The sequence below is a fragment of the Nostoc sp. UIC 10890 genome, assembly GCF_054786515.1.
In genome coordinates this window covers 1-57,671 of the sequence record NZ_JBSGKF010000006.1, presented here as the reverse complement: position 1 = coordinate 57,671, position 57,671 = coordinate 1, and the positions used below count along the sequence as shown (strand labels likewise).

Annotated in this window: 49 protein-coding genes and 3 pseudogenes (1 of these 52 running past the window's edge); 37 read left to right on the top strand and 15 right to left on the bottom strand. The window is 41.3% G+C overall.

Features of this window, described 5'->3' with window-relative positions; translation table 11 throughout:
- Positions 1-1,170: pseudogene (locus ACWATR_RS35065) on the bottom strand (ISNCY family transposase) (it extends 325 nt beyond the left edge of the window).
- A 403-nt stretch (positions 1,171-1,573) separates the two neighbouring features.
- On the opposite strand from ACWATR_RS35065, the gene ACWATR_RS35060 reads away from it, so the two are divergent.
- Positions 1,574-2,143 carry a dihydrofolate reductase family protein gene (locus ACWATR_RS35060; protein ID WP_460343462.1) on the top strand — a complete coding sequence of 190 codons (570 nt, stop codon included), beginning with the start codon at positions 1,574-1,576 and terminating at the stop codon, positions 2,141-2,143.
- 233 nt (positions 2,144-2,376) lie between these two features.
- Here the strand turns inward: ACWATR_RS35060 and ACWATR_RS35055 are convergent, their stop codons facing one another.
- Together ACWATR_RS35055 and ACWATR_RS35050 are read right to left on the bottom strand one after the other, a co-directional pair.
- Complete coding sequence (locus ACWATR_RS35055) at positions 2,377-2,832, bottom strand: GNAT family N-acetyltransferase (RefSeq protein ID WP_460343459.1); 456 nt, start codon at positions 2,830-2,832, stop codon at positions 2,377-2,379.
- A 330-nt stretch (positions 2,833-3,162) separates the two neighbouring features.
- The gene (locus ACWATR_RS35050) at positions 3,163-3,660 is read right to left on the bottom strand and encodes a hypothetical protein (RefSeq protein WP_460343456.1); all 498 of its coding nucleotides are present in this window, start codon (positions 3,658-3,660) and stop codon (positions 3,163-3,165) included.
- A 68-nt stretch (positions 3,661-3,728) separates the two neighbouring features.
- On the opposite strand from ACWATR_RS35050, the gene ACWATR_RS35045 reads away from it, so the two are divergent.
- From ACWATR_RS35045 to ACWATR_RS35035, 3 genes are all read left to right on the top strand, one after another.
- Entirely contained in the window at positions 3,729-4,253 is a 525-nt protein-coding gene (locus ACWATR_RS35045) for a deoxyribodipyrimidine photo-lyase (protein WP_460343453.1), read from the top strand.
- Between the two features lie 123 nt (positions 4,254-4,376).
- Positions 4,377-5,624, top strand: a complete 1,248-nt coding sequence (locus tag ACWATR_RS35040; protein ID WP_460343450.1) for an ISL3 family transposase — start codon at positions 4,377-4,379, stop codon at positions 5,622-5,624.
- 374 nt (positions 5,625-5,998) lie between these two features.
- A complete protein-coding gene (locus tag ACWATR_RS35035; protein WP_460343447.1) occupies positions 5,999-6,724 on the top strand; it encodes an FAD-binding domain-containing protein in 726 nt (241 codons plus the stop codon).
- 58 nt (positions 6,725-6,782) lie between these two features.
- Here ACWATR_RS35035 and ACWATR_RS35030 read toward each other — a convergent pair whose 3' ends face one another.
- Positions 6,783-7,070 carry a Mo-dependent nitrogenase C-terminal domain-containing protein gene (locus tag ACWATR_RS35030; RefSeq protein WP_460343444.1) on the bottom strand — a complete coding sequence of 96 codons (288 nt, stop codon included), beginning with the start codon at positions 7,068-7,070 and terminating at the stop codon, positions 6,783-6,785.
- A 522-nt stretch (positions 7,071-7,592) separates the two neighbouring features.
- Between ACWATR_RS35030 and ACWATR_RS35025 the strand changes: the two genes are divergently transcribed.
- A complete protein-coding gene (locus ACWATR_RS35025; protein WP_460343441.1) occupies positions 7,593-8,102 on the top strand; it encodes a thiol-disulfide oxidoreductase DCC family protein in 510 nt (169 codons plus the stop codon).
- Between the two features lie 644 nt (positions 8,103-8,746).
- Positions 8,747-9,070, top strand: a complete 324-nt coding sequence (locus ACWATR_RS35020; RefSeq protein ID WP_460343438.1) for a hypothetical protein — start codon at positions 8,747-8,749, stop codon at positions 9,068-9,070.
- A gap of 300 nt (positions 9,071-9,370) precedes the next feature.
- Here ACWATR_RS35020 and ACWATR_RS35015 read toward each other — a convergent pair whose 3' ends face one another.
- The gene (locus tag ACWATR_RS35015; protein WP_460343435.1) at positions 9,371-14,407 is read right to left on the bottom strand and encodes a RecQ family ATP-dependent DNA helicase; all 5,037 of its coding nucleotides are present in this window, start codon (positions 14,405-14,407) and stop codon (positions 9,371-9,373) included.
- 796 nt (positions 14,408-15,203) lie between these two features.
- On the opposite strand from ACWATR_RS35015, the gene ACWATR_RS35010 reads away from it, so the two are divergent.
- The 4 genes from ACWATR_RS35010 (at position 15,204) to ACWATR_RS34995 (ending at position 24,130) form a co-directional block, all read left to right on the top strand.
- Positions 15,204-18,491, top strand: a complete 3,288-nt coding sequence (locus tag ACWATR_RS35010; protein WP_460343432.1) for a cyclic nucleotide-binding domain-containing protein — start codon at positions 15,204-15,206, stop codon at positions 18,489-18,491.
- Between the two features lie 327 nt (positions 18,492-18,818).
- On the top strand, positions 18,819-20,462 hold the full coding sequence (locus tag ACWATR_RS35005; protein ID WP_460343429.1) for an FAD-binding oxidoreductase: 1,644 nt from the start codon (positions 18,819-18,821) through the stop codon (positions 20,460-20,462).
- Between the two features lie 164 nt (positions 20,463-20,626).
- Positions 20,627-21,613: a hypothetical protein gene (locus tag ACWATR_RS35000; RefSeq protein WP_460343426.1), complete on the top strand. Its 987-nt coding sequence runs from the start codon at positions 20,627-20,629 to the stop codon at positions 21,611-21,613.
- A gap of 312 nt (positions 21,614-21,925) precedes the next feature.
- A complete protein-coding gene (locus ACWATR_RS34995; RefSeq protein WP_460343423.1) occupies positions 21,926-24,130 on the top strand; it encodes an adenylate/guanylate cyclase domain-containing protein in 2,205 nt (734 codons plus the stop codon).
- Positions 24,131-24,137: 7 nt separating this feature from the next.
- Here the strand turns inward: ACWATR_RS34995 and ACWATR_RS34990 are convergent, their stop codons facing one another.
- The 4 genes and pseudogenes from ACWATR_RS34990 to ACWATR_RS34975 form a co-directional block, all read right to left on the bottom strand.
- On the bottom strand, positions 24,138-24,290 hold the full coding sequence (locus tag ACWATR_RS34990; RefSeq protein ID WP_460343420.1) for a hypothetical protein: 153 nt from the start codon (positions 24,288-24,290) through the stop codon (positions 24,138-24,140).
- A 342-nt stretch (positions 24,291-24,632) separates the two neighbouring features.
- Entirely contained in the window at positions 24,633-24,947 is a 315-nt protein-coding gene (locus ACWATR_RS34985) for a hypothetical protein (RefSeq protein WP_460343417.1), read from the bottom strand.
- Positions 24,948-25,009: 62 nt separating this feature from the next.
- Positions 25,010-25,480 (bottom strand): NAD(+)--rifampin ADP-ribosyltransferase, encoded by a 471-nt coding sequence (gene arr, locus ACWATR_RS34980; protein ID WP_460343495.1) that lies wholly within the window; start codon positions 25,478-25,480, stop codon positions 25,010-25,012.
- A 307-nt stretch (positions 25,481-25,787) separates the two neighbouring features.
- A pseudogene (locus tag ACWATR_RS34975) lies at positions 25,788-26,033 on the bottom strand (hypothetical protein); the annotation flags it as partial.
- Positions 26,034-26,525: 492 nt separating this feature from the next.
- Between ACWATR_RS34975 and ACWATR_RS34970 the strand changes: the two are divergent.
- From ACWATR_RS34970 to ACWATR_RS34955, 4 genes and pseudogenes are all read left to right on the top strand, one after another.
- Positions 26,526-27,755 (top strand): DUF6361 family protein, encoded by a 1,230-nt coding sequence (locus tag ACWATR_RS34970; protein WP_460343414.1) that lies wholly within the window; start codon positions 26,526-26,528, stop codon positions 27,753-27,755.
- Complete coding sequence (locus tag ACWATR_RS34965) at positions 27,742-28,332, top strand: hypothetical protein (protein ID WP_460343411.1); 591 nt, start codon at positions 27,742-27,744, stop codon at positions 28,330-28,332. Before ACWATR_RS34970 ends, ACWATR_RS34965 begins: the two co-directional genes overlap by 14 nt.
- 20 nt (positions 28,333-28,352) lie before the next feature.
- Positions 28,353-28,874, top strand: a pseudogene (locus tag ACWATR_RS34960) (C-terminal helicase domain-containing protein); the annotation flags it as partial.
- A gap of 100 nt (positions 28,875-28,974) precedes the next feature.
- The gene (locus ACWATR_RS34955) at positions 28,975-30,897 is read left to right on the top strand and encodes a DEAD/DEAH box helicase (RefSeq protein ID WP_460343408.1); all 1,923 of its coding nucleotides are present in this window, start codon (positions 28,975-28,977) and stop codon (positions 30,895-30,897) included.
- A 203-nt stretch (positions 30,898-31,100) separates the two neighbouring features.
- Here ACWATR_RS34955 and ACWATR_RS34950 read toward each other — a convergent pair whose 3' ends face one another.
- Together ACWATR_RS34950 and ACWATR_RS34945 are read right to left on the bottom strand one after the other, a co-directional pair.
- The gene (locus ACWATR_RS34950; protein ID WP_460343405.1) at positions 31,101-32,018 is read right to left on the bottom strand and encodes a hypothetical protein; all 918 of its coding nucleotides are present in this window, start codon (positions 32,016-32,018) and stop codon (positions 31,101-31,103) included.
- Between the two features lie 236 nt (positions 32,019-32,254).
- Positions 32,255-32,440, bottom strand: coding sequence for a hypothetical protein (locus tag ACWATR_RS34945; RefSeq protein ID WP_460343402.1), 186 nt, complete (start codon positions 32,438-32,440; stop codon positions 32,255-32,257).
- Positions 32,441-32,515: 75 nt separating this feature from the next.
- Between ACWATR_RS34945 and ACWATR_RS34940 the strand changes: the two genes are divergently transcribed.
- From ACWATR_RS34940 to pyrC, 16 genes are all read left to right on the top strand, one after another.
- The gene (locus ACWATR_RS34940) at positions 32,516-32,839 is read left to right on the top strand and encodes a hypothetical protein (protein WP_185583087.1); all 324 of its coding nucleotides are present in this window, start codon (positions 32,516-32,518) and stop codon (positions 32,837-32,839) included.
- 123 nt (positions 32,840-32,962) lie between these two features.
- The gene (locus ACWATR_RS34935) at positions 32,963-33,832 is read left to right on the top strand and encodes a hypothetical protein (protein WP_460343399.1); all 870 of its coding nucleotides are present in this window, start codon (positions 32,963-32,965) and stop codon (positions 33,830-33,832) included.
- A gap of 103 nt (positions 33,833-33,935) precedes the next feature.
- Positions 33,936-34,262, top strand: a complete 327-nt coding sequence (locus ACWATR_RS34930; protein WP_460343396.1) for a hypothetical protein — start codon at positions 33,936-33,938, stop codon at positions 34,260-34,262.
- Positions 34,255-34,452 (top strand): hypothetical protein, encoded by a 198-nt coding sequence (locus ACWATR_RS34925; RefSeq protein WP_460343393.1) that lies wholly within the window; start codon positions 34,255-34,257, stop codon positions 34,450-34,452. Before ACWATR_RS34930 ends, ACWATR_RS34925 begins: the two co-directional genes overlap by 8 nt.
- 24 nt (positions 34,453-34,476) lie before the next feature.
- Positions 34,477-34,866, top strand: a complete 390-nt coding sequence (locus tag ACWATR_RS34920) for a hypothetical protein (RefSeq protein WP_460343391.1) — start codon at positions 34,477-34,479, stop codon at positions 34,864-34,866.
- 123 nt (positions 34,867-34,989) lie between these two features.
- Positions 34,990-35,832 carry a hypothetical protein gene (locus ACWATR_RS34915; protein ID WP_460343388.1) on the top strand — a complete coding sequence of 281 codons (843 nt, stop codon included), beginning with the start codon at positions 34,990-34,992 and terminating at the stop codon, positions 35,830-35,832.
- 68 nt (positions 35,833-35,900) lie between these two features.
- On the top strand, positions 35,901-36,110 hold the full coding sequence (locus ACWATR_RS34910; protein WP_460343385.1) for a hypothetical protein: 210 nt from the start codon (positions 35,901-35,903) through the stop codon (positions 36,108-36,110).
- Between the two features lie 17 nt (positions 36,111-36,127).
- Complete coding sequence (locus ACWATR_RS34905) at positions 36,128-36,526, top strand: MerR family transcriptional regulator (protein ID WP_460343382.1); 399 nt, start codon at positions 36,128-36,130, stop codon at positions 36,524-36,526.
- Positions 36,523-36,981: a DUF1392 domain-containing protein gene (locus tag ACWATR_RS34900; RefSeq protein ID WP_460343379.1), complete on the top strand. Its 459-nt coding sequence runs from the start codon at positions 36,523-36,525 to the stop codon at positions 36,979-36,981. The genes ACWATR_RS34905 and ACWATR_RS34900 overlap by 4 nt, the downstream gene beginning before the upstream one ends.
- Positions 36,982-37,015: 34 nt before the next feature.
- A complete protein-coding gene (locus ACWATR_RS34895) occupies positions 37,016-37,816 on the top strand; it encodes a KilA-N domain-containing protein (RefSeq protein WP_460343376.1) in 801 nt (266 codons plus the stop codon).
- A gap of 26 nt (positions 37,817-37,842) precedes the next feature.
- Positions 37,843-38,121 (top strand): hypothetical protein, encoded by a 279-nt coding sequence (locus tag ACWATR_RS34890; protein WP_460343373.1) that lies wholly within the window; start codon positions 37,843-37,845, stop codon positions 38,119-38,121.
- Positions 38,122-38,190: 69 nt separating this feature from the next.
- Entirely contained in the window at positions 38,191-38,790 is a 600-nt protein-coding gene (locus tag ACWATR_RS34885; protein WP_460343370.1) for an alpha-ketoglutarate-dependent dioxygenase AlkB family protein, read from the top strand.
- A gap of 114 nt (positions 38,791-38,904) precedes the next feature.
- On the top strand, positions 38,905-39,084 hold the full coding sequence (locus ACWATR_RS34880; protein WP_460343367.1) for a hypothetical protein: 180 nt from the start codon (positions 38,905-38,907) through the stop codon (positions 39,082-39,084).
- Positions 39,085-39,287: 203 nt separating this feature from the next.
- Positions 39,288-42,122, top strand: a complete 2,835-nt coding sequence (locus tag ACWATR_RS34875; RefSeq protein ID WP_460343364.1) for a plasmid replication protein, CyRepA1 family — start codon at positions 39,288-39,290, stop codon at positions 42,120-42,122.
- A gap of 128 nt (positions 42,123-42,250) precedes the next feature.
- A complete protein-coding gene (locus ACWATR_RS34870) occupies positions 42,251-43,636 on the top strand; it encodes an aromatic ring-hydroxylating dioxygenase subunit alpha (RefSeq protein ID WP_460343361.1) in 1,386 nt (461 codons plus the stop codon).
- A gap of 60 nt (positions 43,637-43,696) precedes the next feature.
- The gene (gene pyrC, locus ACWATR_RS34865) at positions 43,697-44,725 is read left to right on the top strand and encodes a dihydroorotase (protein ID WP_460343358.1); all 1,029 of its coding nucleotides are present in this window, start codon (positions 43,697-43,699) and stop codon (positions 44,723-44,725) included.
- A 71-nt stretch (positions 44,726-44,796) separates the two neighbouring features.
- Here pyrC and ACWATR_RS34860 read toward each other — a convergent pair whose 3' ends face one another.
- Entirely contained in the window at positions 44,797-45,045 is a 249-nt protein-coding gene (locus ACWATR_RS34860; protein ID WP_460343355.1) for a hypothetical protein, read from the bottom strand.
- Between the two features lie 75 nt (positions 45,046-45,120).
- Between ACWATR_RS34860 and ACWATR_RS34855 the strand changes: the two genes are divergently transcribed.
- The 4 genes from ACWATR_RS34855 to ACWATR_RS34840 all read left to right on the top strand — a co-directional run bounded on the left by ACWATR_RS34855 (position 45,121) and on the right by ACWATR_RS34840 (position 48,223).
- Entirely contained in the window at positions 45,121-45,627 is a 507-nt protein-coding gene (locus ACWATR_RS34855) for a DUF1993 domain-containing protein (RefSeq protein ID WP_460343352.1), read from the top strand.
- A 379-nt stretch (positions 45,628-46,006) separates the two neighbouring features.
- Positions 46,007-46,393: a hypothetical protein gene (locus ACWATR_RS34850; protein ID WP_460343349.1), complete on the top strand. Its 387-nt coding sequence runs from the start codon at positions 46,007-46,009 to the stop codon at positions 46,391-46,393.
- Positions 46,394-46,690: 297 nt separating this feature from the next.
- The gene (locus tag ACWATR_RS34845) at positions 46,691-47,599 is read left to right on the top strand and encodes a macrolide 2'-phosphotransferase (RefSeq protein ID WP_460343346.1); all 909 of its coding nucleotides are present in this window, start codon (positions 46,691-46,693) and stop codon (positions 47,597-47,599) included.
- A gap of 198 nt (positions 47,600-47,797) precedes the next feature.
- Positions 47,798-48,223, top strand: coding sequence for a GFA family protein (locus ACWATR_RS34840; RefSeq protein WP_460343343.1), 426 nt, complete (start codon positions 47,798-47,800; stop codon positions 48,221-48,223).
- Positions 48,224-49,016: 793 nt separating this feature from the next.
- Here the strand turns inward: ACWATR_RS34840 and ACWATR_RS34835 are convergent.
- Positions 49,017-49,838, bottom strand: coding sequence for a hypothetical protein (locus ACWATR_RS34835; protein ID WP_460343340.1), 822 nt, complete (start codon positions 49,836-49,838; stop codon positions 49,017-49,019).
- 75 nt (positions 49,839-49,913) lie between these two features.
- On the opposite strand from ACWATR_RS34835, the gene ACWATR_RS34830 reads away from it, so the two are divergent.
- The 3 genes from ACWATR_RS34830 (at position 49,914) to ACWATR_RS34820 (ending at position 55,063) form a co-directional block, all read left to right on the top strand.
- Entirely contained in the window at positions 49,914-50,129 is a 216-nt protein-coding gene (locus ACWATR_RS34830; RefSeq protein WP_460343337.1) for a hypothetical protein, read from the top strand.
- 767 nt (positions 50,130-50,896) lie between these two features.
- Entirely contained in the window at positions 50,897-51,175 is a 279-nt protein-coding gene (locus ACWATR_RS34825) for a helix-turn-helix domain-containing protein (RefSeq protein WP_460343334.1), read from the top strand.
- A gap of 12 nt (positions 51,176-51,187) precedes the next feature.
- Positions 51,188-55,063 (top strand): ATP-binding protein, encoded by a 3,876-nt coding sequence (locus ACWATR_RS34820; RefSeq protein WP_460343331.1) that lies wholly within the window; start codon positions 51,188-51,190, stop codon positions 55,061-55,063.
- Between the two features lie 704 nt (positions 55,064-55,767).
- Here ACWATR_RS34820 and ACWATR_RS34815 read toward each other — a convergent pair.
- Complete coding sequence (locus ACWATR_RS34815) at positions 55,768-57,087, bottom strand: patatin-like phospholipase family protein (RefSeq protein WP_460343328.1); 1,320 nt, start codon at positions 57,085-57,087, stop codon at positions 55,768-55,770.
- Positions 57,088-57,416: 329 nt separating this feature from the next.
- The coding region (locus tag ACWATR_RS34810) for a hypothetical protein (RefSeq protein ID WP_460343325.1) at positions 57,417-57,671 on the bottom strand (255 nt) is incomplete at its 5' end.

Below are 57,671 nucleotides of genomic sequence, written 5' to 3'. Positions count from 1 at the left end.
GAAAAAGTCCAGACCAGTAGTTATGGGTGGTTTTTATAAAGTTATCGATGGCGGTGGTCAGTGTACCAGCTTTCTGTTTTTGTTGGGACATTTCTGTTAACAGTTGCTGATAACTTTTTTTGACTCCAGCAGCATCAAGACCTATTTTATTATTGAGAATATTACTAGCTTTATTAACCCACTGATATGCAACTATGACAGGTGAAAATAAAGATGCAGTCGCAGATAAACCCTTAGCTATCAGGTGTTTCAGGTTGACTAAAGGTGGTGGTAAAGCACTTTTTTTTCCATCCGCTCTAACATGAAGCTCTATCAACGTCAAATTTTCTTGTAACTTTAATCCAGATGCCTCTAACGGTGGATGACCATCATTGGTTATAGAACTACGTACTGCCGAGCAATAATCTTCAATAATGTTTGCCAAATCCTTATCTTCATTAGTAACACTACGTTCAATGTCTCGTAATCCTCTAACTTTTTTCTTTAATTCCTTTTTTGCATGTCGATCCGCCTCATATATGGGAATAATAGCCTCCTTTAGGTAATGATAATGACATAAACCATGAGCAATACTAGGTAATGCTACTTTTACAGCTTTGCGAATTGATTGTTGTCCATCACTAACAACTCCATCAATTGGTACATTTAGGGTGTTAGTTACTTCTAATAATAACGCCACTAAATCTTCATTTCTTGATGATAATAAGGTTTTAGCTAGTAATATTTCTCCTGATATACAATCTCGAATGACCCATAATACCTCATGTCCAATTTCTGGCTGCATCCCATCAATGGCTAATATCACCCGTCCTTGCTTTTTAACTATTGCTTTTAACCTTTTATGGTCTTTTAGCCATAAAGAATTTTCTCGTCATATCTGTCAATTAGGTGCGTGACCGTTCGTTGACTGATACATATACCCTTTAATTCAAGGTGAGTGTGTATTTGAGGAACACTTCTATGTTCCTGGTAGCGCAATGCTCCTATATAAGCAATCACATCCAAACCAAATTCGTTCTGTGGTAGAGCGAGTGACCCTTCTTGCTCTGGTCAATATGCTTTTTTATACCGCAGACATGACTTATTTTGACATCGACGAATTTTTAGCTGTAGTTCTACTACCCCATTCAACGTTCTTATATGTCGAGGATTATTGTATTCATTCCACATTGCTTCCCCGCACGAGGGGCATCTTTTTTGAACACAATCGAGTACTTCAAACGATGTTGCCTCTGGTTTTAGACTTTTTCTTACCAAGTTTTCGCACCATTATTTCACTACAAGGTCAAGATTACAGGATTTCCCCTCTTCTCTAGTAAGTTTTGCCACGCTAGGGAATAATCTTCTAGCAACACGCGAAAATTAACAATGCACGGCTACTGCTGTATCGATTTGGCGCGATAGATAATCGTTATTTTGCCCCAAAACCGTCTAATTGGTGTAACGGTTTCATTTTCGGTTAGGTAAATACATCCTCATGTTCAGCCACAAGAGATAGGATATTTATACAGTACTCATGTACTATAAAAGGGGCTGAATATAAACCTAATTCATCACAAAGGAGAATACGACAATGAGAAAATTAAAACTTCAAATACAAATGACCCTTGACGGATACATTGCCGGACTCAATGGCGAAATGGAATTTATGGCGTGGAATTGGGACGACGAATTAAAACAATATGTCAAAGATATAACTGAACCTGTTGACTGCATTATTCTTGGACGAAAACTTGCCGAAGGGTTCATTCCTTACTGGGGTAGCGTGGCTGCAAATCCTGATGACCCGGAGTTTACAGCCGGTAAGAAATTTACGGACACACACAAAGTTGTTTTTAGCAAAACGCTTGATAAGTCAGAATGGAACAATACCGTTTTAGCAAAAGGCAACCTTGTTGACGAAATCACTAAATTAAAAAAACAAGATGGTAACGACATTATCACTTATGGCGGTGCGACCTTTGTATCGGCTCTAATCAAACAAGGATTGATTGACGAGTTTCATTTATTCATTAATCCAATTGCAATTGGTGACGGAATGACAATTTTCAAAGAACTTGACAGCAAACAATATCTGACATTAGTAAAAGCTACATCGTTTGACTGTGGGATTGTTGTTCTCAATTACGAACCATATTCATAGGTTTTGGCAATTTGGCATCACAAGTCTGTGAATTGCAGTTTAAATAAGATATCAACAGAACAGAACAGACACAAATCGCCAGTTGTTGACCCAACGCTGTAGAACTCAGCAGCCAACCCACAGCACTCGGTCATCGCTTCTCTACATACAACTGGCTAGTAATGGACTAGAAAACACATAGTAAAGGTGGTATGGCGTACCCACCAACAGCCTGCAACCACGCGCAGTTTCCTCTAAGAACCTGTTAAGTAATTCGTCTGCCAGTCGCTTTTGAGAATCCCGTAGTCAACAATATCTACGTATTCACCCCATCTAAATTTGTGTTGACGGCGACAACCCTCGTAAACCATACCAATTTTTTGCATAACTTGTCCTGATGCGGGGTTATGAGAAAAGTGTCGGGCATGAATGCGGTGGAGTCCCAATACCTCAAAGCCATATCGCAATATTTCTTTTGCCGCTTCTGTACAGTAGCCTTTCCCCCAATAGGGTTTTCCTATCCAATAGCCCAACTCGGCATGGTTATGTTCAAGGTTGATTTGCAAGCTGATCGCACCACACAACACACCAATATCACGCAGCACAATCGCTAAGTTCACAGATTTTCCCTCTTTGAAGGCTTTTTGATGGGTTTTAATCCACTCTTGGGCCATACCGTCTTGGTAAGGATGGGGAATAGTTAAGGTCATAGCGGCAATTTCTTTTATACCAGCCAAGCATTGTACTCAGGTGCATCTGCAAGGGTGAAGGCTCTCATCACAAGTCTTTGTGTCTGGAGAGTTGGCTGCTGTGCTGTGTAAATGCTGGTGTTCATAGACCTAAAAAACGTATATTTCTGATTTCGCTTATTTGGGGTTGGGGCCTTTGGCACGGTGATACCCAATTTCTTAATTTCCTCGCTTGATTGGAAGAGCGATCGCAATACTTGCTTGAATGAAGGATAAACACAATCAAATTACTGCTACTTTACCTAATGCTGTCTCAACACGGTTGGTAAATTCAACAGGAGCGATCGCCCCCTACAGATGCTCCATCTTCACCCCTGGCACTTCCAGCATCACGGTGGTAATCGGCACAAGCCGCCCCACAGTGGTGTAATAGCTACTCCCCACTGGCGTTATTGTGGCACGCTCCCGAAACCGCCGCATGGTAATCAAAAACCACTCCCGCGTCTTTGACATGGGTAGCCTGTACAGTTGACGAGTGTTGACAAAGTAATAAAATAGCCAGTCTGCTTCAGTGTACATAAAGCAGCCGGGGGTTCCACGTTCTAAATTGCTGTGAGTTTCAAAGAAGAGGTTACGAGTTTTATTCCACCTGTCGCCCTTAATCTCAATCAAAATTTCTCCCGTCTGCGTTGTCCAGATGAGGTCAATATCTTTATGTTGATAATTGGGGTCACTTTCAACATTGTTAACGCTGATGGGTTCTGGCTTTGACCATAACCACGCCTCAATGTCAGTAGCCGCCTGATTAGCTACCTGCACCGCGTCATCCATGCTGTAGGCGTAGGTCATAGTTTTAGTTCCACCATTAAAATTAGATAGTACAATTGTATTATTAAGTTGATATAAAAAATTGAGTTATGCACCTTCTGTGGTTTCGTCGAGATTTACGTTTAGCTGACAACGAAATTGTCGCCTTAGCGTCTGCTAATAATGCCGCAGTTTTACCATTCTTTATCATTGACCCTTGGTTTTATCAATGGGTTGATGTCGGTAAAGCACGGGTGCGGTTTTTGTTTGAGTCTTTAGAGAATCTAGATAGTAATTTACAAAAATTAGGCAGCAAATTAATATTATTTGAAGGTAATTATGTAGAGATTATACAAGAATTAGCTCAACATTTAATACATCAAGGGCATAGACCAAAACTCTATTTTAATCGTGATGTACAAGTTGAGTATGGTGTTAGCCGAGATAAGACCGTAGTTAATTTTCATCAAGCATTAAATCTCGATTATCATCTGGGACTAAACAACTTTTTACAATCACAAGATAAACGTGAGCAGTGGTTTAACGAGTATTACACATACCAAAGACAATCTATTTACCCAAAACCTACTACTATGGTTCTTCAGTACTTGTTATGCCAAATTATTAAAATATAGATATTATATAATGTCAAAAAATGTATCAATAATCTGCTAAAAGTACTATAAAGATTGACATATAAAGAATATTTTTTGTTAACTGTAAATAGACTTCCACTATTTTTATATAAATTTACAGTCATGACTAGCAAAAGAGATATTAAAATTCTAACAGAACTTCTTGATTTAGGAGATATAAAAGTTATATCACATCGCCTTCACGATGGAATTGGAATTATTTTACAAACCGAATCAAAAAAAATATATAGTATTTGCCCCAGGTGTGGCACAAAAAGTCAGAAATTACATCAAAATCATCGACATATTGTTAAAGACTTACCTTTTGGAGAGCGTCTAGTATTTTTAGAAATTAATAGGCGTCAATTCAAATGTGAAATATGTAAAAAACCGTTTAGTGAAAATTTAGATTTTGTCAAGAAGAAAAGAACTTATACAAAGCGGCTTGCACAAAAAACAATACAAGAAGTTTTAGAAAAAGATATCCACACTGTAGCTTCAAAAGGAATAGTCACAACAGAAGAGATAGAAGGTATGTTAAAAGACGCATTGGAACAATTATCAAATTCAAAACCTTTAAAATTAAAAAGACTTGGAATTGATGAGATAGCTCTAGTTAAAGGAAAAGGAAATTATTGTGCAGTACTAATAGATTTGGATACATCCAAATTGATTGCTATTTTAAGTGGACGTACTCAAGAAATAATAAAGGAAACTCTTATAGAGTGGGGAACTGAAGTCTTAGAGCAAATAGAGGAAGTCAGTATAGATTTATGGAAGGGTTATAAAAACTTAGTGACAGAATTAATGCCTGAAGCTCAAGTAGTTGCAGATCGATTTCACGTTATGGTTCAGATAAATAAGGAATTAGATACACAGAGAAAAAAAGAAAAGCGAAATATACAAGAGTTAATAAAAAAAGCAAAGACATCAAAAGAAAAATTCAAACAGGAGCAAGTATTATCAGGATTAAATAAAAGTAAATATGTTTTACTTAAAAATGAGTCAGATTTAAACGAGGAGCAAAAAAATAAACTTATTCAGGTGAAAGCTGTGTCTCCTAGTCTAAAATTAATGCATGAATTGAAAGAGAAACTTAGAAGAGTTTTTAATAAAACAAATGATTGGTATCCGGCAGTCTTTAAATTGGGTATATGGCTATCAAAAGCTAAAAAATATTTCCCAAATAGTAACAATACTTTTATCCGATGGTTTGATGAAATAGTAGCTTACTTTGATAATAGGACAACAAGTGGTGCTGTTGAAGGTATCAATAACAAACTCAAGCTAATTAAGCGTTCAGCTTATGGGTTCAGAAATTTTAATAATTTTAGAGTAAGATGTTTATTGAATTGGCATTTTAATTATTAGTTTAGCATAACAAGTACTGAAGAGCCACTACTATTAATACTCCGTCACTGTCTCTAAATATTCCCCAGCTTACATTTCCAGAATTAAAACAAAAGTATTCAGCCTTTTGTCAAACAGAACAGATATATTTTATTGGTGGAGAAACACAGGCACAAGGTACATTAAATTCATTTCTTAAAAGTAGATTTAATGGCTATCACTGGAAACTTTCACGCCCTTGGTTAGCACAGCAAGGCGCAACATCTCACCTATCACCTCACCTGACCTTTGGTACAATTTCAACTTGCATTGTTTACCAACAGACTAAGGCAAGGGCAGCAGAACTTACAAATCAGCCCAAGGCAGAATTTTCCTTAAAAGCATTTCGAGACCGTTTGCGTTGGCATGATAGTTTTACGCAGCGACTCTATTTTCATCCAGAAATTGCTTACACTAACCGTTATCCAGAGTTTGATCAACTATATACACCAGAAACGTTATCAGGAGCAAAACAAGAATTATTCCAGGCATGGCAACAAGGTATGACAGGCTTTCCCTTAGTTGATGCCAGTATGCGGCAACTAAAAACAATGGGTTGGATGAATTTTCGGATGCGGGCAATGTGCGCGACATTCCTAACTATTAACTGTGGAATTTCATGGCATCACGGCGCTAATCATTACATGAACTATTTAGTAGATGGAGATTTAGCAATTAATAATTGGCAATGGCAGATGCAAGCTGGTGTAACTAATCCACTCAGCGATACTTTGCGAATCTATAACCCGTCAAAGAATATTGCTGAAAAAGACCCTCAAGGAGACTTTATTTACCACTGGATACCGGAACTGCAAAGCTACAGTTTACCAGAAATTGAACAGGGGAAATACATCGATACTAGTAGCTATCCTAAAGCAATTCTAGATTGGTCAAAGACGCGTAAAGTTAATGGCAAAGTTGTTTCTGACTTAAGAAAGCAAACCAAACAGCGATTATTAAGCCAAGGTGGAGATGAATACAATAGTGCGATTGCTGCTAAAGTAACAGTTGAGAAATACTGGCAGCATCAAGACAGCGAGTACAAAGAATATCAAAAAAAGCTTACTGAGTTGCAGGAGTAAAGCATTATCTAGATTTTAAACCAAGCTCCTCTCTCTTTTTACTAAATAAAATCACCATTCAACAATACTTTGTCGCGTCTTCCCCGCATTCATCTACTAAATACAACAAACACTTATAACGTAAACCAATTATTTGTTCATAGAGAGGATTGATTTTACACAATGGGGGAATGTGAAAAAGTGTCCGCCCTAAAATTGATATAGTTCTTTCAAAAGGACAGTGAGATGGAATTAGTTTACATAACAGTCTGGCTAACTTGGCATTATGAACTTCTAATATTTCAACCTGATAACGTATCTGGTTTAATAAGCTGCTACTTAAATGTTCTTGCTTAGGTAAATTCATATATCAACTCTCTTTCCCGAAATCTGTTCCTCTAAAATGCCAGTTATCTTCAGACAAAAACATCGTATATTTACGAAACTATTTCTCTTCTTAAAGAAAGCTAACTGAAATCTCAGTAAAATTCCTTAAAATCTAGAATAAGTAAGCAATTGTATTTTATATAACAAATGTTACAAGTAAAGCTAGTGTCTGAGGAAGCAGGAGTGTAATCTTTACTTCAAGGGGCTACGCAAATGTTTACGCACCTCTTGCTTCTGTAACGATTATTGTTTTCTACTTCGAGTGTTTAGCGTCAAAAATCAAAACTGCGATCGCTTTATGCAACATCTGCAATTCAACAGTCACATTTCCCCTAACATTGCCATATCCTGTCTTGAGAACTTATTGGTTTTGGAATTACGCCCTTCGCGTTAGTAGCAATGCCGAAGGCGGCAAGCTACGCGTCGCTCGAATGGGCCAAACCCTATAATTCCAGAGGCGTTACGCTTGATGTAAGGAAATAAACTTAGTTAAGATCCCAAAATGTCCTCACCACAAATTCAATCCTACGGTTGTAACAACTCTCTAGACCAGCCTTTATCCACTCTGCCGTCGTGGAAAATCAAACTGCTGTATGACGGCCAATGTCCCTTGTGTCTGCGTGAGGTTAACTTTTTGAAAAAGCGGGACGCGGGTCGAGGGCTGGTGGCGTTTGTAGATATTGCAGCTGATGACTACAACTACCAAGCACATGGCGGTGTTAACTATGAAACTGCAATGGGGCGTATTCATGCTGTGTTGCCAGACGGAACGCTAGTTAAAGATGTTGAGGTTTTCCGTCGCATTTACGAAATTCTGGGGATGGGTTGGGTCTATGCTGCAACTTCCTTACCAGTTATCGCTACTATTGCCGACTTCCTATATGGGATTTGGGCTGATTGGCGACTTTTCTTAACAGGACGACCAAATTTAGCGACTATTGTACGAGAGCGTTCTTCAGGGCAAGCTTGCAAGACCCAAAGCCGTTGTCGCTTAATAGATGGAGATGACTAAGCCCAGTTTCATAATAAACGATGTCTTACTAAGACTGAAGTCACAGGTGAAGAGGTATAGCGCATCATTGAGGCGCTGCTGGAAAAATTGGTAGTGATGGTACAGGAGTAGGGGAATGTTGGGGCGATCGCTCTACTCCTACAGGAGTATTAGCTACAAGCATAAGCTTACATTTCCAAAAAGCCATTTTACCTTAAATTATTTGTTTGTGTTAGTCATTCACACAACTTGAGTACTAGAAAAAAATCATCCTCTTTAGTCAGCCAAATTATCATTTGGACATCTCACTTTCATGATGCCAATCTGTTCGGCTCAAGCGATAAACAAAGCACTTATCGTCACCGAATCGTCGATATTGAATAAATTTGAAGCCAAGACGTTCATAGAAGCGGTGAGCGCGAGTACTACTAGCTAGTGGATCGATGATTACAGCCTGTAAGACTACAACATAGCCAGAAAAAATTAATTTATAATGATTGCTATAAAAATTTTTTCCTCAGTTGCCTGCAAAATTGAAAGCTAATTTCGTCAGTTATGGTTTTTAGCCGATGAAAATACCCAATGAATGTGAAAATATGGTAGACATTCGAGCCGAAATAGTCAGGCTAGACCGTCATAGTTATTGCATTAATTAATCAGCGTTTATGAGTAACCCTATTTCACATGAGGAAGAACCAGACTTTCATTTGTCTATTCAAGAGAACCTAAAACAGCTTTCCGCTCAATTGGGATCTCCTCTGGATGAAACATCAGCCATGCAAATATACCAGAATGCATCCGATCTACTCAGCCACCTTTCCCCATCACCCCTTACTTTTGCCCGTGTTGCAGGAACATTACTGGTTTACCAAGTCCAAAACACAGAAGCCGAAGAGATAAAGTGGTTCAATACTCAAGTTAAACAATGCTTGAATGAAGAAGAAGTTGAGGAGTTGATTGAATCCATATATCGCACTGATGCTTTGTGATTACTCCCCGTTATTGCAGAGGTTGAACTACAGAAAAACCTGGAAATAGTTCTGTTATCTTTGCTTTGGGTGTAACTTTTTTTGTGCAAGGTAAAGACTATAACCCGCCTCGGTGTGAGCGTGTTCTTCAATGGCAGTCGCAGTAAAAATTTCCCATCTGCCCGAATCTTGATAATCCAGATGCTTGTAACGTTTACAAAGACTTACAGTTTCCAGAAGGGGTATATGAGCATATCACTGAATATCATGAACAAAAAGCAGAAAGCTAATGGATGGATTAGGGATTACCTTTCCATCTTATTAATTGCTTATTTGAGTATGCAGAAATACGGTTCTACATACTCGAATCTGAGGAATGATAACAAACCAATCCTCCAAAATTACTCCACTTGTATCATCTCTTTTAAGATGATGATAGATATATTTAACTGTAATCTCATTACTCTGAAACCGAAACTGACCAGGCAACATCCCTTTGTTTATGAGAGATTGCGTTCCATCCCGTGATAAACAACCAATTTCCTGATTCTGCTGTGTAAAAATACTCCAACCATTACCGAAAGAATTAACTCTTAATTCAACAGGACTACCCTCATGTAAATTTTTAATGATATTCTGTCTTTTTTTAGTCAATTTATAGCCTAAATGTACATCACCTGGAGTTAAATCAAAGTAATGCATTAGCTGAGGAAGCTGAGTTTCAGTATAAGTAATTATTTGGGGATTTAAACTAGCTTGTTGTACAAACTTACTCTGCTTTATAGAACAAATAACTAGTTCTTCCTTGGCACGGGTCATAGCGACATAAAAAAGCCGACGCTCTGATTCAATTTCATTAGGTTTAGTCTTAAAGCTATCATCTAAAAGTATAACTTTACGGAACTCCAAACCTTTTGAACCGTGACAACTAGTAATTAAAACGGAGTTATTCTCTAGGAAGTCTTCACGATTTTCATTAAACTCAAATATTGCAGTCAATATTTCATCAACACTTATCGGCAGTACAACACTTCCAGATTCGTAACCCCGTTCTTTATCTAAATCTTTAGCAATATTTATTAAAGTTCCAATAGTAGGTTCTGTTAAGATACGATTAGTACGTTCAAAAAAAGCCTCAAATCTCTTCTGAACTAATTCTTCAGGATTTAAAACTAGGCTATAGTCTTTTTGTAAAGCATTAATTAGTAGACGGGTAGAGCGATTTTTTACTAAGGGTATAGTAGTATTTTTAAGCGCATAAGTAGAAATGCTTTCTTTTTCTAAAAGCAAACGGATCGGATTCATATCATCCCAACGGCTAGCTATAATAGCTATTTCATCAGGGGCAATCCCTGAGTTCAGCCAAGATTGAATTTTATCTTTAATCCAGCCTGCTTGCTGCGACAAATTATTGAATTTTAAAGCTAGTACTGGTTCTCCTGTTACCCCTTGACGTTTCTCGTTGATCCGAACTTGTTCTTCTGGAGTTTGTTTACAGCGTACCTGATTATTCTGTATAAGATGATTAGCAGTTTTAATAATATTTTCTGTAGAGCGGTAGTTTTCAGTAAGTAGTAGTCGTCTTGCTCTATACTCTTCCTGAAATTGAATAATATATTTAGTGTCAGCACCTTTAAAGGTAAAAATATTCTGATCGTCATCTCCAATAACGCAGAGATTAATTTGTACTGACCTTTTTTTATCCTCCGATTCATTGAAACCAGAAATTAATTTAATCAAACGATATTCATTTTCACTGACATCTTGATATTCATCAACGAAGATATACTCTAACTTCCCTAACAGTTGAATTCGTCGAGCTTGAGTATCTTCATCAACATCTTCAAATTCTTCGCCTTTTTCAAGCAGTTTGCAAGCTTCAATTAAAAGTCGATCAAAATTTATTGCCTGAGTTCTACTGTATTCACCTACCGTTCGTCCCAACAGTCCTAATGCTAAACCGTGGAATGTAAAAACTCGAATTTGTGATACTTGTTCGCCAATAAAATTTCGCAGTCGTAGTTGTAATTCTCTAACTGCATTACGGTTATAAGCTAAAACTAAAATACGCTTCGGCTCAACTCGCTTAACTTTTACAAGATAAGCAATTCGGTGAACAATAGTTCTTGTTTTACCAGAACCAGGGCCTGCTATCACTGCCATCGCTGGGTCTGAAGCTAGGACAATTTCTTTTTGAGCAGAGTTCAATGGTTCTAGAATACGCTTATAATCTTCTGGAAGAATTGGTTTGGTAATCTCTTGTGCCGAAAATTGATACTTTGAAAGGAATTCTTTTTTATTTGTACCAAAGTAATCGCTAATGAATTGCTGACGCTGTTCTATTAACTTTAGCTTTCCATATTGCACCATATAATGAGTGCGGCGAGTCTGTTCTTCATAATGAGCTTCGACTCTAGGATAACGGCGCGTTACTGTGGAAATACTTGCATTTTTTATGACACGAACTTTTAGTGACTGTTGGAATAAATTTAGTCCGTCGCTCAATCGAATTATTTTTCTTTGGTGTAGCCATAGAAGAATAACCTCCAACTCTTCCTTGTCCCAATCAAGTTTAGTCTGTTGGATAACTTCAGTAGCCAGCCTTCCCAGTTCATACTTCAGGGGTAATCTTGCCCCTGTTGTATCTCCCAATGCTTGATATAAAACTTCTAACACTGTAGCTGTTAAAATTTTATGTTCAGGTAAATGCTCTGCAACTTTTATATCCCGCAATCGAACCACATCATGAGCTATACGGTTTAACTTCATCCATTTTTGAGCAACCCATCCTTCTAAAATATCTATAATATTGGATGCTCTGATTTTTTTACTATTGTCTGGATCGAGTCGAGAAGCAAGTCCGCGCAGATTTATCTGTATTTCATTTTCATTACCGAATAACTCATTAAGTGCATTGAGCAATTGGTCTTCTAGCTGACGAATACGCTCGTGGTTCTTACGGGCATCCCCTCTTACACCCTTGGTAATCACAAGGGTAATTGGTATTTCAAAAGAACATACTTCAGCCCTTTGCAGTTCTCGAATTCTAGCAGTCAGGTCATGTAAACTAATGCCAGCTTCATCGCTGAGACGATCTAGTGGAAACGGTTCATCATTGCTACTACAATAAGCTTTAGCAACGTGCATTGCCTGGATCAGGCGCTCAAAATTATCTGCCTCAAACCGAGATAAACCCTTAACGTGGTTATATTTCTCAAACTGCTCCATAGACTCTGCAAAAGTATTATGGCTCAATTCAAACTGGATAAAGCTTGAAAAATTCTCAGCTCGTTCTAATAAACCGAAGTTTTCTAGGTAATGCAGACCTACTTTAATTTTAGTGTTTTGCTGCTCTGATTCTTCACCAAACTCTTCATCAAAGTCACCCTCTTGAAAGATTTCATTAGTTGTCACCCAAAACCAATCATCTCTGGCGCTCCCAAAAGTGCGATCGCGAATATGTCTGGTTGAGATGAAGACATTTTTCAACTCTTGTTCGCTTAGTTGGTTTAAACTTTGCAAGTGAAAAACTGTATCAGCATCTTTTGGGTCAAATAGTAAAGTACAAACTGCTGGCTTTTCATCACGCCCAGCCCGTCCAGCTTCTTGAATATAACCTTCTAAGTTTGCACTCATACTATGATGAATAACTACTCGTACATCCTTGCGATTAATACCCATCCCAAATGCACAAGTTGCAGTGACTACGTTTAATTTACCTGATTTGAATTCTTGCAAAACTTGTTGTTTTTGTTCTTTTCCAAGTTTCCCGTGATAATGTTTAGCTTCAATATGACTTTGTTTGAGAAGTTCTGCTAGTTTTTCTGCATTCTTACGTGTCGTTGTATAAATTAGCGTACTACCACCAAGCTTTAAGGACTCTTTAACTTGTTCTAGTAAGATTTGCTCTTTATTCCCTGCTACTGGAATGACTTGAAAAGTTAGATTTTCTCTGGTTGTTGCCCCATTAATTGTACGATTAATATTTAACTGGTATTTGGCAAATAGCTTTTTAATATCTTCAACAACTGCGACTGTTGCTGTTGCTGTCATTAAAGCTAACAAAGGCATTGCAAGCTGCCGCTCTTGATATAACTCCCGAATAAATTTCGGTATGTAGCGATAATCTGGTCGAAAATCGTGACCCCATTGGCTAACACAGTGAGCTTCATCAATCACCCAAAGAACCGGAGGGCGCTGTTCTAGCAACGCCCGAATACTCATTGACCGCAATTGCTCTGGACTGATGTATAGCAAACCTTTGGAACCAAAACGCAGTTCTTCAAGCCGTTGGCGGCGTTCTGCTGCTGAGAGATTTCCGTTGATAAAAGTAGCGAAGAAAAACCCCGCTTGTTCTAAATCTGCTACCTGATCTGCCATTAATGCTTGGAGCGGCGAAATCACGACAGTCAGCGCTTTGTGCCTTTTGTGGAACATGAAAGCTGGTAATTGATAACATAAAGATTTACCACCACCAGTAGGCATCAAAACAAGTGGACGCTCATTATTAATGATTGCTTGAACAGCTTCTTCTTGTAAAGAGCGAAAGCTAGGGATACCGAAATATTCTAAATAGGAGTTAACTGCAAATTCGTCTGTATTTAAAGGGCGTAAACCCTCAAGTACTGTTTGAAATGTATTTAAATGCTTCAGCCAATTAGAAAAAGACTGCTTCGATTCATTGGCATTGCACTCATAGTTCCAAGCTAGTAATCCTGCCACGCATAATCTCGTTTCAAAATCATGGGTTTGCGGATTAGACCAGATTTGCTGTAAATAGGATTTATTCATCCCTTTTAGCATTATCTCTGGCAGTATTTCTATTGCAGGTTGGTCAATTTTCCAGTTAAGAATCTGACTGAAGAGTTGTTGATATGCACAATCTGCATCTTCGCCACCACAAGTAAGCAGCCAAGTATATACCTGTTGTACTTCATCAGGCTTTTTAGCTATTGCCTCTAATTGTTGATGGAGCAATAATCGAGTCGCCTGGGCATCTTCTACAGGATTATTACTTGAGTACTCACTTTGTTTATAGTCTTTATTTAGTTTGTGTGACTCCTGTAGAGGAAAAGCTAGTATTGACAGTTCTAAAGTATCGATTATGTACCAAGAAGACAGTTCCGGCTCTTGCTTAATCAAATAAGGATAATCAAATCGCCGAAAGTTGTGACCGCATACTGCTAAATTACTATTCTTTAGCTTTCTAATTTCTTCATAAGCTTGGTTTAAAGATTCTTCCGAAAAGTCCTTTGTTAAATTAGGAGATACTAATCCTATACGAAATATCTGATTTTCATTGTTAACTTCTAAATCTAAATAAGTATAAAATAATTCAATAATAGATAAGTCTTCCATATAACCCTTAATAGAAAATAGAATTGCCCGACCGCAATTTCATTTATCAGAAATTGTTAACTTACCGCACCCTAACTTTTTCAGAAGATTTTAGCAGTAAGCATTGATTTATCAATAAAATAGTACAAAACTACTATTTAACTAACTCATGAATGCGTTGTCACTCCTGTTACCTAACCGCGCAATTTGTAGCGTTCGGCTGACGAATTAGAGCCAATGTCTTAACACAACATCTTGGTCTTGCTTTAAGTTTTCCCACAACAGTGGCTTTTCTAACAGCTTGCTGAGATAGCGAATTTGGTACACCATTTAACATTAACGCGGCTGGTGTCAGCCCAATAGTCAATCTCAGGGGCTTTCAATTAGCTTTAGAGATTTGAGCATGACTGCGATCGCAGTAATTATCACTTGGGACTTGCAGAAAATAAGTTATCCCAAATTATTTGCATGAACCTATCCCACTAATAATATTTTTGCTACAAAGCTTAAGCTTCTTGAGAACTGAAAATTAAAGTTTTCAAGCACATTTTAGAGAAATAAGTAAGGATTTTTAGAATAGTAGGATAGGTTCAAACGTTTTTGCACCTTTGATGATGATTGCAACGGTTCTATTGAGCGGAGCGACTTCGAGGTGTCAGTTGCGCGTCTTGCTGATGATGCAGGCGATCACTAAAACATCCGAGGCTAGTAACCCATGTCTTACTACTGGTACAATCTAGCCAATAAATCACAATTATTGGAGTTCTAGAACTTCAGCCAACTTCCACAACCATACAGAATAATCAGGATTGACACTATGTTTCATCGAGTTCCGGAAAAACAAATGCATTTTGTTAGATGGCTGCTCGTTATTGGCTGGATTTTACTCATTTTATCGTTATTTTACGACCCAATTTCGCCATATCTCACGCAGCCTACTACTGAGTGGAGTATTTTCCGTCTCAATCCGAATCTCTTAGACCCGACGAAATGCCAAGAGGTTGTCACAGTCCAAGGAAAGTGTGTTGATGTGAAACCTTTTGCATTAGGAGCCAAAATCTTTTGGGGAATTGTAGTTCCTTGTGGAGTATTAATTATCTTTGTTTTAGGACATGAAACATGGCGGCGGATTTGTCCGTTATCTTTTCTATCACAAATTCCGAGAGCGTTAGGTAAGCAACGTCAACGCAAAATCACTAATCCTCGCACGGGAGCAGTGCGCTATGAACTAGCTAAAATAGCAAAAGATTCTTGGATTGGTCGCAATCATTTATACTTCCAATTTGGGTTTCTTTGCATTGGTCTTTGCTTGAGAATTTTATTTATTAATGCCGATAGACTATTTTTAGGGTCTTTTATTATTCTGACAATTCTATCAGCAATATCGGTAAATTATCTGTTTGCTGGTAAAACTTGGTGTCAATATTTTTGCCCTATGGGCCCCGTGCAGATGGTTTATAACGGGCCAAGGGGATTGTTAGGAAGTGAGGCTCACGAAGGTCAAAAACAGATTGTTACTCAGTCTATGTGCCGGACATCAGATAAAGATGGTAACGAAAAAAGCGCCTGTGTTAGCTGCCAATCTCCTTGTATGGACATTGATGCAGAACGGTCTTACTGGGAAATTTTTAACAAGCCAGGTCGGAGATTAGTTCAATACGGCTATGTGGGATTAGTCATCGGTTTTTATCTTTACTATTTTTTGTATTCTGGCACTCTTGAGTATTACTATTCTGGAATTTGGAGTCATGAAGAAAATCAGTTAGCAACTCTTTTAAATCCAGGATTTTATATTTTTGGTAAGCCGATTCCAATTCCGAAATTAGTTGCAGTTCCTTTTACTATTGGGGCTTTTGTTACAGCCAGTTACTTCTTATTATCGAGGGTAGAAAAAGAATACAAAGCTTATTGTCAACGGATTAACAAACCTCTCAGTAAACAACAGATACAACACAATATTTTTGCATTTTCTACCTTTGTAGTTTTCAATTGTTATTTCTTATTTGCTGGCCGTCCCGTACTCAAACAACTACCAAATCTCATAGAGCTAGGATTTAACGCTTTAGTAATTCTCGTCAGTACATTGTGGCTGTACAGGACACTCAGCCGCAGTGCGGAAACGTATTCGCGGGAAAGTCTTGCAGAAAGTCTGCGTCGTCAGTTGGCTAAATTAACAGTTGATTTCTCTAAATTCTTAGAGGGTCGGTCAATGGCAGACCTGAAACCCGATGAGGTGTATGTTCTTGCAAAAGTACTGCCCAGTTTTAGTAAAGAATCTAGTTTTCAGGTTTACAAAGGATTGCTGCGCGAAGAATTAGAACAAGGAAATGTAGAGCCGGCAAATAGCTTAGACGAACTCAAGCAAATCCGTTTGGAATTAGGACTTAAGGATGAAGAACACTTCAATATATTGACAGAATTGGGAGTAGAAAACCCATCTTTATTAGATCCAACTAAACGCAGAAGTCGGGAAAATCAGTTAAGAATCGAAAGCTATCGGCAAGCTTTAGAACTACAATTGTTAGATTTGATCGAGATGGGAGTTCCGTTGCGTCAAGCACTCCAGCGCCGAGACAAGCAAATTCAAGGTCTGAAACAAGAGTATGGCATTACCGCAGAGGAAGAAGCACAAATTTTATCCCAAATGATTGATGAAAACAGTGCTATTCTCCGCAAAGCAGAGATACTACTTACACAGTTAAAGGAGCTAATTGTCCGCTACAAAGCTTTAAGTAATTTTCCAAGTCATCAAGCACCCGTGTTTGTCTTGCTGCGATTAATCGCTATTGAAAATAAACAACTAATTATCACCAAGCAATTATTGAGTATTCTCGAAGTTTTGCAAGATGCACCGGAAGCTGTGAAAATAGCTAGTGCCATTGGCATACTTGCAGAAAATGTATTGCCAAATATTCTGAATGAAGGCAATAATACTTGGCGCTGGCAAGAAAGAATTGCCTCCGAAGCGATCGCACTTCTGCAACCCGATGATTTAGAATTAGCAGCAACCTTTGATACTCCAGCACAGATAGTTGATGACGAAGCACCGACGCAAATATTTGTTGCTGGACAACCAATACCAAAGGTGATATCAGCCAATCATCAGCCCTTTGTTATTGATGTTCTTAAAGAACTTTTGCAAGAACTAGAGCCACTCATCCAAGCAGCTGCACTTTACGCCCTAGAGCAACTCGATCCACAGCAAGGGCGCGAACAAGCACGCCAGTTACTCAACTCCACAAAACCCGGAGATTGGCTAGTGCAGGAGACAGCAGAAAATATTTTGGGTCTGGATGAAGGACAGGCTGCTGCTTTGTTGCAAACTCTCACGGCTGAAGTGAAGGTGGAGGGAAAAATACAACAGCTTGTCTTTCAGCAATCAGCCGTGCAAGTGGGACGTAGTTTAGCGAATGATATCATCTTGCCCGATGCCAGAGTATCTCAGCACCACGCGATATTTCATCTTGACGAGCAAGAAGTGAGATTAACGGCGCTCAAAAGTGCCTATGGCTTACGTATTAATGATAAACGCATACAAAATGATACAGTGCGTCTCCAGCCAGGAGATGTGATTCGGTTTAGCCCAGCAGAAGAACCAGTCATAACTGTGAGTTGGAAAAAGCAATTGCCAGTATATTCAGGAGTAGCAAAAGAAACTTTCAGCACCCTGGATAAGCTGTTATTGATGTTTGAAACCAGTCTTTTACGAACGGTGAAGCCGGAAGCGACGCTCGAACTGGCTCGCAAGGCTGAGATTCGAGTTTACCGTCAAAAAGAAATTATCTGTAAGGCTGGAGAACCATCTGATGAACTGCTGTTGTTGATCGATGGTGAAGTTGATGTAACGGTTGTGCAAGGAGATATTGAGGTTGTCGTCAATACAATTCGGTCAGGCGAAACTATTGGTGAAATGGGAGTTTTGACTAGGCAAGCGCGATCGGCAAATGTAGTTGCCAAGGCTGAAATAAATCGAGTTTTGGTCATAGAGGCGAAGGATTTTGAGACACTGTTACGCAATGATTCGGAAGTGTCGAGGAGTTTGTTGCTGAATATGATTGGTCGCCTGCAAAGGTTAACTGCACAAGTTAAAGAAAGTCAGAAGTGAAAAGAGGATTGGGCATTGGGCATGGGTAAGAAGGGTAAAGGGGAATGGGTAAGGGGGAAAGGGTTTATTTCTTCATCCTTTACTCTTCTTAGAGCTTGTCAAGTAACAACCTTGCCTCTTTTTAGCTAGAAATGCTTTCTCAGTAAGCTTTCCAGATAATAAATTGTAAAAGTTGTTTCTTGACAGGCTCTTAGGGGAACCCCAAGACCGCACTGCCTCCTAAATGTATCAACTTTAAAGTGAAACGTTATTACCTCCTGCTTCCCAATGCCCAATGCCCGATGCCCAATGCTCCATACCTAATTATTGAAACTTAGGAAAGTTAGTATGCTCAAAATCAAACTGTTAAACTCAAAAATACCCACAGAGAGACAAGAGTTAGACATATCGCCAGAAGTTATGATTAATGGCGAATGTTTTATGGGTCGCTCCCGCAATTGTGGTATAGTCCTGCCCAGTGTTGAAGTTAGCCGAGTTCACAGTAGTATCCGCTATGAAGAGGGCGAATATTACTTCTGTGATCTGGCTAGCCTGACTGGTTCGCGCATTAATGACCAAGCGGCGGGTCTAAACCAAAAATATCTCCTGAAAAAGGATGACATTATTCGGATTGGCGAATTTATCCTCACTGTTGAAGCAACCGGATCGGCAACAGATAAGGCAGAGGTCGCACCACCAGTTCTGGAAGCCCAAACCCAAACACCAATTCTTCCACAGGCGACATACACCATCCCTATTCCCCAAGTGAGTCAGCAACCAAGTCAGCCGACTCGTTCGCCTAGTGAGTATATGCCGATCGCACTTGTGCCGCCAGAACAAATCAGTCGGTGGACAAAAGGCGATTTAATGGTTCGTTGTGTGGCAATAATTGACGAAACTAATGATGTGAAGACGTTTCGCTTTGCTGCTGACCCACCAATATTATTTACCTACCAACCTGGTCAATTTATGACGCTAAACCTGGAAATCAACGATAAACCAGTTAAACGCTCTTACTCAATCTCTTCAACTCCTTCACGACCCCACACTTTAGAAATTACAGTCAAGCGTGTTCCTGTACCACCAGATGTTTTGGATGTACCGCCTGGTTTAGTTTCCAATTGGTTGCACGACAATCTCAAAGTCGGTAGTGAAATCAAAGTCAGCGGCCCTTTGGGAAAATTCACTTGTTTTGCCAACCCCAGTCAAAAATTATTGTTTATTTCTGCTGGGAGTGGTATTACACCGATGATGTCTATGTCACGATGGATGATGGACACCGCTGCTGATTGCGATATTATCTTTTTCCATTGCGCCCGCAGTCCTCGTGATATTATTTATCGCCAAGAACTAGAGTTAATATCTAGCCGCCAACCTAAGTTTCGTTTAGCGATCGCCATTACCAGACCTGACGCAGGTCAAGCATGGTATGGTTTTATGGGCAGACTCAACGAACAAATGCTGTATGCGATCGCTCCTGATTTTTGGCAGCGCACAGTATATGTCTGCGGGCCGAATGCTTTTATGCAAGGGGTAAAAACTATGCTAGAGCAAATCGGATTCCCCATGCAAAACTACTATGAAGAAAGTTTTGGCGGGGCGAAAAAGGCAAAACTCCAGCCATCGGTTCCGGCTCAAGTAATTACTGAGCAAGTTACCAAAGTGACAACAGTAGTACCAAAGCCAGTAATTTCCACCCCAGCTACTCTTCCAGTTAAAACAACAGGCTCTTTTACTCTAGTGTTTTCCAAGTCTGGCAAAGAAATTACCTGCACTGGAGAAGAGCCGATTCTAGAGTTAGCTGAACAAGAAGGAGTGGCGATCGACAGTAGTTGTCGCAGTGGGGTTTGTGGTAGTTGTAAAACCCGGAAGCTTCAAGGAGAAGTCAAGTATATAGGAGAACCTGATGCTCTCGATGAAAGCGAACAGGAGGAAGGCTATATTCTCGCTTGTATTGCTCACCTTAGAGACCGAGTTGCGATCGATGCTTAGGAGCAAATAAAATAATTGCCTTGTTTTTGGGCAATTATTTTATACTCCGTTATAAATTTATCTGTTCTACAAAATTAAACTCAACTCAAATATTCCAGCTTGAAGTAAGCAGCATCTAAATCTTACTTTTACAAGGTGTTTCAGATGTTCGATTCCTAATAGAGATGAATTCACAAAACCAAAAAAACTGGCAATCACAGCCAATAACTACAGAAAATATACCATATATCAGTAGTAATTTCACTGAAAGTGTTGCTAAGGTAAATAAATTTGTTCTAGCAGAGTTTGAGCGTGAAATTATCGAAAAGCAATTGTACTACCATACAAAAGATCATTTGATGGCTGTACAGCAACGCGCTCAATTAATTTTTCAAGTCATTCGTCCTTATTTGTCAGCTGATGTAGAGACAATTGAGAGGATGGAATTGTTACTGGATCTTTGTGCGATCGCTCATGACTTAGTACAAATCTTTATACCCCATCAACCGCACACATCCAGACGACGAGAAGCGGGTGTCAGTGAAAATGCAACTATAGAAATCCTATTGAATTATATACAAGTTTTAAATCAAGAAATATCAGCATTTTATCCAAAAAGTACGGCTCTTTTCACAGATACAGATTTGGGAATCATTCAAGAAGCGATCGCCGCTACCATTTGTGATTACGATACAACAGAGCAAGCCATTTATCAACCCTCTCTTTATAATCAGAACCAACCTATTTCACCAGTAGCTTGCATCATTGCTCTAGGGGATATTGGTTCTTTAGGAATCGAAGGAATAGCATCTTATAACCAGGAGGGTAGCCTACTCTTTTTAGAAGAAAATCCAGATATTATTCCTATGATTAAAAATCAGAACGTGCGAACTCTGGCTACAGATAATCCAGAACTATACGAAAATATTAGACAACGTTTACTCAGACGTGCAAAATTTCAAGTTAATTTTGCTAAATCTCGCCTAAATCGGCTCTCTCGTGAGTTAGCTTCTTTACCAGCAGATGCAATCCCCATATTAACTCAAGCAGTTTTTCAGTATCTAAATCTAGAAACCATACAAGAAATTGAAGCAACTACCCCCACAAATGAACAAACATCTTTAGAAGTGTTAATCAAATTTTTTGAATTTGAGCGATTAATCAAAAATTGAATTGGGGGCTGATAATTGTGAGGGTTATGGACTTTTATTCAAAAAATCTGAATTCTGGCTCCTGTCAGCGCAGCAGGGCGTAGCCCATTCTGAATTCTTCTCTATAACTACCTTTAAGGAAATTGCCATGTTCATGTTGCTTTTCTACGTTGTTAATATTAATATGCTTAATAATTTGTCCTATAATTGCCATTGTCTTTGGTTTGTATTTTAGTAAACCCATAGTTCAAAAGCTGAGTGAATTAGTAAAAAGTTCTCAGCATATAGCTAATAGTAATTCCACCACACAGATAAAATCATCAGATAGACAAGATGAAATCGATAAACTACAAACCGTTTTTTCTATACAGGACTTACGCAACTATTAAAAAAGCAAGTCGCTCAAAAAAGTTTCGTTTGCGAACTGTTCTGATTGTTCCATTTATTATTCCTATTATTGCGTCAACTGGCTTGGTGGGGTGGTTCTCTTTCCGCAACGGACAGCAGGCGATCGATGACCTGGCAATTCAGTTGAATGGTGAAATTAGTGCCCGCATTAAGCAACACGTTTTGGACTATTTGAATAAATCTTATAATGTTCTGAAACTCACCGATGCGGGTATCCAAAGTGGCAATTTAAAGCTTGATGACTTTGAAGGATTGCAACGCTATTTCTGGCAGGTAGTGCGACAGGGTGACTTAGAAAGCTATCTGTCTTTTGGGAACGAACAGGGCGAGTTTGTCGGTGTGGAACATCGAGAGGATGGCACAATTCAACTCAAAATTCGCACCAAAGCTACTGAGCCGATGCGCGAAATCTACTTGCTGGATGATCGCGGCGATCGACAAAAGCGGTTGAAATCGGTGAAGTACGATACCAACTACCGCCCCTGGTATAGAGCCGCCGCGCAAGCTCGTAAACCTACGTGGAGTCCAATTTATCCATTCTTTTCCCGTGAGAATACGTCTTTGGGGATTTCTCCAGTCCGTCCTGTCTACGACTCGAACGGCAAGCTGCTGGGGGTTTTGAGCGTTAACATCACCTTGATGCGAATCACAAACTTCCTGAAACAGCTTTACATTAGTCCCCACGGACAGAGCTTTATCATGGAGCCGTCGGGACATTTGGTCGTCAGTTCAACCATTCCAGAGCCATTCAAGGTTAAAGGTGGCGAAAGAGATGATCGCAAGATTGAGCGAATGGCAGCCGCTGATAGTCAAAATGTCACAGTGACTGCTACTGCCCGATATTTACGCCAGCATTTCGGCCTGTTTGAGGCCATTAAGAGCAGTCAACACTTAAAGTTTCAAATTAACGGTGTGTGGCACTACGTTCAGGTCATGCCAATTCAGGATGGTCGAGGTATTAACTGGCTGGCGGTGGTGGTTGTTCCTGAAAATGATTTTATGGCACGGATTAATGCCAATACTCGTACCACCATTCTGCTGTGCGTACTGACATCTGCGGCGGCAACTGCGATCGGTCTTCTTACGTCTCGTTGGATCAGCCACCAAATTTTCAAACTTAACACCGCGTCTCAAGAGATTGCCAGTGGAAATCTTGAGCAACACGTTGAAGTCAACGGCATCATCGAGATTGAGAAGCTGGCTGATTCGTTTAACCGCATGGCGTTTCAACTCCAGGAATCCTTCGAGAGATTGGAAACTCAGAAGAATTCCTTTGCCCGGTTCTTTCCCCCCGAATATCTCAAGTTTCTCAACAAGCACGGGGTAACAGACATCGAACTGGGCGATCACGTCAGCAAAGAGATGGCGGTCATGTTCTCGGATATTCGCTCCTTTACAACCCTATCCGAGAAAATGACTCCCAAAGAGAATTTCGATTTTGTCAATGCTTACCTGCGACGGGTTTCTCCAGAAATTCGCGCCCATGATGGCTTTGTAGTGAAGTTCTTGGGTGATGGCATGATGGCAGTCTTTCCTAATGGTGTGGATGATGCCGTTGCCGCAGGGGTTGATAAATTCAAACGGGTACAGAAATACAACCGGAAACGAGAGTCTCAAGGCTACTTGCCAATTGATGTGGGTATGGGTATCCACGTTGGACACATGATGGTGGGCATGGTAGGGGAACACAACCGGATTCAAGGGGATGCGTTCTCTGATAATGTGAATCTGACTGCTCGTTTGGAAGGATTGACAAAGTTCTATGGTGTTTCATTACTAATTTCTGAAGAGGTCTTGGAGCGATTGAGCAACCCAGAGCAGTACAAAATTCGCTTTTTGGATCGAGCGATCGTTAAGGGTAGAACTGAACCGATCGCGGTTTACGAAGTACTCGATGCCGAAACAGAAGCAATCCGAGAACTAAAACTTGACACCTTGCAAACCTTTGAGCGGGGACTTCAACACTACTGTCGGGGCAACTTTACTGAGGCCAAAGCCTGTTTTGAACAGGTACTTGCAGTGAACTCTCTCGATAAGACTGCCAAACTCTATCTAGAACGAGTCCAAGAATTGCTGCTAGAAGGTACTCCAGCCAATTGGAATGGCGTATGGGCATTTACACAGAAGTAAAATTCGTTCAATTTGTGACTTGAAGAAGATTCTGGACAGGTTGTCCAACTTTACCTTTCAAAAATAGATGTCCAACTTTACCTTCCGAAAATGTCCAAAAAATAAAGTTAAGGAAACATAAGGGCTTCAGGCGACGTTTTTCGGGTTGACGATTGCTCATAGGCGATCGCCCATTGGCAGTAAATTAGAACAGAGGGACTTGAAGGGTTGACCACAAGCTGATTTTGCTAAAACTGACTTCTGTTATTATGTCCATTTTCTTTTTCCAAACTTATGATCGCTTGATTAATGCCTTAACGAATTATAAGTAGTCCAGCTTACAACTTGTCCAACTTCTCCTTCCAAAAGCTGTCCAAAATCTTCTTAAAGTCACACCTTTGATGCCGTAAGGCGTTGATCACAAAGAAAGGTTCGAGGAATTGGGCGAAACCTTCTGCTGCCCAAACCTTAGATCCCATAAGGTGTTGAACATAATACTCAGTCTGTAACACCAAATTCCCGCTCAATCAAACCCAACAGCTTCTCTTCCAAATCTGTAAAATAAACCCGGTTCAGCTTCCCCAACGACTCCAGAAACCTCTGCACCGACTCCTCCAGCCCACTCGAATACACCCGATTGATGCGATCGCTCAACGCTAAAAGCGTCTACGCGAATCTCTTGCTCGGTCAATTCTGGTATTTCAACAGATGTAACTGTAATAGTTGCTGTCGCTGGTTTTTTTGAAGGAGGAAATGTTTGAGTTGGGCGACTTTGAATTACTAGATAAAGCAGAGGTGGCTTTTTTGCTTTTAGGGGTGTAATTTGTTCATGAGCCAATCTTTGACCTATTTTCTCCTTACTGACTCACTTACAGAATATTAGAAGAGTAATCTTAGAAATTAATTAATAATTTCTCCTTTGTTATTGGCCAACTTTTCACGCCATTTTTGGAGTTCTTCAGGTGTTTGTCTCACCCAATCTGTGACTTCGCCAACGATTTTTAATGGTGCTTGGGAGCGATATGAGCGTGTTGGATTGCCGGGAAATTTTTTGTCTGTAACATTCGGGTCATTTTCAAACTCCCCTGTTGGTTCAACAATATAAACACGTTCACGGTTATCGCCTTTTGCTAATGCAGCAGCTAGTCCCGCCCCATTGACAAGCGCTGTGAAATAAATGTGATTCATTTTGAGTTCAAGTTTGTAATTAGAACTGCCCCCTGCCCTCAGCAAATCGCCAACCTGCAAATCTGCTTTCGTTCCATGATAAAAGGGGCCTTTGTCAGAAGGTTTATCCTTAAACGAAGTTGCTAATTCATAATTCTTTCTTGCCTTCTCAGGGTCGCTTAAGTCCTCATAGCATTTGGCAATGTTTGAATATAGAGAAGGAAAAGCACTCTTAACAGTGTTGTTATTTATTTTTAATGCAAACTGCAAAGCCGTTTCGAGCCATTTTAATTTGTCAGAAATATTTTTCTGATATCGAGCTACATAATGGGCTGAAATAAATTTTTCAAAGTCGTATGTCGCTTCGTTCCAGGCTTGAAGAAACAGTTTACTTGCTTCTTCTGGTTTGCCTTTTTCTTCCATGCCCATACCTTGAAGACAGAGTTTAACAACATTGTTGTTTGGGTTGAATTCCATGATTACTTTGTCTCGTAATGATTGTAATTTCGATTTAGTTGCTTGTCCTTAGTCCCTTGAAGTGCATCGTAACTACTGCTAACGGTTCGCTTGAGCGGCTGCAAATAACCTTTACCTCACACCAACACCCACCCTTACCCCTGAGTTCGGGGTTGTCCTTGGCTAAAACTTGGCATACTTCGCCCAAGTGGTAGGTGTTTGGTACTCTGGTTCGCTCCATTATGCGCTGCACAATGTTTTTGACGATTCTACCACTTGGGACTTTACCCTCTGCTTTTTCCTAGCGTGGCAAAACTAGCTAGAGCAAAAACTTAAACGTAGTAAATTCGTTATTATTGAAAACTTTGGTTTACCTATTTACACCTATTTCAATGATTAAAAATCTACTCTAGCAAGTTTTACCACTCTAGGCTTTTTCTACCGCCTGCTGCCATGCTCCTGGCTGTTGTTGAGGTTCTATAGCAGGAGGCAGGAGGCAGAGGGCAGGAGGCAGGAGGTAAAACTATTGCTAACTCTAGCATTCACCCTTTGCAAATGTCCTAACCTGTGTGACTACGGCTATAGCTTTGCCAGAGGGCGAACTTGACGTTCGCTTGTGGGCAAAATTTGGGAACCATTGCTTCCCATTTCATCCGATATCTCGTTTTGGGAACCATTGCTTCCCATTATTATGTTGTCAACTACATTTGAAGCAGCTATTAAATAAAAAGTATGAAATTTCATATAAAGAATTGGGAACTCTAATAAAAAGAATAAAATTATCAGTTTCCAAATGCCCTCATCCTTTAGCTGGTTGGACTATTCAGAACAAGACAAACGTAAGATGCTTGATGTTATTAGCCTATTCAACGAAAAGACTACTCGTGATGAATTAGGTGTTGGCTCAGTGCGTGACGCGTTTGCTGATCTGTTTTTTCCTGGTACTAGCACTATCCATACCCGCGCTCGTTACTTTTTATTTATCCCCTGGATTTACCAAGATTTAGTGAAACAAAAAACACCATCCAGTCAGATTTATACCAAACTGCGTCAAAAAGAAGTTGAGTTAATTTCCTGTCTTGCAAAATCTAGTGATGGTAAAGGAATTATAGGCATTCAGGCACGAGCAGCTTTAAAGCGGCTTCCCAGTAACATTTACTGGTATGGATTAGGAGCCTGGGGTATTCGTCATCTTCGAGATTCTCAAGAAGATTATCATCACTCGTTAAATCAATTTTATGATTCTGTTAACTATAGCTTGCGCGATGATGATGGTGAACCTGTCAAAGGTAAACTCACTAGTTATTGGCATCAAGGAATTCCTTCCGTTCCGCCAGACTTTCCTGAGAAAGCTAATTTTTGCCTTACCCTGGACGAAGCTAATTATTTAGCAGAGCGCATTATTACTCAGCAAACTAATAGTTTGTTAGCATTTCTAGTTAATTATCGTCAGCAATTTTCTTCAGTTAATTTTATCTGGGAACATCCTCTATATAGTGAGTTTCCTAGCCGCATTCAAGAACAGTTGTGTCATGCTCGGAATTTTTCTGAAACTATCCAAGGAGCTGCCCTGCTTTATAATTTAATGTTGGCAGAACAAAAGTCAGCAGAAGAACTCGTAGAAGAATACCAATTAGCACTTCAACGTTGGGCAGATAAACTAACTGCACAGCATAAGTATCTAATAGAGTGGGATTGGCAGAAATTATGGAAAATTGTTGCAGATAGTGGTGTGACAGTCTCTTGGTTAACCCAAAAATTTATTGACCGATGGTTGAATTTTACCCTTAAAAGTGGAGCAGTTAAAACAATAGCTACTCACCAAGAAGCCCGTCATCTTATTCAAGAGCGCGAAATTTTTCTCAAAGGTAGTCAAGCACGTATCAATAATCCTCGAGCCTTAGAACTTTGGAAAGGAGGATCAGGAACTGCCCAATTTGACTATCGTTGGGGGACTACTCAAAGAATTTTGACCGATATTTTAGATACTTTTGCTCAGGAGGAAGTTGATGTTGCAGCCTAGCGATCGCCAACATCTGTTTGAATCCCTATGTCCTCCAGATGGCTACTCCCTTGATTATGCTATCGGTACTACCTTCACCTTGGAATTGCTGACGTTGTTAACAGCGCCCCTTGCCTTTACTACATTTGGTTGGGGAGGTGAAGACGGACATCTGACTCGCAGCCCCCAGGCTTTACTGGCAACTATGCAGCAATATGCAAAGCGCATCACTGTTTTCTGCCAAACAGGTAAAATTGCTATACCCAAAAATCACAGCCTCCTTTACAGCTATTTAGAAGGCTCAGTGATTGAAGTCAATGCTCCGCATTCAGATGGTATATTTCATCCAAAAATTTGGATATTACGTTTTACAGCTCCCAATCAACCTGTTCTGTATCGCCTTTTGTGCCTTAGCCGCAACCTTACTTTTGATCGCTGTTGGGATACTATTTTACTTCTTGATGGTCAGTTAATTAATAACGGGAAGGAAATTGTTGAGAACCGTCCCTTAAGTAATTTCATCGCTACTTTACCCCAACTAGCTCATAATTTACCTATTTCCCAGCAAGTACAAAGTTATATAGATAAGATTCAGTAGTTCGTGAAGCTTTTAACTCTCCATTTCGGCCCTTCGTACTAGCAACAACTTCAGTGGGACAAGAAGGGTTAGATTTTCATCCTTACTGCCATGCAATTGTTCACTGGAACTTGCCCTCAAACCCTGTAGACTTGGAGCAACGCGAGGGAAGAGTTCATCGCTACAAAGGTCATGCAGTTCGGAAAAATTTAGCTCTCAAGTATGGTACGGGTGAAATTATAAACTCTGATACAGATCCTTGGGAAAGCCTATTCATGGCAGGGAAACGCGATCGTCCGCCAGAAACATCAGACTTAGTACCGTTTTGGATTTATTCATTAGAAGGCGGTGCCAAAATTGAGCGCCATGTTCCCAGCCTACCTCTAAGCCGTGATTGTGAACGTTTAGAGTCTCTACATAGTTCATTAGCAGTTTATCGCATGGTTTTTGGGCAAAGTCGCCAGGAAGACCTTCTTCATTACCTACTTGAACACTTACCTAAATCTGACGCTGAACTATTTATCCAAAATCTTCAAATCAATTTGGAACCAAAGCATAGCTAGTTTTTTTATGTACAAGGTATTCTATTTTTTGGGAATACTAATAACTACAAGGTGATATGCCATGTCTTAGTTTTACTCAAGTTAGAAGGTTAAAAGTTATATGAGCCAAGTTAGTGATTTTAACCCAGAAATTCTGATTAAACGTTTAGATAAACAACAAGAGGATTTAGCAACGAGAATAGGTAGCGGTCATCGTTTACTTTCGGGTGTTGCAGGTTCCGGTAAAACACTTATTTTGCTCACTCGTGCCAGAATTCTAGCTCAACAACATCCAGACTACAAAATTTTGATTTTATGCTATAATATATGTCTATCTTCTTATATTAAATCTATTTTAAAAGAAGATAAATCATTTGCAGAAAGCACTAGAATTCAAGTTAGCCACTTTCATGAATGGGCAGCAGAAGTTTTACAGTCGAGATATTCGACAATCCGTAATAGGCTTGGTCATAAATTAACTTTGGAATTAGGCCGAGTACCAACTAGTTTAGAAATTGATGAAAGATGTGAAGATTTTTTAGGAGAGCAGTTATTATTCAAACTGCAAGAGTTTCCTTTAGAGGCTAAATGGGATGCTATTTTAATAGATGAAGGTCATACCTTCTACCCTAACTGGTTTAAATCATGTGTGTCTGCATTGAAAAAACCTGATACAGATCATCTGTTAATTGTATCTGATGCTAATCAAAAATTATATAACAGACCCAAGTTTACTTGGTCATCAGTAGGTATAAAAGCTCAAGGTAGAACTTATGGTAAAGACTTTAATTTAGACCAAAACTACCGAAATACTCAAGAAATACTTTCAGCCGCTTGGAGTATTATTCAGCCTTTAACTATGGAGAAAGCTACTGATAATGATACTTTTCCATGTATTCAACCAAAGGCATATTTGCGTCAAGGTTTATCTCCAATGCTTGAGATAGCTGATTCACCAATTCAAGAAGTAGAGTTAGTTATTAATAAAATAAAAGAATTGCAAAAATCAGGTTATCAATTAGAAGATATAGCAATTTTATATAAAGCTATTACAAAAGAAGAAAAAGAGAGCTTTTATATACTTAGAAAAAAATTAGATGAGTCAAGAATAAATAATTCCTGGATTACAGAGAGCAACCATACAAAAAGAAAATATGGTATTAATACCTGTGGAGTAAGAATTCTTACTACACTTTCGTCGTTAGGGTTAGAGTTTAAAGTTGTAATAATTATATGGTTACAACAATTTATTGACTGCCTTTCTGATAGTTATGATATATCTGCCATAGCTCGAAGGCAACTATATGTAGCAATGACACGCGCACAGAATGAATTATATCTTTATGGATCTGGCAATTCATCTTTTTTGAACTACATTAGCAACTTTGAAACTATTAAACTATCAAAAACTCCAATAATAGAAGATAGCATTCTTTATCTTAACGTTTTAAAAATATCTCAATCCAATTTTCAACAAAGGTTGAAAATTGGTCAATTGATAATTTGTGAAGCTGAAGGTTATCATAAAGAAATAATAGAAATAAAAAATAAATCTGAATTAGAACTTATCAGCAAATACTCTTGGCAAAAGGTCGATGACTATAAATTAATTAATCCCAGCCTTTCAGCAAAAGAAATATATGAAAATAATATGAAGGGTAAATTAGGGGAATTAGCTTTGAAAAAATATTTAGGTAATTTAATAACTTCTATAGATTTCAGTAATAGAGAGTATGGAGACGGAGGTTTCGATTTCGCTTTAACTTCTAATTGTAATATATGTATACAGGTCAAAGCACGTTGTCATAAGGATATTGATAAAGTAGATTGGAAAATAACCCAAAAAGAAATTGATGTAAATGCTGCGTTGGTATGTATTTATATTCCAAATAAAATTGATGAAAGCAAAAATAAATACACTTTAATTTATGCTGGATTTCGCCCAACTAAAGATATTGAGTTGAAGGGAGAAGCAACTTTTCTAAAAATAGATGATTTACTATATATAGGGGGTTTACAGAAATACTTGAGGTTAATTGGGTAAACCCATTCAAGTATTTAAGTTTCCTAGAGTCTGTAAGTTGTTTCAACCCCCTTGCAGGATAATAGTTTGTGGAAACGAAATATTAGATCCTATCCTATTAAATTTTTCTATCAGTGTTTGACTCCCCTTGCAGGGTAATAAGCTGCTGATCACCGAATCATAAGAAGAGTATCCATCTATTATTGAGTTTTTTACAGGCTGCGTCAATCCGTGATTCCGTATTGTTGCTCTATCAAACTCAACAACTTCTCCTCCACCGCAGTCAAATACGGCCGCTTCAGTTCCCCCAGATGCTTCAGCACAGCACTTGGGGCATCTTCTAAGCTCTCATTTTCTCGTAGCCTATTGATGCGATCGCAAATTACCTGCATCTGCTGACACTCCACAGGCAGGTAATTGTAAGATTTGAGGTGCTGCAAACCAACTGTATACTCGCCATCCCAGGTTCTAACAGTGCAACTGAATTGGCCCACATGGTTTACGATGCCCCAGCAGCCACCCTTGCCTCTGAGTTCGGGGTTGTCCTTTGCGAGAATTTGGCAAACTTCTCCTAACTGGTAAGTGTTGGGTGCTTGGGTGCGTTCCATTATTTGCTGCACTACGTTTTTAACAATTCTAGCTGGCGGCACTTTACCCCCTGCCTGCTCCACCGCTTTTACCCACACTTCCTGCTGTTCTTGGGGTTCAAGCTTTGTCATTGGTCGAACTTGACGTTCGTTAGTTGGCAAAATGTGATCCAATGGATCACATTTTTCAAGTAAATTATCAAAAACAACAGCCGCATCCATTAAAAGATAAGACTGGCGGCGGCTGTGACCAAACCTATCACGGCAATACTCTTCAAATGTGCGGTGGGTCGAGCGGTACAATTTGCGATCGCGTAATTGAGCCAATGCCTTCCCCGCTTCAAAAAACGCCCGTTCCACTTTCCTTTCCAAGAGTAGGCGATCACTTTGCTCCTCCTGGGTCAACTCTGTTACTTCAACAGCAGTAACCGTAATCGTTGCGGAACCTGGGTTTTCTTGAAGGGAGATATCCTTATTTGCAGAGTTAGCGGGTGATTTGGAATCACTCTTTGCGACAGAAGTGGTTTTGTTACGGTTCGAGGGTGGTTTAGCCATTATTCCACCCCTAGCTGAACAGCACTTGAACGAATATCGAGTTGTGCCATGATGGAAGTGTAATTAAATTGATATTAATTCCCCAAACCTTTTACTAAGGTTGGGGTTTTTCCTTAACTTGTTTACATATATATTTGCATCTGCGGTAGTCATCCTTTTTGCTTTGTCAGCTTTGGCATTGTTTCTACATTCCCGTGTATAAAATGTCCATTACAAGCAAAGCGGTATAAGCTTACCTACCGCGTTAAAAATCCCAGGTGTATTTGTGGAGCTATAGCCGTCGCCAGCACAGCATTTTTACGCGCTAGCAGTTGCTTTGCTTCGTTAACTGAACGGTGTCGCAGTTTATATATGGCTTGGTGCAGTCCGGCGTAGGCATTCGTTGCACCGTTTATCGCTGTCTGTAAAGTTTGTGGGTTCATATTCTTCCAGCTTTGATGAAACTTTAAACTCGTAGTAGTCACCAAGCTATTTTACGTCAACTGGGAGATTACAATGTGAGTAAGAATGATAAAAGTAAACTGATGATTTCTCTCGATTCCGTTGACAGACTAAAATGGAGTTCTGAACTGGGAAAACGCTTACAATCTTTACGTGGTGAGATTCCCATGCGAACCCTTGCCGACAAAGTTAACAATAATGGTGTAACTTGCACTTACCAGTATATTCATAAGCTGGAGGTAGGCAAAGCTGAGGCCGTCTCAACTGATTTAATCGTGGCTATCTGCAATGCTCTTGATGCCGATTTTAAGCAGCTATTTCCGGCTGTATACATTGATCCATCTGAACTTTTGGCTATTTTACAAAAAAATGTCGCCTAACAGTTGATTTGTCTACTCCGAGTTGATAGAATAGGAATAACAAAAGACGACCGCCCCCGTCTGGACAACGAAGCGATCGCCCTTTGTGAAAACCTAACCCCTGTCGAGGCAGGAATATTAATTATGACTTATCCCAAATACACTCAGCAAGCCCTTTGCCGCTATAACCTCCCCCGCCTCAAAAGAATCGCTGCCGAATTAGGCGTTACACCCACCGGAGACAAAAGAGCGGCCCAAACCTGGGTAAACGCAATCATCACCCATCAATCCACTAAGCTTCAAAAGGTTGACAACCAAGCCCTCGCCCAAGCCGAACTCAACAACTACATCGCTGACCAAGCCCAAGCCGTAGCTCCTGAACCACTCAGAATAGTCGAAATCTCCTTTTCTGATCACGAATATTACGCTGGTAATCAACTTATAGCTAGCATTAGCCATGACGACAACCACTTAACGCAACCCTGGGTAGTCATAGTCAACGATACAGAAGTATTCCGTGCCAACACTATAATACGTTGCGATCGCTTCATCCAATGGCATCATTCAATGAAGTCGGAAGTATTAAGTCGGAAGTCGGAAGTGGAAAAACTGTCTGAAGATAAAGTTGAAATCTTAAAGCTGGAAGACACAACTAAATTACCTCCGACTTCCGACCTCCGACTTCCGACTTCTGAGAACCTAATCATGGCGCATATCTTCAACGAGTGCCAAAATTACGGGTTTGAAATTCTCGATGATGGCATTTACAACAACGGCGTGAAACTGGGGCAAGTCGGATGCACTAACGGTAACTGGTGGGTGAAGAGGCGTTATTCAGTCCAGCAGCAGTATTCTAACTCGGTGCTTGATGCTGTGCGCTCATTGTCGATAGTGGATGTGTCTACTGATGGCAAATCCATTTCTGATGAATATTTTTTAGACCAACCCTTAGAACAGCTAACTGGCGATAAATTGCAACGACTGCTGGAGAGAACGGAGTTAGTTACAGCGTAAAGAGGCAGGGGGGCAGAGGGGAAAGAATCTGTACAAATCTCTCCTCTGCTCCTCCGCTCCTCTGCTCAAGAGCTTCATTGTCCCTTCATTCACCTATTCATCTATGCAACCCACAATCGTAATCCCCCAACACTGGGGCTATCCTCGCTTTAACTTAGAACAGCGTACACAACAGGGCATCATCTTGGGACTTTATTACTATCCCTCTGGTACAGAGTTGGCTGAACAATTTAATGATGGTTGGCGTTACGTATTGATGCCTAACAAGAATTCTGACGAGATATCGTACTTGCAAGAGAATCAAATCCAACCGCTCTCCCCACAGGAATTGTTCACGCAAATTACCGCAGAGATTGACTTTTACCAACAGCAGATAAATATTCTCAATCGGCAGTTAGACGCAATAGCTAGAGGTGCAAGCAATGGCTAAGACGGTTGACAACTACGTGGAACGTACTTCTGCTAGATTACTGCACTCTTTAAGTCGCTCTGGTGGTTCTATTCCTCTGCACCGCATTCAGTTCTCAGAAACTATCATCCAATATTTGCTTGATAAAAAACGGGTACAAGTGCAAAACACTGGATGCGGATTTTTATTGGAAATTTCTGAAGATTTTTAGCTGACGAAACAATCAGAAGCAGATATGAAACTTTACGCCAAGACCATTCCACAAACTTTACCCGATTGGGCAACTGTAGTTACACAGAGTGCAGATTTATTTGAGATTGAAATCAACGATGAACACCCAAATTTTCAATCTCTACTTGAAGAGCTAGAAACCGAGATTGAGCCAGGAATCATGGGAGTGAAAGCAGAAGATTTATGCTCACGGCTGGGCATAGAAATGTCTAACCCCAACCTCTACCAATTAGTTGAACAAGCCCAGACTCTAATCATCCAGATTACTGAACACCGCGAATACAAACAACTATTGAACGAGGGATATCAACCTGATTTAAACGTTGCTGATGCTCAAACTGCGCTCACCTATCTGCAATGGGAGCTAGACCGCAATCGAGAAACTCCTGCCTAATACAAAAGCGTTCACCAAAAGTAATGCATTCCTTTTGGCGAACGCACGGAAGTTTTTCTCCCGCTACAGAATTCTCATTATTGCATACAGACTACTAATCCATGAAATTTAAGTGAGGTGAACATGGTTACTGAAATTAAACTAGGTTTATGCAACCCTCCCGAACCCATCTATTTATTTGTCAATCAGGGAGAAGTAGACGGGGAATCATTCGTTTGGTACAAGTTTAATATCAGCCAAGAGAAGAAAATTCCTGTTACCCAAAGGGCATTAACTGGATATTTGTCAGAACTGCGCCTCACGACTAAAGAATTCAAAGGCAAGGACAACTTGAAGCTGGATATTGTTGTCAGTGCTGATGAACTTTACATCATAAGAACTGGTGTTGAAACCAACTTCGCCAAAAGCTTTCTTCTCGCTGCGTCATTAGTTCAGGATTTTTCTAAGCCAATGATTATTGTTGCAAATGCTGGCGACGAAAACACGGTTTTCTGTAATCTTTATGATGCTACGACTAAAACCAAAATTTACAGGGAATGGAGTAGAGATTTGGATTGGGCAACTATCATTCGTGACATTCAATCTTTATTGGGTGGAACTTCAAGCTCCATCTCAGAACTCTCACTGGCCCCATCAAAACTTAGCGTAGTTCCTCAAGTGGTGCATACCCAGGATTTACGAGTAAAAAATATTCGCACTTTGCTTGATTATCCCCTTGATTTGGTCAGAGAGTGGCTGCAATTTCAGGATGTTGACCGCCCAAGTCTACTTCATATTACCAAGATTAATGAATTGGTAAAAACCATGTGTTTAGCTTGGGCAGCAGATAAGTGCGACTATCCCAATCATGCTGAATCTTCTTATCAAAACCAAGTTATTGATGCTGTCGCTAGTGGTGCGGATGAATTAACGGCAATCAACGGATGGATGCAACAGTTGCAAGCAGTGAAGACTGGGGCAGTGTAAATAACCATGCAGGATTCAGAAGAAGTTTTATTTCTGAATCCTCAATTAATTAGATGGGAATAAAAACTATGAAAGTCATTGTCACAGTAGTTGAAAAAATCACCAGCGAAGCTCACATCGATATCCCTGATGGGCTGAATCAATCCGCAATTAAGCAACACATAGTAGACCGCTACAACACTGGAGAAATGTCCACAGATATGAACATTTTTCAAGTTGACTTTGAATCTATTACCGCTCGGATTGTACAAGGACAGTCTGATGCTAAATCTGCATAAATATTGGAGGTCATTAGATGTATACAAACTGGACTAATGAAGAAGTAGCAATCGTTGAAGAAATGGCTTGCCTTTACACTGTTAAACAAATAGCGTATCGGCTAAAGAGAAGAGGATACACACGCTCAACATCAGCTATTCAAAACAAACTGCGCTTTTTAGGATACTCCGCACGTCCAATTCTTGATAACTACAACTGTTGCGAAATTGCCAGAGTATTGCAACTCAATTCAGCTACTGTTTGGACTTGGGTAAAGAAGGGCTGGATTCGTACAACCCGACGTTCCGGGAGATATCACCAAATCAAGAGCAAAGACTTAAAACGATTTCTCCAGAATCCACCTCAACGTCTTAAGAACCGCATTGCTGCAATTGATAAAGACGCTATTGAATATTTAGTGGGGAAACTCGCATGATTGACCACATTAACGCTCTCTTAACAAGTTGGTATATCTCCCCGCCTTGGGGTCAGACAATTCCACCTGTTGCAGTTAATTTACTGGAGAGGGTATACCTCAAAACCACGAGAACATTTGGCTATTGCTGTGGAATGCAATGGAAACACGAATGTTGGATTTATTCAATTGACTGCGGAAAAGAAATACTCCACGCGACACAAAACCAAATCATCGGCACTGGTGAATTAGAAGTCATTAACGTGCATAAACCTGCTTTTTTTTTGGGCGAAAGAGTAATCCTCTGTTCTCACGATAAGGGGACAAAACAACGGCTGATTCTGGGGATTGCGCTGGTGCATAATTCTTGGTTTTACCTTGTTGAATTGATGTCGCCAACGTTAATTAAGACACCAACTATATCGAATCGTTTCTCATTAGTTGGTGAAAAAAGTTTGGTGCGCGTGAATGCCTGAATCAATTATTTGTTCAATACCCAGGGGATGAATCATGTTGACACATTTTTGGCACGACTCAGAAATTAATCAAATGCCTCAAGATGGGGAAATAGGTAAATATGCTGTACCCAAGGGCTACGTGAATGCAAGTCAGATGTGCAAAGCTAACGGGAAATTCTTGGCTGATTACACGAAGCTCAAGTCTACAAAGCAGTATTTGCAAGCACTTTCTAACGATATGAAGATCCTCATATCGTTATTGGTGATAGATATCCAGGGATACGGAAGCGAACAAAGCACTTGGATTCACCCAGAAATCGCCATTGATTTAGCTCGGTGGGTTTCTGTCGAATTCCGCATCTGGGCTAATAGAACTTTAATGAAAGTGATGCTCTCAACCCAAGTAGAGCAAGTATTACAGCAAGAACCACCACATACATTAGCCCCATCCCACGAAGCCGCGCAGTTGGCAATGATGTTGGGGGAATTTGCTGGACTAGACAAATCTCTCACTGCCCAGTTAGCAGTCAATGCTGCAACAATTGTCAACCCCGCACTTAAGCCAGCAGCAGATGAGATTAAGACTGCGATCGCTCAAACGAATGTTGCAGAGGACGCATTTCTCAACCCAACACAAATCGGTGAGGTAGTGGGAATGTCTGCACGGGCTGTTAACCACTGCTTACTAAATTCGGGACTGCAATACAGAACATTGGACAAGAAAATTCCCTATCGTCCTACTGAATCTGGTAAGCAATGGGGTCGCATGGTTCCCGCAGTCGCCAAATCCTCAAACCAAACTGTTTTTCAACTGCGGTGGTTGCCCGAAATAGTAAAAGTCATCTCTCAATAATTCCCTACCTAACTCAACCTTTCATTATGAACAGTCTACGAAAAACCTTGGCAGAAAAATACGGTCTTGTTGCTGATATTATGCACGACGATTATTTTTTTGTTCAGCTACCAGAAAATGAAGATCATTCGCTCAAGTTTAAGATGAGCAATTTACCAGAATGTATTCGGGTTGAACTAGCAGAATGTTTTGCTGGTAGCGTTATTGCGGCTTGGGAAGTCCCGTTATTTTTACTCCCCCAAGTGTTACAGCAAGCCCATGATTTTGTCATTGAGTATTGGGAGCAAGTATCTCAAGAAACGTGAAGTATTCTCCACCAAATAGAACTAACAGCAACTGCTTCAGCACACGTTCTTTAATTGCAGAAAACTACCATGCAACAACTAAATTTATTCGCTGAATCAACCCCAGTTTTACCCATTACTTACTATCCCGATTTCTTAAGCCAAGAACTTGCAAACGAACTTTACCAACACTGCTTGAAACTGGAGTGGCAGCAAAATCAAATCAGAATTGCGGGTAAAACTATGCCCGTCCCGCGCCTTGAGTGCATTTATGGTGATGCCGGATGTGACTATCTTTACTCAAACAGCGTGTTTTTGAAACCACTATGGTGGACAGAAGCTCTGTCTAGCTTGCGGGACAGAATCACTGCACTGACTGGCTACAAGTTCCGCATAGTCATCGGCAATCAATACCGCAGTGGACAAGACAGTATCGGCTGGCACGCAGACAATGAGCAATCAATGGGTATAAATCCAGCTATCGCATCAGTCAGCTTGGGGTCATGTCGCAAATTTCAAATCAAACTGAGAAATGGTAAGCCTACTGATTTCTGGCTGGAACACGGCAGTTTGCTTGTGATGCACCCTGGCTGTCAGTCTACTCATCTGCACCAAGTCCCCAAAACCAACAAAGTTGTTAGCACGCGAATTAATTTGACGTTTCGACCACACACAGGAGGCGGGAAATAACGCTGTAGCTGGCTATTGAGGATTTCATAGCCAGCACAAGCTCTCACTTTAATTTTAATCGGCGGCATGGGTGCAATGCCGCTTCATTTCCATGCGTCAAAAAAGAGAGGAAATATGCGTATAATCGAACCTGATTCTCAATCTTTACACTTACAAGAATGGTTAAATAGTGGCGTTGACGAAGAAATCATTGCCCTGAATGTGCGATCGCTCTATGGCACAACACCTTACGAATATCTCCTCTACAGTCCCAAAATCTCCCGCCGCAATGATGGACGACTACGCGCGATTTAAAGAAATACCAGCACATTGAATTAGGCGGCTGGTGGTGCAATGGAGTTGACCCGCTCAACAACTATGCCCTGATGATGTGGGGCTGTTTCAAACCTGACCATCCCCGAAGAGATCGCCAAAAAATCCACAAGTTCATAAAATACGAGCATCCTTACAGGGAAGAGACACGCGCCTTCTTCCTTATAGTCCCGAATCGCATTTGGGTGAAAGTCTCAAATCGCTCTGGTATCCCCATCACCGAAGAAGACTTGCAGCATCCTGGTGGGTTCTGGCACTGGGTTGTAAAGCATAACGTACCAGTCACAATTGTCGAAGGAGTCAAAAAAGCTGCTTGCTTACTGACTGCTGGCTATGCTGCGATCGCAATTCCAGGTGTTAACGCAGGATACCGCACACCCCAGGATGAGTACGGTACTGCCATCGGGAAACCCTTTCTGATTCCCGACTTGAAACATTTTGCAACACAGGGGAGACAGGTTAACATTTGCTTTGACCAAGACAACAAACCTGAAACAGTCCAGCGAGTCAGAACCGCTATCAGTCGTATGGGACGGCTGCTGGTAAATGAAGGCTGTTCGCTGCGAGTGATTGATTTACCGTTAGGGGCAGAGAAAGGGGTCGATGATTTTATCGTTGCTCACAGTCAGCCAGCATTTGACGCACTTTACAACACTGCCGTTGCACTGGAGTTGTGGGAGATTAAGCTGTTCACTCTGCTGACTTATCCGCCAGCGATCGCACTCAACCAACGTTTCTTGGGCCAGCTTCTCGTCCCCGAAGGTGAAAAACTAATTATCCTCAAGGCTCCTAAAGGCACTGGTAAAACTGAATGGCTGGCAACTGAGGTGGCGAAAGCACACGACCAAGATAGACGGGTATTAATAATCACCCATCGGATTCAACTTGGTGAGGCATTATGCGATCGCTTTGGAGTGAATTATGTCACAGAAGTTCGCACGAATGAAACAGGTGCATTATTAGGATATGGCGTGTGTGTGGATTCGCTGCATCAGGAAAGTCAGGCGCGATTCAACCCTAATGACTGGGCGAATGATGTCATCATTATTGACGAGTGCGACCAAGTATTCTGGCATTTGCTCAACTCTGGTACTGAAGTGCAGAAACGTCGGGTATCCGTTCTCAAAAACCTCAAACAACTGGTACAGAATGTTTTGGGCAGTAGTCAGGGAAAGATTTATCTCTCAAGCGCCGATGTCTCAGATACTGATGTGAAGTATGTTTTATCACTCGCTGGAGAATATCGGGTTAACCCCTTTGTAATCGTCAACAACTATCGGCACGTAGCTGGCAACTGTTACAACTACTCTGGCAACAACCCGAAAAATTTGATTGCGGCACTCGATAAAGCCATTGCTAAAGGTGGGCATCATTTATTGTGTTGCTCTGCTCAGAAAGCCAAGTCAAAATGGGGAACTCAAGCGCTTGAAGAACGTTTTCGCCGCAAGTTCCCTCACCTGCGAATCCTGAGAATTGACAGTGAATCCGTTGCTGATCCATCTCATGCAGCTTTCGGTTGTATCGCTCATCTCAACGAAATTCTAACCCAGTATGATCTGGTTATCGCTTCTCCAAGTCTTGAAACTGGAGTCAGCATCGATATTCGAGGACATTTTGATGGTGTTTGGGGGATTTTTCAGGGAGTACAGCCGGTTAACTCTGTGCGGCAGATGTTGGCAAGATTACGGGAAACTGTTGACCGCCATATCTGGGTCAGAGAGTGGGGTATGGGCGTTGTGGGGAATGGTTCCACTACCATTGGAGGATTGTTGAGAAGCCAACACGTCGCAACACAGGCTAACATTGCGTTGTTGTCGGCGGCGGATAATGACGACTACAGCTTTGTTGATCAGAATTTTCAGCCCGAATCTTTGCAGACTTGGGGTAAGCGTGGTTCTGTGATTAACGTAGAGATGCGGCGCTATCGGGAATCTGTGCTTGCGGGTTTGGTCGAAGATGGGTACACCGTTATTGATGCCTTGGATGCTGAAGATGATGAGAGCGGGGCTGTAATCGAGTCGGTTAAGGCGGCAAGTCAAGAATTGTATACTGCTGAGTGTAAAGCGATCGCTAATTCTCCAACCATCTCTGATGCCGAACTCAAGAAGCTCCTTGACGCGAGGGCGAAAACGAAAACCGAGCGACACCAGCAGCGCAAGGCTGAATTGTCGCGTCGCTACGAAGTTGACGTAACCCCTGAGCTTGTCGAGAAGGATGACGACGGTTGGTATCCTCAACTGCGGATGCACTACTATTTGACGCTGGGGCGGGAATTTCTGACCAACCGTGATGCAAAACGGGCTAAGGCGCAGTTGGAATTAGGGGAGAATTCGATTTGGAAACCAGATTTTAACAAGGGGCAGTTATTACCTGCTGTGTTATTACTCGAAAATCTGAATCTGTTGCAGTTTCTTACACCAGACGTTCAGTTGCGTGGTAGTGACGAGAAGATGGTGGAGTTTAAGGCACTGGCTGTAACGCATAGGCACGTTATCAAGAATTACTTGAATGTTAGTATCTCGGAAAAACTTACTCCCGTGGCGATCGCTCAGAAGTTACTTGCCAAAATTGATTTGAAGTTGGACTATGTTGGTCGGTTGGGTAAGCGTGAAAATCGGGAGTGCGTTTATCGGTTTGTTGCGCCTGATGATCAGCGTGATTCGATTTTTCGCCAGTGGTTAAATCGGGATGAAGCATTAAATCGTGAGTTGGTGTCAGTCATTAATAATATAGAGTTCCCAACACAAGTCACTGGTACAATATCACATGACATTCCCCAAACATTAAATCAGGTCGAAAGTCCTGCTACCCACGGTTGGAAGGGGCTGAAACTGAAATTGCAGCAGGGTTTGGACAGTATTGGCTCCTTCTACGGTGAGCTAATCTCCACAGTTGGTCAGGCTGTCGGCGTTGCTGATGGTGAGCCTTACTGGAATGGGTATTTGGGGCAATGGCAGGTTTGGGTTAACTTTATTGACGAGTGTAGGTCTGTGGTGTGCGATTGGTTGGTGGGGGTTTAAAGAAATTGGGTGTACGGGTACGGTAAGTTGATTTTATCCTTTAAACTACACATTAAAGGCTGTAATGCTGATTCTTTCTTTACAAGATTGCCACCCTAATTAAAAAGTTGAATACATTAATTAATTTGATGATAACTAACTTCTCCTGGACTAAACAGTGGTATCCAATAACTCCCGTCAGCTATCTAGAACCCTCTCATCCGACTCCCATCACTTTGCTTGGAAGAAAGCTAGTAATCTGGAGAGACAAACATCAAAATTGGGTAGTAATGGATGATACTTGCCCCCATAAATTGGCGCAATTATCTTTAGGAAGTATCAATGAAAATGGAAACCTAATGTGTCGTCATCATGGTTGGTGTTTTGATGGGGCAGGGAAATGTACAAATATTCCCATGTTGAGTGATGAAAAGGCTTTAATAACTGCTTGTAATAGCGAGCGTTCACAAGTAACAACATACCCTACTCAAGTGCTACAAGGATTATTATGGATCTGGGCAGATAATAGTCCTACTGCTTTTGAAGATAGTGCTTCAAAGCAACCTGCCCTGATGCCAGAATCTCAACTTGATAGCTCTTTAAGCGATTGGTTTATGTCAGAAGTTCCTGTTGATTATATTATCTCTGTTGAAAGTAGTTTTGATCCTTCTCACGCCCAATTTTTGCATGAAGGAATTGCTGGATTTTCTCCAGACAGAGCCATCCCAATACAATATTTTGGAGTAATGGGAGAAATATCTGCTGATGACGGTTTTACTTTAAAGCATTCTGGTTACAATATTTTTAACAAAGATATGGATGCAACTCGGAAGTTTACTCCACCTTGTTCTAATACAACAATCTACAAATATTCTAGCGGTAAATCCGCTTTATTTCAGTTATATTTTATACCTAGTAAACCTGGTTATTGTAAACAGATTGGTAAATTTATTGCTGATGACCTTCCACAAAAACGTAATTTCTGGTTTGAGCTTCTGCCCAAATATTTACAAACTGGGTTAAAACATTCATCTAGTTATAAGTTGAGTAACCAAGATTTATCAATGATGCACTCCCAAGCTGTTAACGAATCTGTGGAAAATATAACTTGGCAAAAGTCATATTTTATGCCATCAGTAGCTGACGTTGGCATCGTTACTTTTCGGAAATGGCTAGATGAGTTTGCCGGTGGTAAACCTGTATGGCAGGGAGTAGCAGAAGCACCTTTTCAGGAATTAAATGATGAGCAATTATATGATCTCTGGCACAGACATACAAAACATTGCCCTAGTTGTCGGCAATCTCTAGTTTTGATAGATAAAGTCCAAAATTTTTGTCAAAATTTGACGCTTGGATTGACGATTTTAGCGTTGCTACTAATCGTAATTAATCTTCCTATAAACACAGTTGTTATACCAGTTTTATTTGGCATATTAAGTTTAATTTTTAACTATAAATTAGATTTAATTCGAGAGCGCTTTCTCAGTAGTATTCCCAAAAAAGGTTTACCCGTGGTTGAATTATATGAAAATTAACATCAAATACTTTCACCCCAGACAGATTCATTTTTTGCGTAATTAAATAAAAGAATAAGGATGCAAAAGCTTACCATCACCCGACCTGACGATTGGCATCTGCATCTGCGCGACGGTGCAGCACTGAAAGCGGTTCTCCCCTACACGGTGCGTCAGTTTGCCCGCGCGATCATCATGCCGAACTTGAAGCCCCCTATCCGCTCGGTGGCAGATGCGGCTTGCTATCGCGATCGCATCCTCGCCGCCATTCCAGAAGGCCAACAGTTTGAGCCATTGATGACGCTCTACCTCACCGACAACACCAGCCCCGACGACATTCTCCGGGCGAAAGAATCTCAGTTTATCAAAGCGGTCAAGTACTACCCAGCAGGTGCAACGACCAACTCAGACTCCGGTGTGACGGATATTCAAAAGCGTGATCGCGTCTTTGAAGCAATGCAGCAGGTGGACATGCCGTTATTACTGCACGGGGAAGTGACCGATAATGATGTTGATACGTTCGATCGCGAGAAGGTGTTTATCGAGCGACATTTAATCCCTCTCAAGCAGCGATTTCCCAACCTACGGGTGGTGCTTGAGCATATCACCACCTCCGATGCGGTGCAGTATGTCCTGTCTGCCAACACCATCGCAGCAACAATTACGCCACAACATTTGTTGTTTAACCGTAATGCCCTGTTCAAAGGCGGCCTTTGCCCCCATTTTTATTGCCTGCCCATTTTGAAACGGGAGGAGCATCGTCAGGCTTTGTTGCAAGCGGCAACATCGCTTAATCCGAAGTTTTTTCTAGGTACCGATAGCGCTCCCCATACCCGCACCAGTAAAGAAAGTTCCTGTGGCTGTGCGGGATGCTTTTCAGCTCTGCACGCCCTTGAGTTGTATGCCGAAGCATTTGAAAGCGTGAAAGCCCTGGATAAACTGGAGGCGTTCGCTAGCTTCTATGGCCCAGATTTTTATCAACTGCCGCGTAATACCGAGCGAATTACCTTGTCCAAAACGACTTGGCGCATTCCTGATGAAGTTCCATTTATGGAATCTGGGCTTGTACCTTTGGGGGCGGGACAGGAAATGACATGGCAAATGGTATGACATATTTGCTCAACTGGTGACAGATGCGCCCCAGTGGATGGTGTGAGAAAGTTGGGTATAGAAAGCGATCGCTAAAAGGTCAGTTCCTCCCAAGCAAAAAGAACTAACCGCTTCTCCATCTCATCCAACACATACTGCCGACTGTAACGCCGACCCGACGCACCCACTTCCCAAAATGTGGCTTCCGTCATCTGCTCAAAGTCGGCACGTTTCGTCCCCAATTCTGGGCGATGAAAAATCGGCTCCCGTTGTATAAGTTCGTTCAAAACATTTAGTATCTTTGGATCTGTGACTAAATCCGGTTCCATATTCTTTGACACAACATCACAGTCAATACCCCCTAATATTAGATGGGGCGGCTGAAAGTCCTTTGAACTTTTTCTGGAGAAATCTCAATGACCATTTCAATGTACCAAACTTTAATACCCGTGTCTATTCGCGCACTGAATAATCTTACAAACATTCTTGAAAAAGGTGCTGCTTATGCGGAAACTAAAAAAATAGATCCTTCTGTGTTTATAAATAGTCGTCTATCCCCAGATATGTTTCCGTTATCAAAACAAGTGCAAATTGCCTCTGATATAGTAAATAGAGGTGCTGCACGGTTAGCAGGAATAGAACCACCTAAATTCGAGGACAATGAAACTACTTTTCCTCAACTTATTGACCGCATTCAAAAAACTATTTCTCATTTAAATACGTTTAAACCCGAGCAAATTGACGGTTCAGAAGAGAGAGAAATTACTCTACAGATGCGTGACAACACTCTCTCTTTTCAAGGAATGCCATTTCTCCTATATTTTGTTTTACCAAATCTTTATTTCCATGTCACAACAGCCTATGACATTCTTAGGCACTGCGGTGTCGAACTTGGCAAAGGAGACTTTCTTGGTCAGCCTTAATCAGAGCAATATCTAACGTCATCATTGCTATTCGGTATTGCATGAAATTCTCTACTCTCTTTGAGGACGTTTGAAAAGTATGTTTTGTATCAAAAGTAACGTAGCCAACCCAGAGCAACGAAAAACTAGGATTCTTCCTTTTACTTTGTGACGCTCAGAATGGCGAACTGTAACTATCTTGAGCTTTTCAAACATCCTCACCAATTAGACAGCCAGGGTCTGCAAAGGCGATTTGATAAAGAATTTTTAAGAAATTAACATATTTCAGAAAAGGAAAGACGTAATGCAGAAGTAATCTTCAAATGGCTAGCATCTGTAATGTACTTCATCCATGTCGAAACCTAATTATTAGTTTTTCAATTTTTTGGAGTAGAGGATAATGTTGAAATTCACCTGTTTGATGATTGTCGGGGCAGTATTGTCGATCAGTACGCCCGTTGTGGCTGAAAGTCCTGCGGTTAATAGTCGTGCAGTTAATATCAGTATTGGCAGTATTGGTGGTTCCTTAGATAATGCTGCTTTGCGAACAGTTCGCCAGATTATCGGGTTTGCAGTCGGCACTAGCACCGTCGATAAATTCATTGTATATAGTCCCAAGACTGGATCTCCTGTTCCCATTGAAGGAGGTTTATCTGCTTGTGCTGAAGCTGGCTTCGGGATCAGCAATGCAAGATTTAATGCTTTTATCCAAGAATTGCGTTCAATTAATCCCAAACCAGGGACTTTCTACAATGTTGAACTTACCGCAACCTGCAAACCGAGATAAGAATGTCGTTTGCACTCAAGCGCGTAGGATGGGCTGAGGTAGGAACCCGCATTTCTCACTCTTCTCAAGGCGTTTGATGGAGCAGAAGATAAGTAATGAGTAATGAGTAAAAACTTCTTACTTCTTACTCATTACTTATTACTTCTCCCCGGCACAAATGCAGGCTTTACTTCTTACTCATTAGGTTGACGTATTTCCACCTAATCACCCGTATTGGATGATTAGGCAGAAAGTTTCCTTTTAAACAGTTGTTGTGCAGCAGTATTCAGCATTCTTGATGCGTAGTGGTAAGAAGACATGATTAAAAAGACAAAATCAAAGCAGGAAGTGCTTGAACTAGCCCACAAGCATAATTTGACTATCCAAGAAGACTCACTGCAATTTAATGAATCGGGTCTTGATTTTCAAGTTGTGTTAGCAAGGGACACTAATGGAGAACGCTGGATTTTGCGTCTTCCTCGGCGGGAGGATGTTCTACCGTCGGTAGATAAGGAAAAACGCACGCTGGAACTGATTGCCCCTCTTCTCAATGTGGAAGTGCCACAATGGACTATTTGCACAGATGAACTCATTGTTTACCGGGCATTAAACGGTGTGCCAACAGGCACAATTGACTCTCAAGCAAAAGCTTATGTGTGGGAAATTGATCCAGCAAATCCACCCGACCAGTTTCATAAATCGCTAGCTAAGGGGATTGCCTCTCTTCATCTAGTTAGCATTGAGCAAGCACGCGCAATTGGTCTTCCCATTGAAACCGCTGAAGAAGCACGTGCGGCGATGAAACAGAAGATGGATGCAGTGAAGAATGAGTTTGGTGTTGGTGAAGAGTTGTGGAACCGTTGGCAATCTTGGCTCCAAAAGGATGAGGTTTGGACGAAAGAAACAGTGTTAACTCATGGTGATTTACACGCTGGGCATATTTTGATTGATGCCCAAGTACAGGTAACTGGCTTCATTGACTGGACTGAGGCAGCCGTTACTGACCCAGCCCGTGATTTTGTCGCCCATTACCGCACTTTTGGTGAAGACGCTTTGAATAAGCTGATATCAGCATACGCCTCATCGGGTGGACGTATTTGGTCGAAGATGGCAGAACAAGTGATTGAACTGGCTGCTTCTTATCCCATAGCCATCGCAGAATTTGCGCTCAAGTCAGGCTTAGATGAATATAAACAGATGGCTAGACAATCACTTGGCGTAGGCTAAATCAATATTTTTATGTAATCACCGTTACTTTTGAACAAAATGAATGTTTATGGCGGTTAGATTACCAAGCATCAAAATAGAACACTGAAACGGCTTTCTTAGCTGGTAAGCCTGTAGACTATGTATTGTTGGCATTTCCAGTATTAAATAGGGAAAATGTGACAATTTGAGCGCCTGCATGGAATCGGAGGAAACAATATGTCTAACCTGAGCATTGCAAAAGGTAGTTGCCTGTGTCGAGCAGTAAGCCTTTCCACAGCTAGCATGAGTAAAAATGTGGGGGCGTGTCATTGTGGTATGTGCCGCAATTGGGGCGGAGGGCCTCTGTTAGCTGTTGACTGTAAAAGTGATGTCAGCTTGTCTGGTGAAGAAAATATTGGGCTTTATCAATCGTCACAGTGGGCAGAACGTGGATTCTGTAAGCAGTGTGGTAGCCATCTCTTTTATAGATTAAAACAAAATAACCAGTATTTCGTGCCTGTTGGACTATTCGATAGTTCTGAAGGTCTTATTTTCGATCATCAGGTATTCATTGATGAAAAGCCCAAATATTACTGTTTTGCCAATGAAACTAAGAACCTGACAGGGGACGAGGTATTTGCACAGTTTGCAACTCCTGAATGATTAACAACAGTAGAGTTACTCTTTACCAGTTGAAGCTAGGTAACAGCAATCGCTCCTAACCTTGAGCCGAATGGCACGCTTCTAATCACGATTACCTGACGCAATTGCTACAAGCGCTTTTTGATATGGTGCTTAGTCTCTTTGAGTTGCTGTCTCGTTCACAGAGATGTCGTTAAAATCCCTTTTTCCGCCAACGACCGATCGCACCCAAGAAAATTTAGATCGGGCATTGGTCATTGGTCATTGGTCATTGGTCATTGGTCATTGGTCATTCGGCACTGAGCAAGTTCAACTTTTAAAAACTCAGCGAGGTTTTTAAGATTCCTTTGCGGCGATCGCCACCCATCACCTGATCGCCAAGACCTTTTTTCTTTGAGCCAGAGAACAGGTGAGCCATTAGAAAGGAATGATACACTTGATAAGCTGTAAGCTATGCTCCGTGAACATTACAGGCATTTATGCGATTAATGAGTCAAGGAGTAGGAGCGATCGCTCAAAACCTTAAAACAACAACTCACCCTTCAATATCTTTCCCACTCTTGTAGTTCATCGCTCTGGGTTTCCTCTTTCCTATAGGGACTACTTTCAAGTGCTTGGGAGGTTGAGCCGGACGGCATTTCTCACAATAGAGCGGTCGGACTCCAAAGGTTTCTCCTTCTCAATGAGTTCTGGCTGTGGTAAATAGCAATGTCCGTCTTCGGCTGCTTCACTCAATGCGTGGATAATGCAAGCACAGTATCTCAAGTTATTAGATAATTACTATTTTTTACTACGGTTCTCATTTCAGTGACAATTAGCTACAGGACTGTTCGTCATCTTTTTCCAAGATGGAAATTAATTCAAACACTCGCATATTTTCTCCCGTCCAAACTTTATCTAGTAACCGCAAATTTTCAAGGGTTAAGTCGCTCTCTTTCACTATCGATACATTTGTTTTGCCCAGTGCCATCAACAAATCTTCAAATACAACTAAGCCATTAAACTCCAAGTCTTGAATCTCGGCTGATGCTAACGCTGACAATCGCTCACCACAAATCTCAATCATGAACCAGTCACAAAAATCTTTTTCCAGTAATGGATGACGACCACTGATCCCTTGCATCAGCCATAGACCATAAATACTGGCTGTTGCATCATCTATTGTCGCTAAACGTTTAGCTGCCACCTTCCCAAGATTCTCAAAAAATCGCACACCTAAAGCTTTCTCTAACATTTGCATTGACTTTGGTAGTGCATGAGCTACAACAGAAATTTGGCTACTTTCTAGTTGTTTAGAATGATAATTTTCTAAATATTCATTCGCCTCCTTTGATGCCAACATCCTACCATCTGGGTGTAAGTTGAAATCAACCCCTGGCTTAAAACCTCCTTTAACTAGTTTTTGAGTCATGCTTGTCGATACATCCTTTACGGCTTGCTTATAACTTTCCTCACCTACATATTCTTGCAAGAACCAAACAAAATTTGCATACTCTACTTGCACAAGAGCTTCTTTGAGGATTATTGTCTCATCCTCTAATTGTGCTAAGTTTAGGATTTTTTGAATTTCTTGCAGATTTTGACAAGAGATCGCTTTTATCAACTGCTGTTTTAGGAGTTCATTTTGCGAATTCATTTATCTCAATGCTCAACGGGACTTTAGTGCGTTAACTATTCTACAGTGAGAATTAAATTACGTTGAGACAAATCCGTGTCATCGAGTTCAGCCTTACCCACTTTAGACTTGCAACAAATTCGTGTTGATATAGATTGTAAGTTCCTATTAGCTCAGGCGGTTCATGCTTTTAATATGCAGGAGATTCTTGCCCCGCAGCAAGGAGTATTTGATGTTACACAAGGAGATTCAACCTCTAAAGGACAAAGTGTTTGGAGCAGATTTTTCCTCGGTTTGGGGGAGAGCCTCTGAAGCGATCGCTCGTCACCTGTGACCTGCCGAGCCACTACAGCACCTTAAACAGGTTCAGCTAGCTGCTACCGAGGCTTGGCTTTTCTCTTCTTCTAAAGTAGAGGGGTTTTTAGAGTGTAAGCCGAGGGTGAAGAAGGGGAAAGCCTCAGCAGATCAAATTTATTTCTAGTGCAGAGTAGAGTAGATACTCTCAATAAACCAAAATTACACGGTTGTCGGCTCAAAGCCAAAAAAGCAATCACGTTATATCAATATAATATATTATAGGCAGTAATTACACGTAATGGCTCAAAGAGGTGTAGCGCATCGCGTTCCTTTCGATGCTGTTCTTTAGCTCCACCACCGTAACCGAACAATTCAAATTTTAAAATTCAAAAAGTAAGAAATAATAAGTAATTTTTAATTAATTTAGGGTACAAGCCCCCAATTTTAATTTTTAATTGGAGTGAAGCGAGTGACACATCTTGGATAGAATCAGCTGCTCATTTACTCCCAGCAACTGCATTAAGCCGTTCGTGTTAGCGTCTCCGTTCGCGCTAGCGTCCCGTAGGGAAGGAGAAGGGCTGGGCATTTTATTTATTGGATGTTTTTGCATACAAGGAATCAAACTAGGCAATGTTTAGTGAATGCTAGAATGTTTGTCCTGTTTGCTTTACAGGAAAGCGGATTAATTTTTGCACGATTGCTACTACAACGTCAACATCTGTACCTTTTGATAAATAATGGGTCAAGTGACTTATCATTCTTTAAATAGAAAAGGATTGATTATGGTAGATACATCAAAGTTATATAGCAGTCGTCAGGTTGACGCATCAGCACTAGTGCGTCAACTGAGGCAATTGTTAGGACTAACACAGGAGCAGTTTGCGGCTGAGGTGGGGGTGACACTGGTGACGATCAATCGTTGGGAAAATAATCGAGCCAAGCCACTACCCTTAGCACTCAAGCAAATTAAAGCCAAGCTCAACCAACTGAAAGATTCACCTATTGAAGCCTATCGAACGGGTGCTAAATCCCTACTGCTCGATTACTTTGGCGAAGCGTGACCGGGGGAACAGATGCTGAATTTTCAAACCTTATTTGAATCAATACCGGGATTGTATATCGTCCACTCACTGGACTTTGTGATTGTTGGGGGAAGTGATGCTTACTTTCGGGCGACCAAAACCAAACGAGAAGAGGTCGTTGGTCGCCATTTGTTCGAGGTTTTTCCAGACAATCCTGACGATCCAAATGCTAATGGAGTTCGGAATTTGCGTGCCTCGCTAGAAAGCGTACTCAAGCATCGCCAGCCTCACACAATGGTAGTGCAAAAGTATGACATTCGCCGCCCGGAATCAGAAGGCGGTGGTTTTGAGGAGCGGTATTGGACACCAACCAACTCACCAGTCTTTGATGAAAACGGTGAGATGACACACATTATTCACCGAGTCGAAGATGTCACCGAGTTTGTACGGGTGCAGCAGCAGCGAAATGAACAGTGTCAGTTGAATCAATCACTCCAGACTCGCACCGACCAAATGGAGATGGAAATTTATGCTAGATCGCAGGAGTTACGAGAGGTCAACGAACAACTGCAAGCGGCGAATGAGGCATTGTCAGAACTTGATCGCGCCAAAACTGTTTTTTTCAGCAATATCTCCCATGAGTTTCGCACGCCTTTAACACTGATGTTGAATCCGCTCGAAGACTTGTTACTCGACACTCAAACCCCATTAGCGCCCCAACAGCGCGATAGCCTTGAACTCGTGCAGCACAACGGACTCCGGTTGCTGAAATTAGTTAACACGCTGCTTGATTTTTCGCGACTGGAAGCAGGGCGAATGCAAGCATCCTATGAACCGATTGACTTAGCCGCATTGACAACAGAGCTAGCTAGTATGTTTTGCTCGCTGACCGAACGGGCTGGTCTGGAGTTCGCGATCGACTGTCCGACCTTGCCAGAGGCAATCTATATCGATCGCCAAATGTGGGAGAAAATTGTATTTAATTTATTATCTAATGCCTTTAAGTTTACGTTGACGGGAACCATCACTGTTCGGTTGCAGCCAAATCATAATACTGTTAATTTAATCGTTGAAGATACTGGAATTGGCATTCCAGAAGCTGAAATTTCGCACCTGTTTGAACGGTTTTATCAAGTTAAAGGGTTACAGGGACGAAGTTTTGAAGGCTCTGGAATTGGTTTATCACTCGTGCAAGAGCTAGTGAAGTTGCATGGCGGTACTATCAGCGTTACCAGCGTCTTAGGACGGGGCAGCCGATTTACGGTTTCTATTCCAACTGGGTGCGCGCATTTACCACAAGAACGGTTAAGTGCCTCTGGGACTATGGCATCAAACACATTCAGCGCCACACCATACCTTGAAGAAGCTTCGCGCTGGCTTTTGGAAGAAGCAGGGGGGCAGGGGGGCAGAGGAGATATGGTGAAAGAAGGTAGTGTTGATACAGTGTTTTTACCTTCCGCTCCTTTGATCCTTTCCTCCTTTGCTCCTTCTGCCCGTATTCTCCTGGCAGATGACAACGCCGAGATGCGCCATTATGTGCGGCGATTGTTGAGTCAACGGTATGAGGTTGAGGCAGTCGCCGATGGCATGGCGGCTTTGGCTGCAATCCAGGCACATCGCCCGGATTTGATTCTCAGTGATGTGATGATGCCGGAACTAGATGGGTTTAAGTTGCTACATCAACTGCGGGCTGACCCCCAAACTAGAGAATTGCCCGTGATTTTGCTATCAGCGCGGGCGGGCGAAGAGGCTCGTGTAGAAGGGCTGGCAGCCGGAGCCGATGATTATTTAATCAAACCGTTTTCGGCTCGCGAACTACTGGCTCGTGTTGAGTCAACTTTAAAACTGGTAGACATCCGCAAACAAGCCGAAGCTGTTTTAAGGGAAACCCATGTGCAATTGGAGTCCGCTTTAGCAGCAGGAGCCATTTACACGTGGCGGTGGAAGATTCCTGAGAATCTGGTAATCGTGAATGCAGCCTTTGCTCAATTGTTTGGCGTTGATCCTGTGGAAGCAACGACGGGTTTGCCGATCGAACTATTTGTGCAAGCCATGCACGAAGAAGACCGTCCACGAGTGGTCGCCGCAATTAACCAGGCGATTGAAACCGGGGAAGAATATGTTAGTGAGTACCGCATTTATACGGCAAGAGGCGAGGAGCGCTGGCTTGCCGCACGCGGTCGAGTTGAATATGCTGCTGATGGCAGACCGATTGCTTTTCCTGGAGCATTAGCAGACATCACCGATCGCAAGCAAATTGAAGCGACTTTGAAAGCAAGCAACGAACGGCTGAAGCTGCTTTCAGAAGTTGCCAACGATCTGTTGCTCAACGAAGATCCCAAGGTATTTTTAGCCAGTTTGTTTGAAAAAATTTCGACTTATTTGGGACTGGAAGTTTTCTTTAATTACTTGTTTCAAGAAGACCAGCAGCACCTTAAACTTAATACCTATGGCGGTATCACCGAAGACATTGCTTTAGGAGCTAAATTTTTGGAGTTAGGGCAGGGTGTATGTGGTTATGCGGTACAACATCGCCAGCCAGCTATCGTTGAATATGCGCTCTCAACCACCAATGCACTCGCCCTTCCAGTTCAATCAATCGGTATCAGAGCTTATGCTAGTCATCCGTTAATCGTGGGCAATCGCGTCTTAGGTACACTAGGGCTGGGAACTCGTCAACGCGATCGCTTTACGCCCGACGAACTCGAACTCATGCAAACAGTAGCCAATCAAGTAGCCGCTGCCCTAGAGCGTTCGTGCTTAATTGCACAGTTACAGGCACGAGCCGAAGCTTTAGATCGAAGTAATCGCATTAAAGATGAGTTCTTGGCGGTTCTTTCCCATGAACTGAGAACGCCCATGAATCCAATTCTGGGATGGTCAAAACTGTTGCAGCAAGGAAAGCTGGATGCCCAAAAAACGAATGCTGCGATCGCCACAATTAAGCGCAACGCCCAGCTAATGGTGCAACTCATTGATGACTTACTGGACATTTCTCGGATTCTGAGTGGCAAAATGAGCTTATCAGCCTCATCCATTGACCTCAATGCAGTAATTTGGGCCGCGCTGGAAACAGTTCGGCTAGCCGCAGAAGCCAAGTCAATCCAAATTCAGACGATTGTCTCGCCCATTCTAGGACTGGTAATCGGAGATGCAGGGCGATTGCAGCAAGTCGTGTGGAATCTGCTGTCGAATGCCGTTAAATTTACACATCATAACGGACAAGTCACGATTGCCCTATCTCAAACTGAAAATCATGCTCAAATTCAAATTACCGATACTGGAAAAGGAATTACTGGCGACTTTCTGCCCTACGTGTTTGAGCATTTCCACCAAGAAGATAGCGCAACCACCCGCAAATTTGGCGGACTTGGCTTGGGATTAGCGATCGTGCGCCAAATTGTGGAAATGCATGGCGGAACAGTCACAGTAGACAGTCCTGGTGTTGGACTAGGAGCCACATTCACAGTTAAAATTCCACTTGCTCCTGGGTTAACTCAAGCACCAACCTTGGAGCGATCGCCCGTTCAGGATAGTGATTTGAACGGCATTCACATTTTAGTCGTCGATGATCAAACGGACTCGCGGGACTTCATCGCTTTTGTTTTAGAACAACATAAGGCGATCGTCACGGCTGTTGCATCTGGAACTGAGGCGCTGCAAGCGATCGCTCAATTCATTCCCAACATCATTATTAGTGACATTGGGATGCCACAGATGGATGGCTATATGCTAATGCGCCAAATTCGTACTCTTGGGCTTGAACAAGGCGGACAAATTCCTGCTATTGCCTTAACAGCTTATGCTGGAGAACTCGATCAAAATCTTGCGATCGCCGCCGGATTTCAACATCACCTCGCCAAACCCATCGATCCAGAAGTTTTGGTGGCCATCGTCGTTGAATTAGCCAGAAAACTTACTCATTAGCAGTTCAACAACTCACACTGCTGAATTATTGACTTGTAAGTGGATCTGACTTTGATCGTCAAGTCTTAAAAAGCTTGCTCACAAATGATTCAGAAAAAAACACAGTATATACGCTAGAGTAATTTCAATCCGGTGCTAAAGGTAACAAATCAGGCAATCGCCTCAATGAGCGCCATTCGTCACATATATAGTTGCGTTACACATTTGGGCTATTACGTGTAATTAGAGCCTCAAAATCTTTTCAATTCATCGATCACGCTTACGGTTTGACCTGCGGCTGAATGTTTTACAGTCAGACCTTTGCTTTGATGTTGTTTAAACAGATGTTAAGCGAAGCGCGATCAACAAGATTGTAATCGGGTGAAGCTATATCCCTGGATGTCTTGATTTAACAGGGTACAGCATGAAAGAATTCGGCAAGCGCTCAACAGGCATACGGCGAACTTTCGTGCAATGGCGTGGCCCGCCGCAGACATCCCGGTCATTGTTCAAGCCATGATTGAAAATTAGTTTAATAGAATGATGTTCAAGGAGCGGGGCATCAAAGCATCAAAATTGGGCGACTTCAAGCGATTGACGGTCGCACTCTAAAATTCGGGCTTGGGATTTTCCGCGATCGCACCCAAGAAAATTGTACGCTTGTATATTGGAGGAGTGTAGTAGACCGAATGTACGCTGGTATTTGAGCGTCAAGAAGTTTGATGTTATGCGCCGATCTTTGACAATCCTTTCTCTGTTTGGGGATAAATTACTTCATCCTCAAGGAAACCCTCGAATAAACTGAGATCGAACTGCTCTTTAGCGACTGCTTTACCAACAGCACTTAAGTTATCCTTCTGGTCTACACAGTCCATTTGCTCCAACTTATGGATAAGCTTTTCTATGTCCTCATCAGACTGAATTAGTTTATTTTTTTCATCCTTGAGTTCAAGACCATGTTTCTTGATTAATTGTTTAAATCGCTCTACTGTAAAGGACACTGTAAAACGGCAGTAGGTCAATAATTCCTCATTAGATATTTTGAATGAATCTCCATTCTCTAAGGAATTAGAATTACTTTTAGACTTTTGTTTACTAATTAACTTAATAAGTTGATTTTGCTGTAGATTTGCTTCGGACATTAAGCTACCTACAACATATTCAGCCCATTCAGCATTGTTTTTATTTACTGCTTTACCAGGGGTGATCTTAGCATAACCAAATCCTGCCCCAATTGAAACCAGCAAAAGGTTGTCAGCGCCAGAATCCCAACCTGTACCATAATTGGGGTGAACCGCTTCGAGAAATAATTGAAACGATGAATTATTGTAAGAACCTACACCACCATCAATAAACTCATATTTCGGTATTGATTTTTGAGAAGTATCTTCAAAGGGAAAGGGCGAGAAGAAGGTTGGAGCGGCAGAACTAGACCGCACGATTTTCCAGAGCGGAATATCGGCATTAATATCTAAATGTTTGCTTTTCTTATTAGGAACTCCTTTAACGTTGTTGTTGACAAAGAACCAAGTTTGTCCACGGGTAACATTGTTAGTAACAATCATCAAGTTGGTTTTTAAACTGGAAGATCCTAAAGTTATGTCTCCAAGGGCATTCTTATCCTTTAGTGCCTTTTCTAAATTTTCACCATTATATTTGGTGAGTAACATTTGGCAAACTCTATCCTTATTACCAGACCATTTAATTGCATTACTTATTGAACCAAGTGTCCAATAGCCTGATAAACCAAAGGTTTGTAGGAGTTGATCAAGGTCTTTGTCAGAATAGTTCGCTGGCGAGAAAATTGCTTCACCTTGATCTTGGTAAATCTTTAAAATTTCGCGGGCGGGCATTCCTATCGCTAAAGCTGCGGCTATGATCGAACCGGTACTCGTGCCACTAATGAAGTCGAAATAGTCGGAAAGGCGCTGCCATTTGGAGTTATGGGCTTTGAGTGCGTCTTCCATTTGGACAAGAATTTCAGCAGCAATAATACCGCGAATACCGCCACCATCGATAGAAAGGAGCCTTCTTTTAACTGTCATATTACTTAGTTTCTGATGATACGAAAATGAGATAAGGACAAGACAATCGTTACTCTGCTATTTGACTTATGAACTGAGTGTCGTTCTTGTAAAAGTAAAATCCTGACTGCTTGTCAAACTTCAGTAATTTCCGCATCGAATCTAACATCCCTCTCAAGGGCGATGACGAAATGTTTAATTATATAAAGTAAATATTTGTAAGTTATTTTTTAAAAGTAATCTATATTTTTCAGTCTCTAGGTGGATGCCTTGCCCTAGTTAGCTCCTACCCGTTGCAGCTAGTAAAAAATACTTATATTCTTACGACCGAATCAGGGTTAGAGGCACGGTCAGTGATAAATACAGGTATGCCATTTGTCAAAACAACTGATTTCCATAGGGTTGAGGTTAGCATCAGTTCCAAGCGAGTACAATTTCCCCGTTTTGGGTGCGACACGATGGCGCACGAAGGGTTGGAAGCCCCTATATATAAAGCTTCCAAAAGATGAGCGAGGAACCGATTCCTCCAGTCTGGTGTCCAAGACTGTTCCTAACCTTCCCATGCACCACTGGTAACGGAGGTGTATGAAGCGGAAAGTAAAGCC

What these genes read in the sequence shown, in the direction of transcription:
- ACWATR_RS34835 (WP_460343340.1), bottom strand. Translation starts at nt 49,838, where the DNA reads ATGAATTCGCAAAATGAACTCCTAAAACAGCAGTTGATAAAAGCGATC.
- ACWATR_RS35040 (WP_460343450.1), top strand. Translation starts at nt 4,377, where the DNA reads ATGACTAGCAAAAGAGATATTAAAATTCTAACAGAACTTCTTGATTTA.
- ACWATR_RS35015 (WP_460343435.1), bottom strand. Translation starts at nt 14,407, where the DNA reads ATGGAAGACTTATCTATTATTGAATTATTTTATACTTATTTAGATTTA.
- ACWATR_RS35025 (WP_460343441.1), top strand. Translation starts at nt 7,593, where the DNA reads ATGTCCTCACCACAAATTCAATCCTACGGTTGTAACAACTCTCTAGAC.
- ACWATR_RS34910 (WP_460343385.1), top strand. Translation starts at nt 35,901, where the DNA reads ATGAAAGTCATTGTCACAGTAGTTGAAAAAATCACCAGCGAAGCTCAC.
- ACWATR_RS34920 (WP_460343391.1), top strand. Translation starts at nt 34,477, where the DNA reads ATGAAACTTTACGCCAAGACCATTCCACAAACTTTACCCGATTGGGCA.
- ACWATR_RS35030 (WP_460343444.1), bottom strand. Translation starts at nt 7,070, where the DNA reads ATGAATTTACCTAAGCAAGAACATTTAAGTAGCAGCTTATTAAACCAG.
- ACWATR_RS34840 (WP_460343343.1), top strand. Translation starts at nt 47,798, where the DNA reads ATGTCTAACCTGAGCATTGCAAAAGGTAGTTGCCTGTGTCGAGCAGTA.
- ACWATR_RS34945 (WP_460343402.1), bottom strand. Translation starts at nt 32,440, where the DNA reads ATGAACCCACAAACTTTACAGACAGCGATAAACGGTGCAACGAATGCC.
- pyrC (WP_460343358.1), top strand. Translation starts at nt 43,697, where the DNA reads ATGCAAAAGCTTACCATCACCCGACCTGACGATTGGCATCTGCATCTG.
- ACWATR_RS34855 (WP_460343352.1), top strand. Translation starts at nt 45,121, where the DNA reads ATGACCATTTCAATGTACCAAACTTTAATACCCGTGTCTATTCGCGCA.
- ACWATR_RS34880 (WP_460343367.1), top strand. Translation starts at nt 38,905, where the DNA reads ATGCGTATAATCGAACCTGATTCTCAATCTTTACACTTACAAGAATGG.
- ACWATR_RS34955 (WP_460343408.1), top strand. Translation starts at nt 28,975, where the DNA reads ATGAGCCAAGTTAGTGATTTTAACCCAGAAATTCTGATTAAACGTTTA.
- ACWATR_RS34815 (WP_460343328.1), bottom strand. Translation starts at nt 57,087, where the DNA reads ATGACAGTTAAAAGAAGGCTCCTTTCTATCGATGGTGGCGGTATTCGC.
- ACWATR_RS34900 (WP_460343379.1), top strand. Translation starts at nt 36,523, where the DNA reads ATGATTGACCACATTAACGCTCTCTTAACAAGTTGGTATATCTCCCCG.
- ACWATR_RS34965 (WP_460343411.1), top strand. Translation starts at nt 27,742, where the DNA reads ATGTTGCAGCCTAGCGATCGCCAACATCTGTTTGAATCCCTATGTCCT.
- ACWATR_RS35000 (WP_460343426.1), top strand. Translation starts at nt 20,627, where the DNA reads ATGAATTCACAAAACCAAAAAAACTGGCAATCACAGCCAATAACTACA.
- ACWATR_RS34970 (WP_460343414.1), top strand. Translation starts at nt 26,526, where the DNA reads ATGCCCTCATCCTTTAGCTGGTTGGACTATTCAGAACAAGACAAACGT.
- ACWATR_RS34870 (WP_460343361.1), top strand. Translation starts at nt 42,251, where the DNA reads ATGATAACTAACTTCTCCTGGACTAAACAGTGGTATCCAATAACTCCC.
- ACWATR_RS35005 (WP_460343429.1), top strand. Translation starts at nt 18,819, where the DNA reads ATGCTCAAAATCAAACTGTTAAACTCAAAAATACCCACAGAGAGACAA.
- ACWATR_RS35060 (WP_460343462.1), top strand. Translation starts at nt 1,574, where the DNA reads ATGAGAAAATTAAAACTTCAAATACAAATGACCCTTGACGGATACATT.
- ACWATR_RS34845 (WP_460343346.1), top strand. Translation starts at nt 46,691, where the DNA reads ATGATTAAAAAGACAAAATCAAAGCAGGAAGTGCTTGAACTAGCCCAC.
- ACWATR_RS35050 (WP_460343456.1), bottom strand. Translation starts at nt 3,660, where the DNA reads ATGACCTACGCCTACAGCATGGATGACGCGGTGCAGGTAGCTAATCAG.
- ACWATR_RS34905 (WP_460343382.1), top strand. Translation starts at nt 36,128, where the DNA reads ATGTATACAAACTGGACTAATGAAGAAGTAGCAATCGTTGAAGAAATG.
- ACWATR_RS35045 (WP_460343453.1), top strand. Translation starts at nt 3,729, where the DNA reads ATGCACCTTCTGTGGTTTCGTCGAGATTTACGTTTAGCTGACAACGAA.
- ACWATR_RS35010 (WP_460343432.1), top strand. Translation starts at nt 15,204, where the DNA reads ATGTTTCATCGAGTTCCGGAAAAACAAATGCATTTTGTTAGATGGCTG.
- ACWATR_RS34890 (WP_460343373.1), top strand. Translation starts at nt 37,843, where the DNA reads ATGAACAGTCTACGAAAAACCTTGGCAGAAAAATACGGTCTTGTTGCT.
- ACWATR_RS34895 (WP_460343376.1), top strand. Translation starts at nt 37,016, where the DNA reads ATGTTGACACATTTTTGGCACGACTCAGAAATTAATCAAATGCCTCAA.
- ACWATR_RS34950 (WP_460343405.1), bottom strand. Translation starts at nt 32,018, where the DNA reads ATGGCTAAACCACCCTCGAACCGTAACAAAACCACTTCTGTCGCAAAG.
- ACWATR_RS34825 (WP_460343334.1), top strand. Translation starts at nt 50,897, where the DNA reads ATGGTAGATACATCAAAGTTATATAGCAGTCGTCAGGTTGACGCATCA.
- ACWATR_RS34990 (WP_460343420.1), bottom strand. Translation starts at nt 24,290, where the DNA reads ATGAGCAATCGTCAACCCGAAAAACGTCGCCTGAAGCCCTTATGTTTC.
- ACWATR_RS34915 (WP_460343388.1), top strand. Translation starts at nt 34,990, where the DNA reads ATGGTTACTGAAATTAAACTAGGTTTATGCAACCCTCCCGAACCCATC.
- ACWATR_RS34930 (WP_460343396.1), top strand. Translation starts at nt 33,936, where the DNA reads ATGCAACCCACAATCGTAATCCCCCAACACTGGGGCTATCCTCGCTTT.
- ACWATR_RS34995 (WP_460343423.1), top strand. Translation starts at nt 21,926, where the DNA reads ATGAAATCGATAAACTACAAACCGTTTTTTCTATACAGGACTTACGCA.
- ACWATR_RS34820 (WP_460343331.1), top strand. Translation starts at nt 51,188, where the DNA reads ATGCTGAATTTTCAAACCTTATTTGAATCAATACCGGGATTGTATATC.
- ACWATR_RS34885 (WP_460343370.1), top strand. Translation starts at nt 38,191, where the DNA reads ATGCAACAACTAAATTTATTCGCTGAATCAACCCCAGTTTTACCCATT.
- ACWATR_RS34935 (WP_460343399.1), top strand. Translation starts at nt 32,963, where the DNA reads ATGACTTATCCCAAATACACTCAGCAAGCCCTTTGCCGCTATAACCTC.
- ACWATR_RS34925 (WP_460343393.1), top strand. Translation starts at nt 34,255, where the DNA reads ATGGCTAAGACGGTTGACAACTACGTGGAACGTACTTCTGCTAGATTA.
- ACWATR_RS34850 (WP_460343349.1), top strand. Translation starts at nt 46,007, where the DNA reads ATGTTGAAATTCACCTGTTTGATGATTGTCGGGGCAGTATTGTCGATC.
- ACWATR_RS35055 (WP_460343459.1), bottom strand. Translation starts at nt 2,832, where the DNA reads ATGACCTTAACTATTCCCCATCCTTACCAAGACGGTATGGCCCAAGAG.
- ACWATR_RS35020 (WP_460343438.1), top strand. Translation starts at nt 8,747, where the DNA reads ATGAGTAACCCTATTTCACATGAGGAAGAACCAGACTTTCATTTGTCT.